Below are 57,103 nucleotides of genomic sequence, written 5' to 3'. Positions count from 1 at the left end.
TGAGCAGGTCCGCACCGCGCAGCTCATCCCGGAGCCGCCCCTCGGCGAGGCGCGCGTCCAAGCGTTCCTTCTCGTTCAGGGCACCGCGAGACGCCACCACACGGCTCAGCACGGGACCCGCGACAGCCAGAGCGAACTGCGTGCGCAGACGCCGCTCGCGCTGACGCACGCGCTGTGTCGCGTGCCAGGCCGAGACCGCCTGCTGGATCTCGGCGAGGCGCTCGGTGTCGCGGACCGCACGGTCCCAGAACATCACGAGCAGTCGGGCGACGACCACCCACATGATCGACCCCACCAGACCGAGGCTCAACGCCACTCCGAGGCCCAGATACGCGGATGCCTCCATCACGAGGACCGCGAGCGTCGCCCAGCCGACCAGGAACCGACGACGGACGATGCACACGACCCCGAGCAGGCCGAGCGCACCGATGTACCAAGTCGCGAAAGGCGCCGTTCGGTCGGCGGGGTCGAGCGAGAACGTCACGAGCGCGGGGATCGCGGCGCTGGCGAGCAGCGCCAGCACAGCCGACCACAGAGGCATCCGTACCGAAGCGGCGCTGCCGAGGATCGCGATGTTGACCACGGCGAGATACAGACCGATCGCGACGACCATCAGCAGCGGTGCGGTGGGCTGCTCGATCCACCAGATTCCGCGCGCGACGAAGTACAGCGCGAACCCGACGGCGAGCGAGGTCGCGACGCTGCGGACGGTGCGGTTCACGAGCGCTCCCATCCGAGGACCACGGTCGTGCCGTGCTCGTCCGACCGGATCTCCGCGGTGCCGGCGACACCGGCCATACGAGCCAGGATCGACGCCCGGATGCCCAGGCGATCCGCGCCGATGCTCTCGACGTCGAACCCCGGTCCGGTGTCGGACACCGTCACGGCGATCCCCTCATCACCGTGGCCCTCGGCGATGATGTGCAGTCCGCGCCCGTTGGCGTGTGCGACGGAATTGCCGATGGCCTGCCGTGCGGCGAGCACGAGGGCCCGGGCAGCGCGACCGGGGATGAGCCCGATCCCGCCGCGCTCCTCGACGATCGCATCGGCGCCCAGTTCGGAGAGCGCTCGACGGAGCTCCACCACGATCTGCGCCGTTCCGATCGGCTCGTCGCTGCCCTCCTGCGCCACCGCAGCCTCGGTGTTGGCGAGGCGGGTCAGCGCTTCCCGCGCCATCGCGACCGCCAGCTCCTTCGCCCGATCGCCCTCCGCGCGCTCGGCGGCGATCAGTGCAGCCAGAACGCTGTCGTGCATGAGTGCGGACATGGCCACCCGCTCCTCCTCCGCGGCGGCGGCAGCAGCAGCGGTCGAGTACGACGCGACGGCCTGCCCTCTGGCCTCATCGACGCCTGCCGCGACCGAGCGGAACATCCAGCCGAGCGAGATCATCACCACGCCGAGGATCAGCGTGAACGACACGTCGAAAGCGGTCGTGACCCAGAACTCCCGCGAGAACCCGCCCTGGACGAGCCGGACGTAGCCGTAGACGAACGGCATCCCGGCCGCCCAGGCGAACTGGAGCCGCAGCGGGAACGCGAGCATGGCCGCGACGACCCCGACGTTGACGAGGAAGAAGATCCACGGCTGATCGCCCGCGCTCTTGTCCGTCGGGTCGACGACGGTCGGCCATGCGGCGAGTGCGAGGACGTAGACCACGGCGAAGATGCCCGAGAAGAGGCGCACACCGCGGCCGATCAGACAGGCCGCGAGCATGGCCGCCAGGGGCACGAACACCACGGTCAGGATCATGACATCTGCCGCGTCGGCCCGGGACGGAGAGCTCAGCGCCGCGATCAGAGCCTGCACGCCGAGCGCGGCCGAACCGATCGCCACGACGATCGCGAGGATCCGCTCCATGCGCTTGCCGGTGAAGCGCTCGAACTCGGTGTCCGCGCTGCCGGGCGAGGGGATCTTGCTCCAGGCATCGCGGATGCTGAGCGGATCAGCGGGCACTCGGCGCCCCGTCGGCCGCGACGATTCCGTCCTCCATCGCCCGACGGAGGAGGTCGACCTTGGTCGGTGCCGGGCGACCGACCTCGACGTACTTCACTCGGACGCGGGTGATGTTCTCCTTGGCCGTCGAGTACGCGACACCGAGGCGTTCGGCGACGGCCTTCAGCGGCAGCCCCGTGGCGTAGAGCCGGAGCACCTCGCGCTCGCGGGTGGAGAGCTGCGCGTCGGCGAAGGCCCGATCCCCGTCGACGGCACTGGCCCATTCCACGTTGTTGAGCGCTTCGCCCTGCGCGACGGTCCGGATCGCGTCCAGGACGTCGTCGAGAGCGGACGACTTGCTGACGACGCCGGCGGCCCCGGCCGCGAGCGCCTCGCGCACCGCTGCGGGACGGTCCGCGACACTGTGGATGACGACGCTCGCCCCGTCGCTGACGAGCGAGGTCACGTTCTCCGTCACGGTCGATCCGTCGCCGAGCGTGAGGTCGAGCACGACCACGTCGGCCGGAGCGGACCCGGAGGCCACTCGCCACTCGAGGTAGGAGACGACCGTGCTGCCGGAGAAGACCACCGTCTGCGAATCACGCGCGCACGCGGCCTCGAGGCCGAGGCGAACGGACTCGTGATCGTCGATGAGTGCGACCCTGCTCATCCACCCAGCCTAGTGAGTACCTGGCCGCAGCCCGGATCGGTCACCTCGTGAGGAGGGCGACGACCTCGAAATGGTGCGAGTGCGGGAAGAGGTCGAAGCCGCGCAGGCGGTCGACCTTCCACCCGAGGGTCCGGAACGTCCCGAGGTCTCGGGCGAGCGCGACCGGATCGCACGCGACGTAGGCGATCGCCTCGGGCGCGAGGGCGTGCACCGCCTCGACGACCTGGCGACCCGCCCCGGCGCGCGGCGGGTCGAGGATGACGGCTCCGGTGCGCCCCGCTCCCTTCTGCGTGGAGAGGAAGCGATCCACGCGCGCGGTCACGGCCTTCACGTCGAGCGGGGCGAGGTTCGCGGCGGCGTGCTGGGTCGCCCGTGCGCTCGACTCGACCGTGACGATGTCGGTGCCGCCGAGGTCGGCGAGGGTCGCCGCGAAGAGTCCGACGCCGCCGTAGAGGTCGTAGTGGGTCTTCTCCTCGTCGACGTGCCCCTCGAGCACGCCGTATACGGCGGCATCGAGCACGGATGCAGCCCGCGGGTGCACCTGCCAGAACCCCGTGGAGTCGACCTGGAAGCGGCGGTCGCCGACGACCTCCTCGATCACTTCCGGAGTCGGACGACGACGGAAACCGCGAGCGACCTTCGCCGGCCGCTCGGTCTCCTCCCGCCGGATGACACGGACCCGGCCGTCTGCCGGCTCGACGAGTTCGATGCGTCCCGGTGCCTCGCCGTGCAGCGCGAGTGCGGCCTCGGCGATGGCGGGGCGCGAGAGCGGGTAGCTGCTGACGGGGATGACGCGGTGGCTGCGCGCGGCGAAGGGACCGACCTCGCCCGACTCGTCCACGTGCAGGGTGACGCGGGTGCGCCAGCCGGTGCCGTCACCGGAATCGACGGCCTCGATCTCCGGAGCGTCGAGCCCCTGACCCGCGAACCGGTCGAGGGCCTCCGTCAGCACCTGGCGCTTGAGCACCCGCTGGTGTCCGAGGTCGATGTGGCCGAGATCGGCTCCGCCCGGACGGTCGGCAGGGTCACGCGAGAGATCGGCTTCGGCCCAGATGTGCGGGCGGCGGTGCTCCGACGCGTCGAGGACCTCGATCGCCTCGGCTCGCCAGAAGCTGCGCGTCGACGCGTCCGCCCCCTCCTGCGGGGCGATCACCCTGGCGCGCACGCGCTCCCCGGGGATCGCATCGGAGACGAAGACCACGCGGCCCTCATGGCGGGCGACGAAGGTGCCCCCGTGTGCGATGCCGGTGATGTCGAGCTCGAGCACGTCGGCTGGGGAGGAAGTCATCCTTCGAGGATACGGTGGTGGACATGCGCGTCTGCCTCGCCTCCACGTCTCCCGCCCGACTGATGCTGCTGCGGCAGGCGGGGATCGAGCCGCTCACCCTCTCTCCGGATGTCGACGAGGACGCCGTCGCCGCAGCCGCCGAGACCGAACGCGGCGCCCCGCTCGCCCCCGCCGAGCTGGTGCTGCTCCTCGCCCGCGCCAAGGCCGCTGCGGTCGCCCGGACCCTTGCCGAGGCGGGTGAGTTCGACGGTCTCGTGATCGGAGGCGATTCGATGTTCGCGCTCGGCGGGCGCGTCTACGGCAAGCCCTACACCGCGGAGGAGGCCACCCGGCGCTGGCAGGAGATGCGCGGCGCGACCGGCATCCTGCACTCCGGGCACTCGGTGTTCCGGATCATCCCCGGCGAGGAGCCCATCGAGGCGACGGCCGTCGCCGAGGCGTCGGTGACCTTCGCGGAAGACGTCAGCGATGACGAGATCGCCGCCTACGTCGCCTCGGGCGAGCCGCTGCACGTGGCCGGAGCGTTCACGGTGGACAGCCTCGGCGGCGCCTTCATCACCCGGGTCGACGGCGATCCCTCGACCGTCGTGGGCATGTCCCTCTCGACCGTGCGGCGCCTGGCGGCGGAGCTCGGCGTCCGGTGGACGGATCTGTGGTCGTAGACTCCCCTCCACGTTTCTCCCACTTTCTTGTGGGGAGTCGTCAAAGGGATCGAGGGCCTTCTCGCTAGGCTGGCAACCATGCCTGCTATCGCCAAGGTGCTCATCGCCAACCGCGGCGAGATCGCCGTACGCATCATCCGCGCCGCCCGAGACTCCGGGATCGCGTCGGTCGCCGTCTACGCCGACCAGGATCGTGATGCCCTGCACTCCCGACTCGCCGACGAGGCTTACGCGCTCGGCGGCTCGACCAGCGCCGAGACCTACCTGCAGATCGAGAAGATCCTCTCGATCGCCCGCCGCGCCGGAGCCGACGCCGTGCACCCCGGCTACGGGTTCCTCGCGGAGAACGCCGAGTTCGCCCGCGCCATCATCGATGCGGGGATGACCTGGATCGGCCCGTCGCCCGAGGCGATCGAAGCCCTCGGCGACAAGGTGACCGCGCGTCACGTCGCCGAGAAGGTGGGCGCTCCCCTCGCCCCCGGAACGCCGGGTCCGGTGTCCGGAGCCGACGAGGTCATCGCGTTCGCGAAGGAGTTCGGCCTCCCGATCGCCATCAAGGCGGCGTACGGCGGCGGCGGACGCGGCCTCAAGGTCGCCCGCGAGCTCGACGAGGTCGCCGAGCTGTTCGAATCGGCCACCCGCGAGGCCGTCGCCGCGTTCGGTCGTGGCGAGTGCTTCGTCGAGAAGTACCTCGACAAGCCGCGCCACGTCGAGACCCAGTGCCTGGCCGACTCCGCGGGCAACGTCGTCGTGATCTCGACGCGCGACTGCTCGCTGCAGCGCCGTCACCAGAAGCTCGTCGAAGAGGCTCCTGCTCCGTTCCTGACCGAAGAGCAGAACGATCTGCTCTACTCGGCGTCGAAGGCCATCCTCAAAGAGGTCGGCTACGTCGGTGCGGGCACCTGCGAGTTCCTGATCGGCGCCGACGGCACCGTCTCGTTCCTCGAGGTGAACACCCGTCTGCAGGTCGAGCACCCGGTATCCGAGGAAGTCACCGGCATCGACCTGGTGCGCGAGCAGTTCCGCATCGCCGCCGGTGGAACCATCGACTACGACGACCCGAAGCCGCAGGGCCACTCGATCGAGTTCCGCATCAACGGCGAGGACCCGGGCCGCGGGTTCCTCCCCCAGCCCGGTCCGATCCACGTCTTCAAGACCTTCGGGGGTCCCGGCATCCGCCTCGACTCCGGGGTCACCGCCGGCGACTCGGTCTCGGGAGCGTTCGACTCGCTGCTCGCGAAGATCATCGTCACCGGCAAGGACCGGGCGGAGGCGCTGGAGCGCTCCCGCCGCGCACTCGACGAGTTCGAGGTCGCCGGCCTCCCGACCGTCATCCCGTTCCACCGGAAGGTCGTCCGCGACCCCGCGTTCACCGCCGAGAACGGCGAGTTCGGCATCTTCACCCGCTGGATCGAGACCGAGTTCGTGAACGACATCCCCGCGTGGGACGGCGAGCTCGAGTCGCCGGCCGCCGGCGAGTCGCGCCACACTGTCGTCGTCGAGGTCGCGGGCAAGCGCCTCGAGGTGAGCCTGCCGGATCGCGTCGCGGTCGCACCGGGCACCGCGGGGCGTCCCGCCGTCGTACCGCCGTCGCGTCGCAGCCACGCCACCACGGCGAACGCCGGCGCATCCGGCGATGCCGTGAAGTCGCCCATGCAGGCCACCGTCGTCAAGGTCGCCGTCGAAGACGGGCAGCAGGTCGTCAAGGGCGACCTCGTCGTCGTGCTCGAGGCCATGAAGATGGAGCAGCCGCTGCAGGCGCACAAGGACGGCGTCATCGGCAACATCAACGCGGATGCCGGCTTGACGGTCTCCGCCGGACACCAGCTGCTCACGATCAGCTGATCCCTCGCCTCCTCGCCTCGGCGAGACCCCCGACTACCGCCGAGACCCCGGGTCGCAGACACATGCGACCCGGGGTCTCGGCGTGAAGTCGGGGTTTCGGCGCAGACCCTCCCGTCAGGAGATGTTCACGAGGTGCATCGCGCGACTCGCATCGGTGATGCTGCTCGAGAGCGACGGGTATGCGGCGAAAACCCGCGAGACCTGGTCGACCGTGAGGCGGCGCTCGACGGCCACGGCGATCGGGTAGATCAGCTCGGAGGCCTTGGGGGCCACGATCACGCCGCCGATGACGGTGCCGGATCCCTTGCGCGCGATGAGCTTGACGAAGCCGTCCTTGATGCCCATCATCTTCGCGCGCGGGTTGGCCGCGAGCGGGAGCTTGTAGACCATGCCGTCCGCGACGCCGTCCTCGACGTCTTTCACCCCGTACCCCACCGTTGCGATCTCCGGAGCGGTGAAGATGTTCGAGGTGATCTTGATGAGTTCCAGCGGGATCACGATGTCGCCGAGCGCGTGGAAGACGGCTGTGCGCCCCTGCATCGAGGCGACCGAGGCGAGCGGGAAGAAGTTCGTGCAGTCCCCCACCGCGTACACGTTGGGCACCGAGGTGCGCGCGACCTTGTTCACCCGCACGTGACCCGAGTCGTCCAGCTCGACGCCGGCCTCCTCCAGGCCGATCCCCGCGGTGTTCGGGATCGAACCCACCGCCATCAGGCAGTGGCTCCCCTCGACCGTGCGACCGTCGGACAGCGTGACGGTCACGCCCTCCTTCGTGGCTTCGACCTTGTCGGCACGGGACTTCGAGAGCACCTGCATCCCACCGCGCTTGAACACCTTCTCCAGGACGCTCGCCGCGTCCTTGTCCTCGCCGGGGAGCACCTGCTCGCGGCTGGAGATGAGCGTGACCTTGGCGCCGAGGTTCATGTAGGCGGAGGCGAACTCCGCACCGGTCACGCCGGAGCCGACCACGATGAGATGCTCCGGCAGCGCCTTCATGTCGTACAGCTGCGTCCAGGTGAGGATGCGCTTGCCGTCGGGCTTGGCCGAATCGAGCTCACGCGGTGAGGCGCCAACGGCCACGACGATCGTGTCGGCCTCGACGCGGTCGAAGTCGGTGCCTTTCTCGCCCGTCGACACCACGATCGCGGTGGGCCCCTCGAGGCGCCCGTGCCCGGAGAGGATCCGGACGCCGGCCTCGAGCAGTGTCGCCCGCATGTCCTCGGACTGCTGCCCCGCGAGCGCGATGAGACGCTTGTTGACAGCGGCGAGGTTGATCGCGATCTCGGGCTTGAGCGGCTTGCCGTTCTCGCCCTTGGCGTAGAAGTTCACGCCGAGGTCGCTCGCCTCGGAGATGGCCACCGCCGCATCGGCCGTGGCGATCAGGCTCTTGGACGGCACGACGTCGGTGAGGACGGCCGATCCGCCGACTCCCACCCGCTCGACCAGGGTGACCTCGGCCCCGAGCTGAGCGGCCGCGAGAGCCGCCTCGTAACCGCCGGGACCGCCGCCGAGGACGGCGACGCGCTGAGTGCGCTCGAAAGTGGTGGAAGACATGCAACCCATTCTTCCGCAATCCTGGCCCCGGAGCCTGCACCTTCCTAGAGTGGATCCATGCCCGAAACGCACAGCAACCCTCTCGACGACCCGACCGCGAACCCGTTCGAGGTCGCCGCACAGGCCGCCGCCGACATCGCGCGTCTGACCGGAGTCGAGAATCACGACATCGCACTCACCCTCGGCAGCGGCTGGGGCAAGGCCGCCGACATCATCGGCGACACCGTCGCCACGATCCCCGCCACCGAGGTGACCGGGTTCTCGAAGCCGGCGCTGGAGGGACACGTCGGCACGCTCCGCAGCATCCGCACGCCCGGGGGCAAGAACGTCCTCGTGATCGGCGCGCGCACCCACTACTACGAGGCCCACGGCGTGCGTCGCGTCGTGCACAGCGTCCGCACCGCCGCCGCCACGGGGGCGAAGATCATGGTGCTCACGAACGGTGCAGGAGGCATCCGCGAGACGTGGACGCCCGGCCAGCCCGTGCTGATCAGCGACCACATCAACCTCACCGCCGACTCCCCTCTCGAGGGCGCGACCTTCGTCGACCTCACCGACCTGTATTCGAAGCGACTGCGTGACATCGCGCGCTCCATCGATCCGATGCTCGACGAGGGCGTGTACACCCAGTTCCGCGGCCCGCATTACGAGACCCCGGCGGAGGTGCAGATGGCCAAGCACATCGGTGGACACATCGTCGGCATGTCGACCGCTCTCGAGGCGATCGCCGCCCGCGAGGCCGGCATGGAGATCCTCGGGTTCTCCCTCATCACCAACCTCGCCGCCGGGATCCAGCAGACCCCGCTCAGCCATGCCGAGGTGATCGAGGCGGGCCGTGAGGCCGAGCCCGTGATCTCCGCGCTCCTGGCCAGGGTGGTCGAGGCCCTGTGAGCGAGGAGCGGCTCGCGCAGGCACGGGCCTGGCTGCGACAGGACCCGGATCACGAGACGCGCGACGAGCTCGCCGCCCTGATCACGCGGGCATCCGGCGGGGACGACGCGGCCCTGGCCGATCTCGACGACCGCTTCCGCGCACGCCTCGAGTTCGGCACCGCCGGCCTCCGCGGCGAGCTCGGCGCGGGAAGCAACCGGATGAATCGGGTGCTCGTGGCACAGGCGGCCGCCGGATTCGCCGCATACCTCCGCGAGAAGGCGGTTCCCGGGCACACCCCGACCGTCGTGATCGGCTACGACGGGCGACGCAACTCGCGTGTGTTCGCCACGGACTCCGCCGAGCTTTTCGTCGGCGCCGGTCTGCGCGCGATCCTGCTCCCCCGCCTGCTGCCCACGCCCGTGCTCGCCTTCGCCGTCCGCCACTTCGGTGCGGATGCCGGAGTGATGGTCACCGCGAGCCACAACCCGCCGAACGACAACGGCTACAAGGTCTACCTCGGCGGGGCAGACCAGGGCTCGCAGATCGTCGCGCCGGCGGATGCCGAGATCGCGGCGCACATCCAGCGCACGGCCGACTCCGGATCCGTGGCGGCGCTGCCGCGCTCCACGGCCTACGAGACCGCCGGCGAGGATGTCGTCGACGCCTATATCGCGGCCACGGCGGCCGTGGCTCCCGCGCCCGCCGGGTCTTCCGGGATGCGGTGGGTCTACACGGCCATGCACGGGGTGGGCTGGGAGACGCTGTCGCGCATCGTGCGAGAAGCCGGATACCCGCAGCCGTTCGTCGTCGACGAACAGCTCACGCCCGACGCGACCTTCCGCACGGTCTCGTTCCCGAACCCCGAGGAGCCGGGGGCGATGGATCTCGCCTTCGCACGGGCCCGCCGCGTGAAGGCGGACTTCATCCTCGCCAACGACCCCGACGCCGACCGCCTGGCGGTCGCTGTTCCCGACGACTCCGCCGCGGACGGCTGGCGTCGCCTGACGGGAAACGAGGTCGGACTCCTGCTCGGCGCGCGGGCCGCTCGCGCCGCCGCCGGGACGCCGGGAGCCTCGCTGGCCTGCTCGCTCGTCTCGTCGCCCGGCCTCGGTGCCGTCGCCGCCCACCACGGACTGGACTTCCACGAGACCCTGACCGGATTCAAGTGGATCTCCCGCGCCCCCGGCATCGTCTTCGGATTCGAGGAGGCACTCGGCTACCTCGTGAACCCCGACACGGTGCGCGACAAGGACGGGGTCTCCGCGGCGATCGCCGTGCTGGGCCTCGCCGCCCAGGCGCGCGACCGCGGAGCCACGCTCATCGACCTCCTCGACGAGCTGGGCGAGACGTACGGGCACTACGCGAGCGGCCAGGTGTCAGTGCGCGTCGAGGACCTCTCCATCATCGGCAACGTCATGCTCGCGCTGCGCTCGCTGCCGCCGACCCACATCGCCGGGCGGACGATCACCTCGGCAGAGGACCTGCTGCAGGCGGCACCGGGACAGCCCTCCGGCGACGTGCTGCGGTATCGCCTCGGCGACGGCTCGCGCGTCATCGTCCGACCGAGCGGTACCGAACCGAAGCTCAAGGTCTACATCGACGCCCGAGCGGACTCCGCCGACGCGGCACGCGGTGCTGTGGCAGAGCTCGAGGCGGGAGTACGCGCCCTGCTCGACGAGCGCTCCTGAGCATGCCCACGCGACGCCTGATCGTCAGCGCGCACAACGGCGCGCACGCCCGACCGGTGGCCGAGCTCGTGCGACTCGCGCAGTCGCACGGCTCCCCGGTGACCCTGCGCACGGCAGACGGCACCACGGTCGACCTGAGCAGCGTGCTGGCGGTCATGGACCTCGGGATCTCGTCCGGTGACGCGGTCGTGCTCGAGACGACGGCATCCGCCACCGCGGACGACGTGCTGGATCAGCTCGCCGAGGTGCTCGCGCCGCGGGAGTGAGACGCGCGGATCAGCCGTCGATCACCGCGACGAGTTCGTCGAGGAAGGCCTCGAACGTGGTGCCCCTGCGGACGATGCGCTGGACGCTCTCGCGCTCGCTGAACACCTCGACCAGCTGCTCGAACACCGTCTGGAACGCCGCCCGATCGCTCTCGCTGAACGCGGCGAGCGCGACGACCTGCACGCGCCCGTCGCCCCACGCGGCCGAGCCGTCCGCCACACCGATCGCGATGGCCGTGCGGGTCGCCGTCATCTGCAGCGCGTGCGGCACCGCGAGCGCATCCGTGAAGGCGGTCGACGACATCCGCTCGCGCACGATGGTGTTCTCGATGTAGTCCTCGCCGATGAGTCCCGCCTGCACGAGCAGCCCGCCGAGCCGCCTGATGATCGCCTCCTCACCCTCGTCCGGGAGCGGGAAGACGTAGGCGTCGGCCAGGAAGTAGCGTGCGAGCTCGCCGCGCAGGCGGGTGAGGCGCCTCCCGCGGCGGACGCGCGCCGCGGCCTGCTGGATGCGGTCGACATCGGCATCCGTCAGGAACGGCTGGATGCGGACGAAGCGGTCGCCCGTGTCCCCCGGCTCGATCGTGCTGAGCACGAGATCGGTGTCGAACGACGCCCAATCGGGGTCCACGTTCGTGACGACGGTCGTGACCTCGATCGCGGAGCCGAGTGAGCGGTCGACGCTGGAGCGCAGCAGCTCGTGCAGCTCCTGGTAGCCCGGGCAGACGATCGTGGCGGTCAGGATCGACTCCGCCTTGCGACTGCGCTCGAGCCGCCCGCCGACGTGCATGGCGATATAGGCGATCTCGTCATCGTGGATGGGGGTGCCGACGCGATCGTGGAGTCCGCTCGCGATGGACACTGCGACCTCGAAGATCATCGGATACGTCGTCTTGAGAGAGCGCGTGAGCGGGTTGCGCGTCAGCGCGCTCTCCTCGGCCCGCCGCAGCAGGTTCTGCACGTGCAGGGCGAGTCGGAGGACGAACGTCTCGTCAACGAGGTCGACCTGGAAGTCGTCGGCGGCTCGGGCGATCTCCGCCCGGACCGCCGCTTCGACGGCCGGGTCCACTCCGCTGCGCGCGACCTCCCGCGTCGCGTCCTCCCCCGGCGCGACGATACGGGTCAGGACCAGAGAGGCGAGGTGACCGCTGTCGCCGTCACCGAGGACCACGTCGAAGTGCTCGGCGGCGAGGCGGGCGATGACGGCCCCCACCCGCGGGATCTCCTCCCGGGCACCCGCCGGCGAGGATTCGAGGGCGTGCCCCGCGGCAACCCGCTCGGCGGCGATCGCGATGTGCAGCAGGACGTCGGCGATCGCGAGCTCGTTCACGTAGTAGCCGAGCTCGCCGAGCTCCCGCACGAGCGATGTCTTGAACGGACCGACCGCACTGGCGGCCACGGCCGACCGCGACAGTGCGCGTCGGAACGTCTCGGGGTGGAAGGAGGCGTCATCCATCTCGTCGTGCGCGAGCCTGCTGAGCAGACGCCGCTGGGCTGCCTCATTCCCGCGCAGTCGCACCGTCTCCCGGTCGCGCTCCAGGGTGAGCTCGGTGCCGTCGAGCAGACTGCGCACCCGGACCAGATCCGCCTCGAGCGTCGCCTCGCTGACGTGCAGCTCGTCCGCAGTGTCGAACACGTCGATCCCGGCGGGTTCATCGAGCAGCCGCCGTACCAGGGTGTGCAGGCGGTCGCGGGGCGCGGACTCTCCGGTCTGCCGCATCCGCAGCGCACCGCGGGCACCGGAGCCCGCGCGATACCCGGCCGGGCCGGACTCGATCACCCCGGCGCCGGGAGTCCGTGCGTTCAGCGCGGCGACGTAGGACCGGATGCTGCGCGGCGTGACCCCGAGCAGATCGGCGAGGCTGGCAGCCGTCGCCCAGCCCTCCTGGCGCAGCAGAGCGGCGAGGAGCTGGTCCTGGCGCTGGCGCGACATGGTCCTCCCCTTCCCGCATGCTGACCGCACTGTCTCGACGTCGTCTCCATGATGTCAGCATGCCGGCATCCGCGGGCGGAAGGAGGTGTTCCGCGGGGGCGGAAAGGAACCTGTTGGTGCGGTGCCCCTCCCGGTTCCCAGACTGTTCTCAGGAAGGTGGGAGTCGATGAGGATCCTCGTGGTGTGCGGCGCCGGGGCGTCGAGCACGTTCGTCGCACTACGGCTCCGCACTGCGGCAGCCTCGGCCGGTCTCGGCTGGGACGCGGTGGCGGGCACCGAGAGCTCCGTCGCCGGCTCCGATCACGACCTCGTCCTCGTCGGTCCGCATCTCGGCGATCGGCTCGAGGCGTTGCGCGGCAGCGTGGAAGCGCCCGTGGCCGTGCTTCCGGATGACGTCTTCTCCGACCGCGACGGCTCCCGCACCCTCGACTTCGCCCGATCGATCCTCGCCGCCACCGGCGACACCCCGAAAGGAACATCATGACCGCCACCCGCACCGTCCGGATCGGCTCCTCCCACGGACTGCACGCCCGCCCGGCGAAGCTCTTCGCGCAGGCGGCGAAGGACTCGGGCATCGCCGTGACGATCGCGAAGGACTCGGGCAAACCGGTCAACGCCGCCAGCATCCTGGGTGTGATCGCGCTCGCGATCGAGTACGGCGACTATGTGACGTTGACGGCCGACGGCGACGGGGCCGAGGGCGTGCTGGACACGCTCACCGAGCTCCTCACCACCGACCATGACCAGGACGCCGCCGGATGAGCGAGCTGCGCGGGGTGGGCATCGGTCTGGGCGTGGCCCAGGGACCGGTCGTCCGCATGGCCGAGGCGATGCCGCCTCCGGAGAACTCGCCGAGCACGGCGGGCACCGAAGCCGAGCGCGTGCGAGTTCGCGAAGCGGTCGCGACCGTCGCCCGCGAACTGAACGAACGCGGTGAGGCGGCAGGCGGCGCAGCCCGAGACGTGCTCGAAGCGCAGGCGATGATCGCCGAGGACCCGACGCTCCAAGACGAGGTCGATACCCGGATCGATGCCGGAGCGACGGCCGAATGGGCGGTGCACGATGCGTTCGCGGGGTTCCGCGCCACGCTGGAGGCCGTCGGTGGTTACCTCGGCGAGCGCGCCGCCGACCTCGATGACATCGCGCAGCGGGTCCTGGCGCACCTGCGCGGCGTCGATGCCCCCGGCGTCCCGAACCCCGGGCACCCGTTCGTCCTGGTCGCGCGCGACCTCGCTCCGGCCGACACCGCACTCCTCGACCTGGATCAGGTGCTCGCGCTGATCACGACGGACGGCGGGCCGACCTCCCACACCGCGATCCTCGCGAGGGAGAAGGGCATCGTCGCGATCGTCGGCGTCGGCGACGCCACGCCGCTGGTCACGGGCGAGACGGTGATCGTCGATGCCGCCAGCGGAGTGGTCACCCGCGAGCCGACGGAGGACGAGAAGGACCGCGCGGCTCAACGCGCCGCCGCTCGCCAGTCGGCCGAGGCCGCTCCCCCCACTCCCGGCGCCCTCGCCGACGGCACGCCGGTCGCGCTGCTCGCGAACCTGGGGAAGCCCGCAGACGCGGCCGATGCGGTCGTTCGGGGGGCCGAGGGCGTCGGGCTGTTCCGCACCGAGTTCCTGTTCCTCTCCTCGGCACAGGCGCCGACCATCGCCCAGCAGCGGGAGTCGTATCGCGAGCTGCTCGCAGCCTTCCCCGGCAAGAAGGTCGTGGTCCGGATGCTCGATGCGGGAGCCGACAAGCCGCTGGCGTTCCTCAACGACGCGCACGAGGAGAACCCGGCACTCGGGCTGCGGGGTCTGCGCGCGCTGCGAGCCAGCGAGGACATCCTGCGCGAGCAGCTGACCGCGCTGGCCGAAGCCGATGCCGAGACCGATGCCGATCTCTGGGTCATGGCCCCGATGGTCGCCACGGTCGAGGAGACGATCTACTTCACGGGGCTCGCGCGCGAATACGGGCTGCAGACCGCCGGCGTGATGGTGGAGATCCCGGCGAGCGCCCTGCTCGCCGACCGGGTGCTCGCGCACGCCGACTTCGCCTCGATCGGCACCAACGACCTCACGCAGTACACCATGGCGGCCGACCGCATGCTCGGTTCGGTCGCCGGCTTCCAGGATCCCTGGCATCCGGCCGTGCTGCGCCTGGTGCGCGAGGTCGGCGACGCCGGCGCGCGCCTGGGCAAACCGGTCGGCATCTGCGGCGAGGCCGCCGCCGATCCGCTCCTCGCCGTCGTGCTGGTCGGCCTCGGCGCCACCAGCCTCTCGATGGCTCCCTCGGCGCTGGCCGACGTGCGACACGCGCTCTCCGAACGCACCCTGTCCGAGGCGCGGAGCCTCGCGGAGGCCGCCCTGGCCGCCGACGATGCTCCCTCCGCCCGAACCGCCGCGGCCACTCTCGCCGCGGAACTCCCCCTCCACAAGAAAGAGACGACATCATGACGACGACGTCACCTGCCGCCACGAAACCCGGCGGTCTCCGCGTGGGCGTGCAGCGCTTCGGCACGTTCCTCTCCGGCATGATCATGCCGAACATCGCAGCCTTCATCGCCTGGGGCTTCATCACGATGCTCTTCATCCCGGCCGGATTCTTCGGCGCCAAGAGCCCCTTCGGCTGGCACTGGGCGGGTGTGGCCGAGATCATCGGCGGCGGCGGCGACTCCGCCGTCATCGGCTGGCAGGGCGCCATGACCGCGGTGGCGGAGGGCGATGGCGGCAACATCCTCGCGTACGTCGGCCTGGTCGGCCCCATGGTGACCTACCTGCTGCCGCTGCTGATCGCCAACACCGCCGGCCGCATGGTCTACGGCGAGCGCGGTGGCGTGGTGGCCACGATCGCCACGGTCGGCGTGATCGTCGGCACCAACATCCCGATGTTCCTCGGTGCCATGATCATGGGCCCGATCGCCGCGTGGATCATGAAGAAGGTCGACAGCATCTGGGACGGGAAGATCCGCCCCGGCTTCGAGATGCTCGTCAACAACTTCTCCGCCGGGATCCTGGGCATGCTCCTCGCGATCGTCGGCTTCTTCGCCTTCGGACCGGTCATGCTCGGCATCAGCGCCGCGCTCGGTGCGGCCGTCGACTGGCTCGTCACGCTGCAGCTGCTCCCGCTCGTGTCGATCATCGTCGAGCCGGCGAAGGTGCTGTTCCTCAACAACGCCATCAACCACGGCGTCTTCACCCCGCTCGGCATCGAGCAGGCGGCGGAGACCGGCAAGTCGATCCTGTTCCTCATCGAGGCCAACCCCGGCCCCGGCCTCGGTCTGCTCCTCGCCTTCAGCTTCTTCGGCGTCGGCGCGGCGAAGGGTTCCGCACCGGGTGCGGCGATCATCCAGTTCTTCGGTGGCATCCACGAGATCTACTTCCCGTATGCGCTGAGCAAGCCCACCACGATCCTCGCCCTCATCGCGGGTGGTGCGGCCGGCGTCACGACGAACATGCTCCTGAACGGCGGTCTGGCTTTCCCGGCGGCGCCCGGCAGCATCATCGCGGTGACCTTCGCCGCCCTCGGCGCGGGTGTCCCGAACCTGCTGGTCGTGTACCTGTCGGTCATCGTCGCCGCCACCGTGACGTTCCTCATCACCGGTGTGATCCTGCGGGCTTCGCGCAAGCGCGACCTCGCCGCCGAGGGGGACGCCTTCGGTGCGGCGATCGCACAGACCGAGGCGAACAAGGGCAAGTCGTCGGCCGCGATGGATGCGCTGCGCACATCGACCGCGACTGCGGCTCCCGAAGCCGCCGCGACCCCGGGCACGACCGCCGTCGCCACGGCACCGATCGAGCGGATCGTGTTCGCGTGCGACGCCGGGATGGGCTCATCGGCGATGGGCGCCAGCGTCCTCCGCAACAAGCTCAAGAAGGCGGGCATCGAGGACGTGAACGTCACCAACCAGGCCATCGCGAACCTCGACGGAACGGCCGACGTGGTGATCACGCAGCAGCAGCTCACCGAGCGCGCCGCGGCGAAGTCGCCGAACTCGGTCCACGTGTCGGTCGACAACTTCATGAACTCGCCCAAGTACGAAGAAGTCGTCGAGATGGTGCGATCCCAGCGAAAGGACACAGAATGAGCGTTCTCACCCCCGAGCAGGTCCGCATCCACCCCGGTGGGGCGACCCGCGACGAGGCGCTCCAGGAGGCGACGGACATCCTCGTCGCCGCCGGAGCCGTCACCCCCGTGTACGTCGATGCCATGCGGCAGCGTGAGGAGACCGTGTCGACCTTCATGGGCAACGGACTCGCGATCCCGCACGGCACCAACGATGCGAAGGACGCCATCCTCGCCTCGGCCCTGTCGGTCGTGCGCTACGACGGCGGCGTCGACTGGTCGGGAGACCCCGCGACCTTCGTGATCGGCATCGCCGGCGTCGGTGACGAGCACCTGGAGATCCTCTCCCGGATCGCGATCCTGTTCTCCGAGGAGGACGACGTGGCACGGCTCTCCGCGGCGCAGACCCCGGAAGAGCTCTACGCCCTGCTGTCGGAGGTGAACGAGGGATGAAGGCGGTCCACTTCGGGGCGGGCAACATCGGGCGCGGGTTCGTCGGTCTGCTGCTGCGCCAGGGCGGGTACGAGGTCGTGTTCTCCGACGTCGCCGATGCCCTGGTCGACGCGATCAATGCGGTCGACTCGTACACCGTGCACGAAGTCGGCCCCGGAGGGATCGATCATGTCGTCACCGGGTTCCGGGCGGTCAACAGCCGCACCGATCCCGCCGCCGTAGCGGAGGAGGTCGCGACGGCCGATGTCGTCACGACCGCGGTCGGGCCGACGGTACTGCGATTCGTGGCACCGTCGATCGTGGCCGGACTCGCCCTCCGCTCCCCCGATGCCGCGCCGCTGCAGGTCATGGCCTGCGAGAACGCGATCGGCGCGACCGACCTGCTGCGGAGCGAGGTGGCAGCGGCGGCGGGGGCGGATGCCGAGACGCTACTCGCGCGCGCGGTCTTCGCGAACACCGCGGTCGACCGCATCGTGCCGGCACAGCCCGCAGACGGCGGCGTCGAGGTCACGGTCGAGCCCTACTTCGAGTGGGCGATCGAGTCGGGGCCGTTCGGCGGCTCCCTTCCGAGCATCCCCGGCGCGCACTTCGTCGACGATCTGGCACCGTACATCGAGCGCAAGCTCTTCACGGTGAACACGGGGCACGCCGCCACCGCGTACTTCGGCGCGCGAGCCGGGATCGAACGGATCTCGGATGCCCTGGCCGACCCCGCCATCGCGGCGAACGTGTCTGCGGCTCTGGAGGAGACGTCGGCCGTGCTGGTCGCCGAGCACGGGCTGGATGCGGCGGACCTCGCGGCGTACCGCGCCACGATCCTCGACCGTTTCCGCAACCCGGCGCTGGTCGACACCGTGCAGCGCGTCGGACGCCAACCGCTGCGCAAGATCTCGCGGCACGAGCGGTTCGTGGGACCGGCCGCCATGGCCGCGGAGCGCGGCCTGCCGACCGAGGCGCTCGTGGCGGCCGTGTCGGCGGCGCTCGAGTTCGACGATCCGGCCGACGAGCAGTCGGTCGAGCTCCAGGAGCTGCTGCGCTCGGAGGAGCCCGCGGCCTTCACCGCCCGCACCACGGGCCTGGATCCGGAGCATCCGCTGTTTCCGGCCATCCGGGACGCCGTCGCGGCGCGCCGCCAGCACCTCGGAGCCGCCTGACCGGTGGAACTCGACGCCCCCGCCCAGCCGTTACGATCGGTGGGCGGGGGCGTTTTTTCGAGCACACTGACGTGCGGGGAGCAGCATGAACAGATACGCCGTGATCGGCGCGGGTCCATCGGGTCTGGCCGCGGCGCGCGCGCTGCAGAAGCGCGGAATCGTGGTGGACGGCTATGAGGCCGCACACGGCGTCGGCGGCCTGTGGGACATCACGAATCCGCGCAGCACGATGTACGAGTCCGCGCACCTGATCTCCTCCCGCACCACCACTGAGTTCACCGAGTTCCCGATGCGGTCGCGGGTGGACTACCCCGGCCACCGCGTGCTGAAGGAGTACTTCGACGACTTCGCCGATCACTTCGGGCTGACGGGCCTGTTCCGGTTCGACACTCGGGTCACGCGCCTCGAACCCCGCGACGACGGTTGGGACCTGACGAGCACCGGGCCCGACGGCGAACACACCCGCTGGTACGCCGGCGTCGTCCTCGCCAACGGAACCCTCGCCGAGCCGAACGTGCCGACCCTCCGCGGGGAGTTCACGGGCGAGCTCCTGCACACCAGCGCGTACAAGTCCCCGGAGCAGCTGCGCGGCAAGCGGGTACTGCTGATCGGCGCCGGGAACTCGGGCTGCGACATCGCCGTGGACGCCGTGCATCACGCCGTGTCCGTCGACATGAGCGTGCGGCGCGGCTACTACTTCGTGCCCCGCTACCTGTTCGGCAAGCCCAGCGACACCCTCAACCAGGGTCGCCCGCTCCCGGCGCGCCTCAAGCAGGCCGTCGACAGCCGCGTCCTCCGCGCGTTCACGGGCGACCCCGTGCGGTTCGGCTTCCCGAAGCCCGACTACCGCATCTACGAGTCGCACCCCATCGTGAACACCCTGATCCTCAACCACCTCGGCCAGGGCGACCTGCGCATCCGCCCGGACGTCGACCGCTTCGACGGGCGGACGGTGCACTTCCGCGACGGCAGCGCGGACGAGTACGACCTGGTCCTGCTCGCCACCGGCTACACGCTGGACTACCCGTTCGTCGACCGAGAGCACCTGCACTGGCAGGGCGCCTCGCCCCGACTCTTCCTGAACGTGTTCCCCGCCTCCTTCAACGGGCTCTACGTGATGGGAATGATCGAGGCGTCCGGCATCGGGTGGCAGGGCCGCTACGAGCAGGCCGAGCTTCTCGCCGCCTACCTCGACGCGGTCGAGACCGACCCCGCACGGGCGACCCGCTTCCGCGACCGGGTCACCGGCACCGCGTGGCCCGATGTCACGGGCGGCTATCACTACCTGGGCCTGGACCGGATGGCGTACTACGTCAACAAAGACGCCTATCGGGGCGCGGTGCGGCGCGAGAAGGACGCACTGGAGGCCTCAACATGAACGTCGACGACGTCGTCCTCTCGTTCACGCCCGGCACGCTCACGATCCTCAACGTGGTGCTCGGACTCATCATGTTCGGCATCGCGCTGGATACCTCGCCGAGCGACTTCCGGGTCGTGGCGAAGCACCCGAAGCCGTTCGTGATCGCGATCCTCGCGCAGCTGCTCCTGCTGCCGATCGCGACGTTCCTGCTGACGCTCGTGCTCCCGGTGCCGCCGTCGATGGCGCTCGGGATGCTGCTCGTGGCCTGCTGCCCACCGGGGAACATCTCGCAGGTGCTCACCCACCGCGCCGGCGGCAACGTCGCCCTCTCGGTCTCGCTGACCGCGGTGGGGAACCTCATCTACATCGTCGCGATGCCCCTGAGCATCACCTTCTGGGCTTCGCTGCACCCGACCGCCCGCACGCTGCTGCGCGACATCACCCTCGACCCGTGGCGGATGCTCCTCGAGATCTTCCTCATCGTCGGCCTCCCCTTCGCCCTCGGCCTGCTCCTGCGCGCCAAGGCACCGGGGTTCAGCGCCCGCGTGCAGCCGTTCGTGAAATGGTTCAGTCTGATCGCCCTGCTCGGCTTCATCATCGCCGCCCTGGTCGGCAACTGGGCGGTGTTCGTGCAGGTGCTCGGCATCATCCTGCTGGTGGTCGCGGTGCACGACGCCGTGGCGCTCGCGCTCGGCTACGGCACGGCCGTGGTCGGGGGTCTCGGCACCCGCGAGCGCAAGGCGATGACCTTCGAGGTCGGCATCCGCAACGCCGGCCTCGGCCTCGGCCTGGTGTTCCTGTTCTTCGACGGACTCGGCGGCATGGCCATCGTGGCCGGCTGGTGGGGCATCTGGGACATCATCGCCGGGCTCGTCCTGGCCGGACTCTGGGCCCGGCACACCCGGAAGCGCACGGGGTCCAGCACCGGCGACGCGAGCGGCCGCACCACCGTCGAGGCGACCTGATGCCCCGGGTGCTGATCACCGGCGGCAGCGGGTTCCTTGGCTCGCACGTCGCGCAGGCACTCGCTGCACGAGACGACGTGGACGTCGTGGTCGCTGCGGACCTTCGTGCGGGCGCACCCCGTGAGGGCGTCATCGACGCGACGCTGGACGTGACGGATGCCGCCGCGATCGCTCCTGTGCTGCGGGAGCATCGCATCGACACGGTGGTGCACCTCGCGGCGATCGTGAATCCGGGCCACGACGTCGACCTGGAGTACCGCGTCGATGTGACCGGATCCGCGAACGTCCTCGCCGCGTGCGTCGAGGCGGGCGTGCAGCGCATCGTGGTCTCCAGCTCGGGGGCGGCGTACGGCTATCACGCCGACAACCCGGAGTGGATCGACGAGAGCCAGCCGCTTCGAGGCAACGACGCGTTCCCGTACGCCCGGCACAAGAGGCTGGTGGAGGAGATGCTGGCCGAGCACCGGACGACCCACCCCGAGCTCCAGCAGGTGATCTTCCGCATCGGCACGATCCTCGGTCCGACCGTGCGGAATCAGATCACCGCACTCTGGGACGGCCGGCGCATCCTCCGCATCGCGGGATCCGAGTCGCCCTTCGTGTTCGTCTGGGTGGACGATGTGGCGGCCGCGATGGTGCGAGCGGCCACCGACGGTCCGGCCGGCATCTTCAACGTCGCAGGCGATGGGCGGATGACCGTGCCCGAGATCGCCGCTCGTCTGGGCAAGCCGCAGCTCGTGCTGCCCGCCTGGGTGCTGTCGGCCGCGCTGCGGCTCGGACGGATGCTGCGCCTCACCCCGCACGGACCGGAGAAGGTGCCGTTCCTGCGGTACCGACCGGTGCTGGCGAACCGCCGACTGAAGGAGGACTTCGGCTATTCCCCGCGTCGCACGACACGCGAGGCCTTCGAGGAGTACCTCCGCACCCATCCCACCGTCGCGCGGACGGGCGCCGACGCGGGGTAGCGTTGATCCGTGCAGAAGAAGCGTGGCCGCCGGGTCCTGAAACGAGTCCTGTGGAGTGTCGCGATCGTGCTGGTGCTGGCAGTGGTCGGCGTCCTGGCGTACACCCAGATCGGCGTCATGGCCGCGGAGCCGGAGCCCCTCGCGACCGTGCGGGAGAACCCCGCGATCACGGTCACCGACGCGGATGAGGGCATCGTGCTCGCCCCCGCCGACGGCGAGTCGGATCTCGGGCTGGTCTTCATCCCCGGCGCCAAGGTCGACCCGTGGGCCTACGCGGCCATCCTCCAGGGGCTCGCCGAGGAAGGAACCACGGTCGTGATCACGCGTCCCTGGCTGAATCTGGCCTTCTTCGATCCGCGCGGACTCGACGCCTTCACCTCCGCCGCACCCGATATCGACGTCTGGGGTGTGGGCGGGCACTCGCTGGGCGGCGTCCGCGCCTGCCAGCTCGCAGCGGATGCCGACGCGCTCGTGCTGTTCGGCTCGTACTGCGCGACCGACGTGTCGGACAGCGGTCTTCCCGTGCTCAGCATCTCCGGCAGCGAAGACGGTCTCTCCACTCCGGAGAAGATCGCCGACGCGCGGGACCTGCTGCCCGCCGACGCCGAGATGGTGGAGATCGACGGGGCGTCGCACGCGTCCTTCGGCGACTACGGCCCGCAGGCCGGCGACGGCACCCCGACGATCTCGACGGAGGAGATGCACGACGAGGTCACCCGGCTCACCGAGGAGTTCCTCGCCCCACTCTCGCCCTGAGCGTCACTCCCCCGCGTCCATGACCGCATCCAACAGCGGATGCAGGTGTCGCGAACGGAGCACGGCCGCGGCTGTCCGGGCGCCCGCCTCGAGTGCCGCACCGACTCCCGCCCCGTCCAGGCGCGCATCGAGCACACCCGCGAGGAAGGCGTCGCCCGCGCCGTTAGTGTCGATGACCTCGACGGGCACGGCAGCCACCCGATGTTCGACCCCCTCGGCATCCACGGCCACCGCCCCCTCGGCCCCGAGCGTGCACACCGCGGTGAGGCACCGGCGGCGATGCGCGCACGCAGGAACGCGACCGGGTCCGAAAGGCGATCCGCGTTGCAGAACACCGCGTCCGCCGCCGCCAGGAACGGGCGGTGGAACTCGGCCTCACCGTCGTAGTCGTGCACGTCGACCCAGATCGGGACTCCGGTCTCCCGCGCCATCGGCAGGAGCCGCAGCGGCTCGGCGGCGAGGTCGAGCACGATCGCACCCGCCTCTCCCATCCGTTCGCGCACCCAGACATCGTCCTCGCCCGCGGTGGCGTCCGGCGACGACAGGTACAGCGAGACCCGTTCGCCGGCGCGGGTCATGAGGTTCAGATGCCGCTCGGTCACCCCTTCGCCCCAGTGCACCCGGACTCCCGCGGCGTGCAGGGCGGCCCGAACCCGTTCGCCCTCCGCATCGCGTCCGGCGAGAGCATGGAGCCGCGTCGCACGCCCCAGCCCCGTGAGGCTCAGGGCCTTGCCGGCACTCGTTCCGCCGACGGTCGCCCAGGTCTCCTCAGCGAACTGCATGTGGGGCACGGGCTCGGGAAGTCGGTCGAGCACGACGATCGTGTTCCACGACGCGGGACCGGCGATGAAGACGGAGTCGGGCATGCGACCATCCTGCCGCCTCGACGACGGTCAGCCGATGCGCGACACCAGGGCGTCCAGTCCCATGCCGTAGTCGATGCGCACGACGGGGAGGGCGAGCTTGTCGGTGCCGATCGTCACGAACCCGGGCTCGATCGTCCGTGCCATCTCGTAGCCGGCCTGCGTGACGCCCTGCTTGGCGGTGTCGTCGTAGTGCCCGAAGGGATAGGCGATGACTTCGCGAACGCCCAGGGTGTCGCCGGAGACGTTCAGGTCGGCGGCGATCTGATCCGCGGTCCAGTTGACCATCAGGCCGTCGCCGTTGTCGCCCGCCTTGTGCATGTCGTGCGTGTGCGAGCGGCGCAGCACGTGGATCGACGGCGGCGGGTCCGACCGGTAGGCGGTCACCATGAAGGAGGTCGCGAGCAGCTTGTGCGCCGCCACCACGGGTGCCCCGAGGTCGAACCAGGTCTGGTCGGCATCGTCGTCGGTGATGATCACGCTCCGCGCGGGCAGCGAGAGCCGGCCGTCGATGAAGGCGCTCAGCTCATCCCAGGTGGGCAGGTAGAAGCCCGTCGTCGCGATGTGGTTCATGTGCGCGTCGAAGTCGCCGATGTAGGCGTAGTTGCCGCGCAGCCAGCCGGACTCCCCCTCGGGATCCGCCGTGAACTGGTGGTACATGAGGATCGGGACCTGCACGCCCTCGGCGGTGTTCTGCTCCGGCGTCTTCCACGCGGCGAAGAGCTCGACCTGCTGCTGGTCGCAGACCACGGGGTCCGCGCCGTTCACCCGGGCGGCGACCGTGTAGGCCGCGGCGTCCGTCGCCGTCGGGTACCAGCCGGCGAACACGCGGCCGGCGAGGGCCGGGATCGGGAGCGCCTGGTACAGGCCGTCCTGCCGCTGCAGCTGCGGGTCTGTCGGAGCCCCCTCGCCGGTGAACGTCACCGCACAGGCCAGCGGATCGGCGGCATCCGCGATGAGCTGCTCCGCGGGAGTCAGCGGCGGCGGCGTCACCACCGGTGCCGGCGTCCGTGACGGCTTCGCTTCGGCCTCGGCCTCGGCCGGCGCATGGTTCAGCCAGACGTACGCCGTGAAACCGCCGCCCACGACGACGATCACCGCAGCGATGATGATTCCTGCGACGCCCCCGCGCCGTCTCCCCCCGGAGGCCACGGTCAGATGTCGAATCCCTCGGCGATCAACTCGACGAGCTCCTCCCGCTCCTCGACGGGGAGGAACGCGGCAGCAGCCGCATTGAACTGGAACGTCTCGAGATCGTCGAGGTCGTACTCGAAGGTCTCGACGAGCAGGGCGAGCTCGCGGGTCAGCGAAGTGGCGCTCATCGTGCGGTTGTCGACGTTCACCGTCACCGAGAACCCGAGCTGATACAGCAGGTCGAACGGGTGGTCGGCCAGAGTGTCGCCCCACGCGGCGATCGCGCCGGTCTGCAGGTTCGACGACGGCGAGAGTTCGAGCGGGATCTCGCGGTCGCGCACCCAGCGGGCCAGGTCGCCGAACTGCACCTGCACCTCGTCGCCCTCCTGCGTGACGACCTGGAGGTCTTCGGCGATGCGTACGCCGTGGCCGAGACGCAGCGCGCGACCGTCGATGAGCGCCGAGCGGATCGACGCGAGTCCTGCGGCCTCGCCCGCGTGCACGGTCACCGGGAAGAAGTTGTCGGCGAGGTAGTCGAAGGCGGCACGGTGGTTCGACGGCGGGAAGCCGTCTTCCGGGCCGGCGATGTCGAAGCCGACGGCACCGCGACCGCGGAAGTCGACCGCGAGCTCCGCGATCTCCCGTGCCCGGTCGGTGTGCCGCATGGCGGTGATGAGCTGGCCGACGCGGATGCTGCGTCCGTCGCGATCCGCCCCATCCTCGCCCTCCTCGATGCCCTGCTGCACGGCTTCGACGGTCTGCTCGAGCGTGAGGCCGCGCGCCTGGTGCTGTTCCGGGGCCCAGCGCACCTCGCCGTAGACCACGCCGTCGGCTGCGAGGTCCTGGACGAACTCGCGCGCGACACGGGTGAGCCCCTCCTGGGTCTGCATGACGGCGGTCGTCAGGTCGAACGTCATGAGGTACTCGACCAGCGAACCGGAATCGCTCTGCTTCGCGAACCACCTGCCGAGGGCGGCGGGGTCGGACTCCGGCACCTCGAGGCCGATGGAGTCCGCGAGCTCGAGGATCGTCGAGGGGCGTAGAGCGCCGTCGAGGTGGTCGTGCAGCGACACCTTCGGGAGGCTCCGCAGGGAAACGCCCTGCAGCGTGACGTCGCCGTTCGCATCGATCGACATGGTGATCCTCTCGGTCGCGGATGTGCTCAGTTCAGGCTAGCGGTCGCGACTCACGCCGTGATGCGCTCGCGCACGATCGGACCGGTGGCCGGAGCCTCGTCGCCGATCTCCCACGAGCCGTCGAGGGCTTCCAGAGCACGACCGAATCGGGCGTCGTCGGCCGCGGACAGCGTGAACAGCGGCTGCCCCGCGACGACGCGGTCACCGGGCTTGGCGTGCAGGTCGATCCCCGCCTCGAAGATCACCGGATCCTCGGCCCTGGCGCGCCCGGCTCCGAGCCGCCAGGCGGCGATGCCGAACGGCAGTGCATCCATGCGCGTGATCACGCCATCCGCCGGAGCCGTCACGACATGCGTCTCCCGCGCAGTCGGCAGCACCGCGTCGGGGTCGCCGTCCTGTGCGCGGATCATCGCCTTCCAGCTGTCCATCGCGCGGCCGTCGTCGAGCGCGGCCTCCACGTCGGCATCCGGCTGTCCGGCGAGGGCGAGCATCTCCCGCGCCAGGGCGAGGGTCAGTTCCCGGACGTCGGAGGGGCCGCCGCCGGCGAGGATCTCGACCGATTCGCGGACCTCGTTGGCATTGCCGATCGCGAGTCCGAGCGGCACGTTCATGTCGGTGAGCAGCGCGGTGGTCGCCACTCCGGAATCGGTGCCGAGCGCGACCATCGTCCGCGCGAGCTCGCGGGCGCGGTCGATGTCCTGCATGAAGGCGCCGGATCCGAACTTCACGTCGAGCACGAGCGCGTCGGTGCCCTCGGCGATCTTCTTCGACATGATGCTCGACGCGATCAGTGGAATCGCCTCGACCGTGCCGGTGACGTCGCGGAGGGCGTACAGCTTCTTGTCGGCAGGAGCGAGGCCCGAACCCGCGGCGCAGATGACCGCGCCGACGTCGCCCTGCATCTGCGCGAACATCTCCTCGTTGCTGAGCGCTGCACGCCAGCCGGGGATCGACTCGAGCTTGTCGAGCGTGCCGCCGGTGTGACCGAGTCCGCGGCCGCTGAGCTGCGGAACGGCGACGCCGAAAGAGGCGACCAGCGGGGCGAGCGGCAGGGTGATCTTGTCGCCGACGCCGCCGGTGGAGTGCTTGTCGACGGTCTTCTTGCCGAGGGAGGCGAAGCTCATCCGCTCCCCCGACGCGATCATCGCATCGGTCAGCACGCGGATCTCATCGCGCTCCATCCCGCGCTGGAAGATCGCCATCGCGAACGAGGCCATCTGCGCGTCGGAGACGTAACCGCGGGTGTACGCGTCGACCATCCAACGCAACGCCGCCTCGGGGACCGCACCGCCGTCGCGCTTGGCGCGGATGACGTCCACCGCGTCGAAGGGCTCAACCGTCATCGTGCTTCTCCTTCTGGTCCCTGAGCCTGTCGAAGGGCGCGCGGCCCGAACGCATCGGGCAGCACCTCGTCGATCGTGCGGATGCCGGAGACCGTCTCCAGGAGCATGCCCGGCATCGCGTGCTCGAACAGCAGCTGCCGGCAGCGACCGCACGGCATGATCGTCTGTCCGTCGTTGTTCACGCACACGAACGCGACGAGCTGGCCGCCGCCGGACATGTGCAGGTCGCCGACGAGGGCGCACTCCGCGCAGAGCGTCACGCCGTAGGAGGCGTTCTCGACGTTGCAGCCGGCGACGATGCGCCCGTCGCCGACGAGAGCGGCCGCCCCCACGCGATAGCGCGAGTACGGCGCATACGCCTTCGTCATGGCATCCGTGGCGACCTGGCGCAGCTCGTCCCAGTCGATGTCCGTCATTGCGATGCTTCCCTCTTCCTGATCGGGCTAGGACTTGATGTAGGGCTTGCCGTCGGCAGCCGGCGCCTTGATCTGCCCGGCGAATCCGGCGACCGCGAGCAGCGTGACCAGGTACGGCAGCATGAGCATGAACTCGCCGGGGATCGGCGTCTTCAGGATCGACAGCAGGTTCTGCAGGTTGGTCGCGAAGCCGAACAGCAGCGCGGCCAGCGTGGCGCGGATCGGGTCCCAGCGGCCGAAGATCACGGCGGCGAGGGCGATGAAGCCGAGCCCAGCCGTCATGTCCTTGCCGAATTGCGGCACCGAGACGAGCGTGAAGTACGCACCACCCATACCGGCGATCGCACCCGCGAGCAGCACGTTCCAGAACCGGGTCGGGTTCACCTTGATGCCGACGGTGTCGGCGGCCTGCGGGTGCTCGCCGACGGCACGAAGCCGCAGACCCCAGCGGGTGCGGTACAGCCCCCACGCCACCACGGCGACGGTGATGAACATCAGGTACCCGATGAACGTCTGGTTGAACAGCACCGGTCCGATGATCGGGATGTCGCTGAGCACCGGGATCTCGACGCGCGGGAACCGGACCGGAGTGTTCAGGGTCGTCTCGTTCGGTGCGAGCAGCGCCCCGTAGAGGAAGCCGGTGAGGCCCGTGACCAGCACGTTGAGCACGACACCGACGATCACCTGCTCGACGAGGTACTTGATCGCGAACGCGGCCAGCACGCTGGCCACCAACACGCCGCCCACCATCGCGCCGATCAGACCCACGAACGGGTTACCGGTGATGCTCGAGAGCAGCGCGGCGGAGAAGGCGCCGAGCAGGAGCTGACCCTCGATCGCGACGTTCACGACACCGGCACGCTCGCCGATGACGCCGCCCAGAGCACCGAACACGAGCGGCACCGACAGCGACACCGCTCCGAACAGCAGGCTCGTGACGGGCACGAGTCCCCCGGCGGACGCCCAGACGAGGAAGGCGAAGACGGCGAGCACGCCGTAGGCGACCACGAGCCACAGCGAGGGCTTGCGGTAGGTCCATGCCCGGAGGAAGGCTCCGACCGTGAGGACCACCAGGATGCCGAACACCACCCAGAAGGTCGAGGCGGTCGGCAGGGCCACGTCGGGCAGCGAGAGCGCCGAGGACTGGTCGGAGAGTCGGAAGGTGCTGGTGCCCGTCCGCGGCACCGCGAGGAACAGCAGCGCCAGCAGCGCGGTCGCCGCGGCGAGGACGATCGGCGCCTTGAGGTGCCGCTCCTTGACCGTCGCGAGCTGCACCGTGCCGTCGGCGGCCTGGGTCTGAACGAGGGACATCATGCCATCACCGCCTTCTTCGCGGCCTTGGCTCTGGCCTTGGCCGCCTTCTCCGCATCGGTCTTCGGAAGGAAGAACACCGTGCGCAGCAGCGGCGGCGCCGCGATGAACAGCACCACGAGGGACTGCACCACGAGCACGATGTCGACCGGGATGTCCTGCGCCTGCATCGAGAACGAGCCCGCCTTGAGCGCCCCGAACAGGATGCCGGCCGCGAACGTACCCCAGGCACGGCTGCGTCCGAGGAGCGCGACCGTGATCGCGTCGAAGCCGATGCCGGCGTCGATCGTCTCGGTGACGCCGGTGGTGACGGCGCCCTGGATCTGGTTCATGCCGGCGAGACCCGCCAGTCCCCCGGCGAAGAGCATGGCGTAGACGTAGATGCGCTGCACGCTGATACCGGCGGCGCGCGCGGCATGCGGGTTCTCACCCACGGCGCGCATCCGCATGCCGAGCGACGACCGCTCGATGAGCCACCAGACGAACAGGGTCGCCACGATCACGATCACGAAGCCGAGATCGAGGAGGGGGAACTGCGGGCCGAGCAGGGTCGGGAACTGCGCGCTCTGCGGCGTCGCCGAGCCGAGGGCCTGGTTGGTGCCCGGCTTCTGCAGCAGGCCCGGCGTGCGGATCATCCACAGCAGCAGGTAGTACGCGATGTAGTTGAGCATGATCGTGAGGATCACCTCGTGCGCACCGGTGCGCGCCTTGATGAGTCCCGCGATGGCGCCCCAGAGCGCACCGCCGGCGATGCCGGCGATCAGCGTGACGGGGATGTGCAGCCAGATCGGCAGATCGAGGGAGAACGTCAGCAGCGCCGCGACCGCGACACCGATGAGCATCTGACCACGGGCACCGATGTTGAACAGGCCGACGCGGAATGCGAGCGCGACACCGAGGCCGGCCGCGATCAGCGGTGCCGCGAAGCCGAGGGTGTTCGTCAGCGGGCGGATCTGAGCCGCGAAGTCCGCGCCGCGGGCGTTGAAGATCGCCCCGCGGAAGAGCGCCTCGTAGCCGTTGTACACCGCGTTCCAGGCGGCGACGAAGGTGTCGCCCGGCTGCGCGAAGAAGTACACGGAAGCCGTCTGCACGTCTTCGTTCGTGAAGGCGATGAGGATGCCGCCCACGATGAGAGCCAGGACGATCGCGAGGATCGTGGTGACGGCGTTGCCGCGGAGGATCTCCTTGAGGATGACGTTCCCGCGCGGAGGCGGTGGCACGTCGGAGGGGTCGCGCGGGACGGTGCCGGTGCTCGTCGCGAGCTCCTGCGGCGGGATCCCCTTGGTCACATCTCCTGCGCCGGGCGTCGCTCCGCTCACGCGGCCACCTCCCCTTCGGCCGCTCCGGCCATCATGAGTCCGAGTGTCTCCCGAGGCGTGTCGCCGGGGACGATGCCGACGATGGTGCCGCGGTACATGACGGCGATCCGGTCGGCGAGAGCTGCGACCTCGTCGAGCTCCGTGGAGACGACGATCACGGGGATTCCCGCATCGCGCGTCTCGATGATGCGCTTGTGGATGAACTCGATCGAGCCGACGTCCACGCCGCGGGTCGGCTGCGCGGCGACGAGGAGCCGCAGGTCACGGCTCATCTCCCGGGCGATGACGACCTTCTGCTGGTTGCCGCCCGACAGCGTGCCCGCCGGAGTCTCCGGCCCCTGGGTGCGGATGTCGTACTCGGTGATGCGGGCGCGGGCGAACTCGTCGAGTGCCGAACGGCGAAGCGTACCGGCACGGCTGAAAGCCGGATCGTCCGAGCGGTCGAGGATGAGGTTCTCCGCGACCGAGAAGCCGGCGACCAGGCCGTCCTCCGTCCGGTCTTCCGGGACGAAGCCGACACCGGCGTCGAGGATGGCGCGCACGCTCTTGCCCACGAGCTCCTTGCCGTCGAGCACGATGCTGCCCTCGACGCGCGCGGCGAGGCCGACGATGGCCTCCACCAGCTCGGTCTGGCCGTTGCCCTGCACACCGGCGATCGCGAGGACCTCGCCCGGTCGGACGGCGAGGTCGACACCATCGACGACGATCGCGCCCGTGGGCGTGAGGACGCGCAGCCCCTTGACCTCGAAGCCGCCCTCGCCGAGACGCGGCGGGTCCTTGTGCACGGTCAGCTCGACCGCTCGGCCGACCATGAGGGAGGCGAGCTCGGCGTTGGTCGCGGCGGGAGATGCCTCGCCGACGACCTTGCCGAGGCGGACGATGGTGATCTTGTCGGCCACCTCGCGCACCTCGCGCAGCTTGTGCGTGATGAACACGATCGCCGTGCCCTCGTCGCGCAGCTGACGCATGATGTTCATCAGCTCGTCGGTCTCCTGCGGGGTGAGCACCGCCGTGGGCTCGTCGAACACGAGCACCTTCGCGTCGCGCGACAGAGCCTTGATGATCTCGACCCGCTGCTGCACGCCGACGGGCAGGTCGCCCACGAGCGCATCCGGGTCGATGTCGAAGCCGAACCGTGCCGCCACGGACCGCACGTGCTCTCGCGCCTTCGCGATGTCGAGCGTGCCGAGCGCCTTGGTCTGCTCGTGACCGAGCATCACGTTCTCGGCCACGGTGAAGACCGGGACCAGCATGAAGTGCTGGTGGACCATGCCGATCCCCGCAGCCATCGCGTCACCGGGACCGCGGAAGCGCTGCACCTCGTCATCGAGGAGGATCTCTCCCTCATCGGCCTGGTACAGGCCGTAGAGGACGTTCATGAGCGTGGACTTGCCCGCGCCGTTCTCACCGAGGAGCGCGTGGATCTCCCCCGGCTCGACCACCAGATCGATGTGGTCGTTGGCCACGAGGCTACCGAATCGCTTGGTGATGCCGCGAAGTTCGAGCTTCATATCTGCACCTTATCCAGAAGAGTTATCCAGAAGAGTCATCCAGGAGAATCATCGTCCGTCCACGGCACGGGGCGAGTGGCCGCCTGCTCACCACTCGCCCCGTGCTGGACCGGTTACGACTTACGGGGAGTTCTCGGACTCCACCGTGATGTCACCGGCGATGATCTGCTTCTGCAGTTCGGCCAGCTCGTCGACCAGGCCCTCGGGCAGGTCGCCCTCGAAGTCGCCGAAGCCGGAGAGCTTGACGCCCTCGTTCTCGAGCGTGCCGACGTACGGCGCTGCGTCGAACTCGCCGCCGGCGGCCGCGACGGTGGCGTCGTGCACGGCGACGTCGATCGCCTTCATGATCGAGACCAGCGTCATGCCGGCCACGTTCGGGTCAGCCACAGCGAGGTCGCTGTCGACGCCGAGCATCAGCGTGTCCTTGCCGCTGTCGGTGATCGCGGCAGCCGCGCTCTGGTAGACGGGGCCGCCGACCGGGAGGATGACGTCGACGCCCTGGTCGAGCACGCCCTGCGCGGTCTGCTTGGCGGTGTCGTTCGCGTCGAAGCCGCCCGTGAACGAGCCCTTCTGCGTCGCGGCATCCCAGCCGAAGACCTCGACCGCGGCCGACTTGTCCTCGTTGTACTTGTCGACGCCGAGCTGGTAGCCGTCCATGAACACGGCGACCGACGGGATCTGCATTCCGCCGAAGGTGCCGACCTTGTTCACGCCGCTCTGCGCGGACCAGGCTGCTGCGGCGTAGCCGCCGAGGTAGGCCGCCTGCGCGGTGTCGAAGACGAGGGGCTTGATGTTCGGAGCATCCGTGGTGCCGTCGAAGTCATTGTCGGCGTAGTCGTCGATGATCGCGTAGTCGATCTCGGGGTTCGCGAGCGCGGATTCGACCGTGGCGGCGGAGAGCTTGAAGCCCACCGCGACGATGAGCGAGCAGCCCTCGGAGACCGCGGTCTCGAGGTTCGGGGCGTAGTCGTTGTCGTTCGCCGACTCGAACTCGAGGGGCTTGATGCCGAGCTCGTCAGCCGCGCTGTCCATGCCCTCCTTGGCCGACTGGTTGAACGACTTGTCGTTCCAGCCGCCCGCGTCGGAGATGAGGCAGGGAAGGAAGTCGGAGTCGACCGGCTTCTCGGAGCCCTCGGGCTTGTCGGTCGGCGCCTGGCCGCAACCGGCGAGCGCGAAGATGACGCCCGCGGCGACGGTCGCGCCGAGCAGCTTCTTGGTGGTGGAGATGGTCAACTGATGCCTCCCTCAACGAAACCGCGGCCATCGCGGATCGATCAAAGTTACCTACTGTTTCGTCTTTTGCGCACGTGCGCAGTGGATGCGCTGGCCAAAGGTTACAAAGCTGAAATCAAGCCACCCGATGAGCGTGACGCCCTGCTCATCGGCGCACGCCTCAGAGCACGTCCCCGCGACCGGTGAGCTTCAGGGACTCGACCACACCCTTCACGCGCTGCGCGTGCTCCACGGTGGTGACCAGGAGCGCGTCGGGGGTGTCGACCACGACGATGTCCTGGACGCCCACCAGACTGATCACTCGCGACGTCTGGCTGACGAGGATCCCGCTCGCGCCGTCAGTGAGCACGCGCGCGTTCGGCCCGAGCACCGCGAGGTCGTTCTTGCGTCCGTTGTTGATGAGCTTGGTCAGCGAGGCGAAGTCCCCCACATCGTCCCAATCGAAATGACCGGGGACGACGGCGAGCCGTCCGCGGCGGGCGGCGGGCTCCGCCACGGCGTAGTCGATGGCGATCTTCTTCAGGCGCGGCCAGATGCGGTCGACCGCAGGACCGCGCAGCTCGCGGTCGTCCCAGGCCTCCGCGAGTTCGAGCAGCCCGGCGTGCAGCTCGGGCTCGTTCGCGGCGAGTTCGTCCAGCAGGACGCTCGCCTTCGCGATGAACATGCCCGCGTTCCACAGATAGTCGCGATCGGCGAGGTACTCCTTCGCCGTCTCCAGGTCGGGCTTCTCGACGAAGCTCTCGACGAGCGCGGCCTCGCGCGCGCCGTCGACGACCAGCTCCGGACCCTTCTTGATGTAACCGAAGCCGATCGCGGGCTCGGTGGGCGAGATGCCGATGGTGCAGATGTACCCCTCGCGGGCGACCTCGACGGCGTCGCGCACCGCGAACTCGAACACTCGGGTGCTGCGGATCACGTGGTCGGCACTGAACGACCCGATGATCACATCGGGCTCGCGCCGGTGCAGGATCGCGGCGGCGAGGCCGATCGCGGCGGCGGACTCCCGCGGCTCCGACTCCAGGAAGACGTTGAGGTCGGCGATGCCGGGCAGCTCGGCCTCGACCGCGGCGCGGTGCGCACGGCCGGTGACCACGGCGATCCGGTCGGATCCGCTGAGCGGCTCGAGCCGATCCCAGGTGTCGCGGAGCAGAGAATGGCCCGACCCCGTGAGGTCATGCAGGAACTTGGGCGCGTCCGCACGGGAGAGCGGCCAGAGCCGACTGCCGATGCCGCCGGCGGGAATCACTGCGTAGAAATCCTTGATGGGTGCGCTCACCCTGCCAGGGTAGCCGTCCGCTCCGTGGCGACCACGGGTGCCACTATGGTCGGTGCCATGCGCCACTCCCCCCTCGGACGCCCCAGCACGCGTGCCACCGCCGCAGCGCTCGCGCTTGCTCTGACCATGATGCTCGCACTTCTGGTTCCCAGCGCCGCTTCGGCAGCCGGCGGGCCCGCCGGCGAGGTCTTCGCGCAGACGAATGCGCAGCGCCTGAAGGCCGGCCTGCCCGCCCTCGTGTCAGATCCCGCGCTCGACGCCGCCGCCGCGGAGTGGGCCCGGCATCTGGCTTCGTCCTGCACCTTCGCGCACAGCTCGTCCACGTGGCGGAACACACGAGTCGCCGCTTCCGGATGGGTGGCGACCGGCGAGAACATCGCCGCGGGTCAGCCTGACGCGACAGCCGTCATGTCGAGCTGGATGAATTCCCCCGGCCACAAGGCGAACATCCTCGATCGGCGGTACACAGGGCTCGGCGTCGGCTATGCGACCGGTTCCTGCTATCGCACGTACTGGGTGCAGATCTTCGGCATCGGCACGCCACGGAAAGCGTTCAACGCAGGCGCCGGCGACCTCACCGGCGACCGTGCAGCCGATCTTCTCGCACGCTCGTCGTCGGGGGATCTCCTCATCTATGCGGGGACGGGCACCGGCAGTTTCCGACCCGCGGGCACCGCGGTGTCGAGCTGGGGTGACCGCCCGTTCGTCACCCTCGGCGACTTCTCCGGCGACGGCACCCCCGACATCGCTCGTGTCGAAGCCGACGGCAGACTGATGATGCTCTCCGGTGACGGCCGCTGGGGATTCCGAGCGCCGGTGCGGATCGGCACCGGGTGGTCGACGTTCACGCAGCTCATCGGAGGCATCGACTTCAACGGCGATAGCCGCGCCGACGTGGTCGCGCGAACGCCCGCAGGGGAGCTTCGTCTCTATCCCGGCAACGGGCGCTCCGGTTGGCTCGCCGGCGCCGGCTCCAGGATCGGCACGGGTTGGCAGGCAATGAAAGACATCACATATGCCGGCGACTTCAACGGCGACGCCCACGGAGACCTGATCGCCCGCCGTACCGACGGTACGCTCTGGCTCTATCCCACCACCGGCAGAGGCGGATGGGGCAAGGCGATGCAGATCGGGCGCGGCTGGAGTTCGCTCACGATCGTCATCGGAGCAGGCGACGTGGACGGCAACGGCACGCAGGACGTGCTGGCCCGTGACGCGAAGGGCAATCTCGTCTTGTACGGCGGCACCGGTCGCGGCGGATTCCTCGCGAGCCGGGTGATCGGCGGCGGGTGGAACACGATGCGACAGATCGGCTGAGCAGCACGGCTCGACTTAGGCTCCCCTTCGTCGCTCCCCGTCTTCGGACAGGAATAGGATGGACACCGATCGGGCGTGCCTGACTTCGACAGGCTCACACTTGCACGAGCAGCGCACGCGACCGACGCACATCGATCAGGGAGGACGACCGTGTCCACGAGCGCTCGCTTGACACCGTCGATTTCGGAAACCACTTCCAAGACCCCCCGCGGCACCCTTTATCGGGGCCGCGAAGGCATGTGGTCGTGGGTGCTTCACCGCATCACCGGAGTCGCCATCTTCTTCTTCCTGTTGGTGCACGTGCTCGACACGGCACTCATCAGGGTCTCGCCGGAGGCGTACAACGCCGTGATCGGCACGTACAAGAACCCCGTCATGGCGCTCGGCGAGGTCGTGCTCGTGGCCGGCATCGTGTTCCACGCGATGAACGGCCTGCGCATCATCGCCGTCGACTTCTGGTCGAAGGGCGCCAAGTATCAGCGGCAGCTCTTCTGGGGCGTGCTGCTGGTGTGGGGCATCATCATGGCCGGCTTCGTGCCCCGCCACCTGATGCTCGCGTTCGCCGGGTTCGGAGGGGGACACTGATGACCGCGCAGACCATCGCAGCTCCGGCTCGCCGCCGACGCGGAGTCAACCTCGAGAAGTGGGGCTGGGTCTTCATGCGCGCGTCGGGCGTCGTGCTCGTCGTGCTGATCTTCGGCCACCTCTTCGTCAACCTCATGGTCGGCGAGGGCATCCACGCCCTCGACTTCGCATTCATCGCCGGCAAGTTCGCCACGCCGTTCTGGCAGTGGTGGGACGTGCTGATGCTGTGGCTCGCCCTGATCCACGGCGCCAACGGCATGCGCACGATCGTGAACGACTACGTCACGAACACCACCGCCCGGAAGGCCCTCACCTGGGCCCTGGGGCTCGCCGCCGGCCTGCTCATCATCCTCGGCACGCTCGTCGTCTTCACGTTCGACCCGTGCCTGGGTGTGACCGAGGACAGCGTCCTGTGGACCGAATGCGCCGCCCTGGTCGGGAACTGAGAAGAAGGCTAAGAAGAAGTGACTACCGAGACGCAGGATTCCGTCGTCCGTGACGGCGTGCACTACCACCAGTTCGACATCGTGATCGTCGGTGCCGGTGGCGCCGGCATGCGGGCGGCCATCGAGGCCGGCCCCGGGGCGAAGACCGCCGTGATCTCCAAGCTGTACCCCACGCGCTCGCACACCGGTGCGGCGCAGGGCGGCATGGCGGCAGCCCTCGCGAACGTCGAAGAGGACTCCTGGGAGTGGCACACCTTCGACACCGTCAAGGGCGGCGACTACCTCGTCGACCAGGACGCGGCGGAGATCCTCGCGAAGGAGGCCATCGAGGCGGTCATCGACCTCGAGAACATGGGTCTGCCCTTCAACCGCACGCCCGAGGGCAAGATCGACCAGCGCCGCTTCGGCGGGCACACCGCGGAGCACGGCAAGACCCCGGTCCGCCGCGCCTGCTACGCCGCCGACCGCACCGGCCACATGATCCTGCAGACGCTGTTCCAGAACTGCGTCAAGCTCGGCATCAACTTCTTCAACGAGTTCTACGTGCTCGACCTGCTGACGGTGAAGGACGCCGACGGCAAGACCCAGATCGCGGGCGTCGTCGCGTACGACCTCTCCACCGGCGAGCTGCACGTGTTCCAGGCCAAGGCCGTGATCTTCGCGACCGGCGGCTTCGGAAAGATCTTCAAGACGACCTCCAACGCGCACACCCTCACGGGCGACGGCGTCGGCATCGTCTGGCGCAAGGGCCTCCCCCTCGAGGACCTGGAGTTCTTCCAGTTCCATCCGACCGGACTCGCCGGTCTTGGCATCCTCCTCACCGAGGGTGCGCGAGGCGAGGGCGCGATCCTGCGCAACGCCTCCGGCGAGCGTTTCATGGAGCGCTACGCCCCGACCATCAAGGACCTCGCCCCGCGTGACATCGTCGCCCGTTGCATGGTGCAGGAGGTCGCGGAAGGCCGCGGCGCCGGTCCACACAAGGACTACGTGCTGCTGGACTGCACGCACCTGGGCGCCGAGGTCCTCGAGACCAAGCTCCCCGACATCACGGAATTCGCCCGCACGTACCTCGGTGTCGACCCGGTCGTCGAGCCGGTCCCGGTGATGCCGACCGCGCACTACGCCATGGGCGGCATCCCGACGAACAACAACGGCGAGGTCCTGGCCGACAACGACACGGTCGTCCCCGGACTGTACGCCGCCGGCGAGTGCGCCTGCGTCTCGGTGCACGGCGCGAACCGTCTCGGCACCAACTCGCTGCTCGACATCAATGTCTTCGGAAAGCGCAGTGGCCGCAACGCCGTCGAGTACGTCAAGACGGCCGAGTTCGTCCCGCTGCCCGAGAACCCCGCCGGTTTCGTCTCCGGGATGCTCGAGGACCTGCGCAACAACCAGGGCACCGAGCGCATCGCCGTGCTGCGCAAGACGCTGCAGGACGAGATGGACAAGGGCGCTCAGGTGTTCCGCACCCACGACTCGCTGCAGCACGTGCTGGGCGTGATCGCCGAGCTGCGTGAGCGCTACAAGAACGTGCACGTCGACGACAAGGGCAAGCGGTTCAACACCGACCTGCTCGAGGCCGTCGAGCTGGGCTTCCTGCTCGACATCGCCGAGGTCGTCGTCTACGCCGCGCAGAACCGCGAGGAGAGCCGCGGCGGCCACATGCGCGACGACTTCCCGACGCGCGACGACGAGAAGTACATGAAGCACACCATGGCCTACCTCACGGGCGACCCGCACTCGTCGACCCCGAGCGACCACATCAAGCTCGACTGGAAGCCCGTCGTCTTCACGAAGAACGATCAGGGCGAGTTGAACTACCCGCCGATGGAGAGGAAGTACTGAGCATGTCGAACGCCATCGCCGAAGCACCCGCGGACACGACCGCAGAGACCGGCATCCAGTCCTTCATCGTCACGTTCAACATCCGCCGGTTCGACCCGGAGGTCGACGCGGAGCCGCACTGGGTCGACTACGACGTGGAGCTCTACTCCACCGACCGCGTCCTCGACGCGCTGCACAAGATCAAGTGGGAAGTCGACGGCTCGCTGACCTTCCGCCGCTCGTGCGCGCACGGCATCTGCGGCTCCGACGCCATGCGCATCAACGGCCGGAACCGCCTGGCCTGCAAGACGCTGATCAAGGACCTCGACATCTCGAAGCCGATCTACGTCGAGGCCATCAAGGGCCTGCCGCTCGAGAAGGACCTCGTCGTCGACATGGAGCCGTTCTTCGCCTCGTACCGCGAGGTGCAGCCGTTCCTCGTGGCCAGCTCCGTCCCGGAGAAGGGCAAGGAGCGCGTCCAGACGATCGCCGACCGCGAGATCTTCGACGACACCACCAAGTGCATCCTGTGCGCCGCGTGCACCTCGTCGTGCCCCGTGTTCTGGACCGACGGCCAGTACTTCGGCCCGGCCGCGATCGTCAACGCGCACCGCTTCATCTTCGACTCGCGTGACGACAACGCGGCCGTGCGTCTGGACATCCTCAACGACAAGGAAGGCGTGTGGCGCTGCCGCACGACCTTCAACTGCTCCGAGGCCTGCCCGCGTGGCATCGAGGTCACCAAGGCCATCGCCGAGGTCAAGCAGGCGGTTCTCCGCGGCCGTCCCTGACGCCCCGCATCAGGCCATCATCCGAGAACAGGCGGTTCCCTTCGGGGCCGCCTGTTCTCGCGTCTCCCCCTGTTCTCTCGCGCCCGGCTGCTCCCGCGAACCCGACTGCTCTCGCATCGCCCGGCGCTTGGATAGGGTGGGGACGTGTCTGAACCCGATGGCTCCGCGGCCGAGCCCGGTCGCCTCGATGCGGCCGTCGAGCGTGCGACCGCGCTGACGCAGCGCACCCTCGGCCTGTTCCCCGTGCGTGTCTGGCGACACTTCCTGCAGCACAACGGATTCCTGCTCGCTGCCGGCGTGAGCTATCAGGCGCTCTTCGCGATCTTCGCGGCGATCTACCTCGCGTTCGCCATCGCGGGCCTCTGGCTCGGCGGCAGCGAGGAGGCCGTCAACGGCCTGATCGACATGATCAACCGGTACATCCCCAATCTGATCCTCCCCGAGGGCGGCGTCTTCACGCCGGAGCAGGTGCAGGACGTCGCGGCGAGCACGGCCAACGTCCTCGGCGTCACCGGCCTGATCGCCCTCGGAACCGTCATCTGGACAGCCATCGGCTGGGTGACGTTCTCCCGGCGCGCGACCAGGGACATCTTCGGTCTTCCGCCGGACCGGCGCAGCTACGTGATCCTGAAGGCCCGTGACCTACTCGCGGCGCTGATCTTCGGCGTCTCGCTGGTGGTCGGTTCTCTCCTCAGCTCCGCCAGCGCCGCCGTGCTGAGTTGGCTGCTCAGTCTGCTCGGGTGGGATTCCGGCTCGGACGGGCTGAACCTCGGCATCCGCATCGCGACCGTCATCGTCTCTTTCGTCCTGATGTCGACCGCGCTGGCGGCGATGGTCCGCTTTCTCACGGGAACGTCGCTGGAGTGGCGGACCATCTGGCCCGGCGCCCTTCTCGGCGGGGGCGCGATGACCGTGCTCCAGTACGGAGCCGGCTTCCTCCTCAGCTACACCCCGTCGAATCCGCTGCTCGCGACGTTCGCCATCTTCATCGGCCTCCTGCTCTGGTTCCGCGTGAACGGGGTCGTGATGCTGGTGGCCTCCTCCTGGATCGCGGTCGCCGCGCAGGACCGGGACCAGCCGCTGCTCGAGCAGACCGAGGCGGAGCGCCGATTGATCGAGTACGAGACCCTGCTCACCGCGGCCCGGATCCGCGTGCGAGAGGCTCGTGAGGCCCGCGACGCCGCACCCTGGTTCGGCGCGTGGACTGCCGGACGAGCCCTGCGCGCTGCGGAGAACGAGCTCGCGGCTCTCGAGGCCTCTCCCCCGCCCCCTGTGGAATCGCCCACCCCCTTCGCGCAGCGCCTCATCGCCGACCTGCACCGACCGTCCCGGGATGTCGGCGACGCTCGTTAGGCTTGTTTCCATGCCCCATCTGCGTATCGCCACGGTCAATGTCAACGGGATCCGAGCGGCGGCTCGCAACGGGATGAGCACCTGGCTCGACGAGGCCGGGGTCGACATCCTCACGCTGCAGGAAGTTCGCGGACAGGACGAGCACCTGGAAGCCGCGCTGCCCGGCTGGTCGTTCGTCCATGACGAGGCCACCGCCAAGGGGCGAGCCGGAGTCGCCATCGCGAGCCGCACGCCGGCACTCGCCTCGCGCACCGCGTTCGGGCCGGAGGACTTCGACTCCAAGGGCCGCTGGATCGAGGCCGACTTCGTGATCGGTGATCGTCCGCTGACCGTCGTGAGCGCATATGTGCACTCCGGCGAGGCCGACACCCCGAAGCAGGACGAGAAGTGGAAGTTCCTCGACGCGTTCGGCACGCGGCTCGGCGAGCTCGGTGCCGACGGCGCACTCGCACTCGTGACCGGCGACCTCAACGTCGGGCACCGCGAGCTCGACATCAAGAACTGGCGCGGCAACCGCAAGAAGGCCGGGTTCCTGCCCCGCGAACGCGCCTACTTCGACCGCTTCCTCGGCGAGTCGGGGGCGGAGGTCACCGCCGTCGACGGCACGATCGGCACCGGCCTCGGCTGGGTCGACGTGGGCCGCCGGTTCCACGGCGAGATCGACGGCCCGTACACGTGGTGGTCGATGCGCGGTCAGGCCTTCGACAACGATTCGGGGTGGCGCATCGACTATCACCTCGCGACTCCGGCACTCGCCGAGCGCGTCACGACCTATCACGTGGCCCGCGCGGCGGCCTACGATCAGCGATGGAGCGACCACGCCCCGGTCGTCGTCGACTACTCGTACTGACGGGGCCCGGCGGCGTCTTCGGGAACCGCGGGGGAAGCCGCGTAGCGGTACCAGCCGCGGTACTCGAGGACCGTTCCGAGCACAGGACTCGTGGCCCGCATCGCTATGGTGCGACGCTTCTCGGCCTCGTCCCAGCCGTCGACGAGGTCGACATCGAGGCGCAGGATGCCGCGGAGCGTGATCCGGCGCCCGCCGATCCGCAGGGCGACCGCGCGGGAGCGCATCCGCAGCGCACCCTCCGCCGTGACGGAACACTCTTCGAGCATCTCCACCCGCCCGCAGGCCCCCAGGACGTTCTGCACGATCCCGGGGCGAGCGGTCGCCGTGAGCCGATCCGTGATGCGCTGAGTCGTGCCCGGGAACCGGAACTCCCGCGTGGTGGCCAGGGTCGCCCGCCCGGATCTCGACCGGCCGGTGACGGTGTCGATCCGGAACGGGACATCGCGGGCGAACCGCGTGACCAGCAGACCGGGGCCGACCACGGGCGACGCGAGCCCGGTGAGACGCCCGAACCGGCTGCCGGCCACGGCGAACACGCCCTCGGCACTGTCGCTCTCGGCCTCGACCCGCATCTGCGCGAGGATCTCCGGGTGCAACCGCTCCGCGTCGTCGCCGAGCGCGGCGAGGAAGACGGCACCCCTGGATTCCCGCGTCATGCGCCCATCGTAGGGGCCGCGCACGCACCCCATAGGATTGAGGGTGTGACGAAACCTCGCCTTTACTCCGGAATGCAGCCCTCCGCCGACTCCCTCCAGATCGGCAACTACATCGGCGCGCTGCTCCAGTGGCGAGACCTGCAGAGCTCCTACGATGCGTACTTCTCGGTCGTCGACCTGCACGCGCTCACGGTCGCTCAGGACCCGGCCGAGCTCCGAGAGAAGACGCGGCGCACCGCAGCGCAGTACATCGCCGCAGGTATCGAGCCGTCGCTGTCGACCCTGTACGTGCAGTCCCACGTGCGCGCGCACGCCGAGCTCGCCTGGATCCTCAGCACGATCACCGGTTTCGGCGAGGCCGGCCGGATGACCCAGTTCAAGGACAAGTCGACGCGATACGGAGCCGATGCCACCAGCGTCGGCCTGTTCACGTATCCGGTCCTCATGGCCGCCGACATCCTGCTCTACCAGACCGATGTGGTGCCGGTGGGCGACGACCAGAAGCAGCACGTCGAACTCACCCGTGATCTCGCCGAGCGCTTCAACTCCCGCTTCGGCGAGACCTTCACGGTGCCGATGCCGGTCATCCAGAAGGAGACCGCGCGCATCTACGATCTGCAGAACCCGACCGCCAAGATGTCGAAGTCGGCGGAGAGCGACGCGGGGGTCCTGTGGATGCTCGACGACCCCGCGAAGTCGGCGAAGAAGATCATGCGGGCGGTGACCGACAACGAGGGCTCCGTGCGCTTCGACCGGGAGAACAAGCCCGGCGTCTCGAACCTGCTCACGATCTACGCGGCGCTCAGCGGTCGCCAGGTCGCAGCGATCGAGGACGAGTACGCGGGTCGCGGCTACGGCGACTTCAAGAAGGGCCTCGCCGAGGTCGTCGTCAACGAGTTCGAGCCGGTGCGAGCGCGTGCGCTCGAACTGCTCGACGATCCCGCCGAACTCGACCGCATCCTGGCGGAGAACGCCGGACGCGCGGACGCCGTCGCCGACGCCACCCTGTCGAACGTGTACGACCGCGTGGGGCTCCTCCGGCGCGTCTGAGCCGCGCCCTAGGATGGGGGACGTGACTGATCCGCAGCTGCCTCCCCCTTCCGGTGCCGCGCCCTCCGCGCCGCCGGCACCGCCCGCGACGACGGTTCCGCCGGTGCCGGAAGCTCCGTTCGGCGCAGTGCCGCTTCCGGCAGCCCCCGGCTATCCCGCCGCAGCGTCGACCTATCCTGTCGCACCGCCCTACGCGACAGCGCCGAACGCGCCGGCTGCCGCGTATCCGGCAGCCCCTCCGGGCGCCTACCAGGTCCCCGTCGGCGGCTATGCCGCCCCGGCGGGCGCTTACACGGCCCCCGACACCACGGTCCGCCCCTCGGGGCTGCTCGGCACGATCTCGCTGGTCCTCGCGCTCCTCGCCGCGGTCGTCGCCCCCATCGTCGTCGGCATCGCCGCCTTCGAGATCGGACGCGTCCTCCCGCAGGGTGTCACGACGACCACGACCGAAGATCTCAGCGTGCTCTCCCCCGCGCGCGATCAGGTTCTCTGGGCCGAGCTGTCCTTCTGGATCGGCACCATCCTCGGGATCGCCGCGATCGTGCTCGGCATCGTCGCCATCGCCAAGCGCCGGGGCCGCGGCACCGGTATCGCGGCAATCGTCGTCGCCGTGCTCGGCGCGGTCATCTTCTTCACCGTGCTGGTCGCCGCTCTTGCGGCAGGCGGCGCCGCCGGCTTCGCGACCTACTCGTCCTGACGGCGCTCGCGGGGCCTCAGAAGCGGGTCAGCGCTGCGTCAGCGCGGTGCGTGGTGCTTCTGCTGCGCCGCGAGGAGTCCTTCTCCGACGAGGAGTTCGACCGCGTCGGCCGCATCGTCGATGAGGATCGGCAGGTTCGGCCGCTCCTCCTTGCCGAAGGGTGACAGCACCCAGTCGGCGGGGTCCTGGCGGCCCACCGGACGCCCGATCCCCACACGCACCCGCGGGAAGTCGGCCGATCCGAGAGCCCGGGCGATATCACGCACGCCGTTGTGGCCCCCGTGCCCTCCACCGATCTTGAGCTTGACCGTGTCGAAGGGGATGTCGAGTTCGTCGTGCACGACCACGACCTGCTCGGCGGGCACCGAGTAGAAGCGCGCCAATGCCGCCACCGGGGTGCCCGAGACGTTCATGAAGGTGTTCGGCTTGGCCAGCACGAGCTTGTCCGCGCCAGGACGCAGCCATGTCTCGACGACGCGCGCTCCGCCCTTGTGCTCGCGGAACGCTTCGCTGCGGCGCGAGGCCAGCTCGTCGACCACCATCTGCCCGATGTTGTGCCGGGTGGCCTCATATCGCGGGCCGGGGTTGCCGAGCCCCACCACGAGCCAGGTGGATGCCATGTCGTCGTCCTCTCACTCCTCGGGCCGCGAAGCCTCGGTCAGGATACGACAGAGGGGACGCGATCGGATCGCGTCCCCTCTGTGATGAATCAGCCGGAGATCACTCCGCGGCGGCCTCTTCGGCTGCCTCGGTGGCCTCGCCCTCGGCCTCGGCCTCGTCGTCCTCGGTCGGTGCGGCCGGGACGGAGATCGCGACGACGAGAACCTCGGGGTCGGAGAGCAGCGTGGAGCCCTTGGGAAGCTTCACGTCGGCACCGGTGATGTGCGCGCCCTCTTCCAGGCCCTCGACCGAGACCTCGATGTTCTGCGGGATGTGCGTGGCCTCGGCCTCGATCGACAGCGTGGTCGCGTCGAGGTTCACGATGGTGCCGGCAGCCGACTCGCCCGTGACGACGATCGGCACGTCGATGGCGACCTTCTCGCCCTTCTTCACGACGAGCAGGTCGATGTGCTCGATGATCTGGTGCACCGGGTCGCGCTGGACGTCCTTGACGAGGGCGAGCTGGCCCTTGCCCTCGATGTCGAGCTCGAGCAGCGCGTTGGCGCGACGGATGATGAGCGAGACCTGGTGGCCCGGCAGCGCGACGTGCACCGGCTCGGTGCCGTGGCCGTAGATGACGGCGGGGATCTTGCCGGCGGCGCGGAGGCGGCGGGCGAAGCCCTTGCCGAAGCTCTCGCGGAGCTCGGCCTGGACCTTGGTGTCTTCAGACATGGGGTTCTCCTTCGGGGCACGCAGCGAAGGCGCCGCGCGGTGGTCTTGGAATTGTCGAACTCGCTGACGCAGGAGGAAAGCCACCGGGCTTGCTTCGCCGCGTCGATAACGGATGAACGCGCACGCGCAGAAGCATCCCTCGCCGAGGTACAGCCTCAATGGTACCGGATGACCCGATAGGCTGAGGACACCGGTCCTTTTCTGCAGAACACGGAGAACCCCCATGCTCGACGGCGCCTTCCTCTCGCACGCAATCCTCTGGCTGATCGGCGCCATGACCGTGTGCGCCGCCGTCACGTCGTTCTTCGCGCTGTTCGCGATGGGGCGCTCGGGCTACCGCAAGGACTGACGGCGTTTCAGAAGGACTGACGGCGTTTCAGAAGGACTGACGGCGTTTCAGACCCCTGCGGTTTCAGACCGCCGTCGCCTGCACCGCATCACGGATGAGGCGCAGCTCCTCGTCCAGAGCCAGTGACGCCGAGACACGGATCCCGTTCTCATCGTCCTGCAGCGGCTCCAGGGTCTCCAGCTGCGAATCCAGCAGCGATGCAGGCATGAAGTGCTCCGCGCGCTGCGTGAGGCGCGCCTCCAGTGTGGCGCGCTCGACCACCAGCTCCACGAAGAACGCGTCTGGCGCCTCCTCGCGGATCGCGTCGCGGTACTGACGGCGCAACGCGGAGCAGGCGATGACGATCCGGTCCGCGCCGTGGAGCGCCGCTCCGACGGTGCGAAGCCACGGCATCCGGTCCCCATCGTCGAGCGGGATGCCGGCGGCCATCTTCTCGACGTTCGTCAGCGGATGCAGGTCGTCGCCGTCGATGAAGCGCGCCCCGATGCTCTCGGCGAGCGCTGCGCCCACCGTGGACTTGCCGCAGCCGCTGGGACCCATCACGACGATGCGCACGCTCATATCTCCAGGCCGAAGTCGATGAGCACCTTGCAGGAGCTCGCGGGATCGGCTGCCAGCGCGAAGGCATCGTGAGAACGCTCGACGGGCAGCACCTCGCTGATGATACCGCGGACGTCCAGGCTGCCGTCGGCGAGCGCGGCGATGACGTCGTCGAGCTCGTCGCCGAAACGGAACGAGCCGCGAAGCGTCAATTCGCGGGTGATGGCCGTGGCCAGAGGGGCCGGCACCTCTCCCCCGCGTTGCAGGCCGAGCAGCACGACGGTTCCGCCGCGGATCGCCGCCGAGACCGCGGCCGCGAGTCCGGGGACGGTGCCGCTGGATTCGAGCACGATGTCTGCGTGGAGCTCGGCGATCTCCGCCTCGGCCCTGGCATCGATCGCCCGGATGCCACGCGCCTCGGCGATCTCGCGCGGACGCTGCTGCAGGTCGGTGACGGTCACGGACGCCGCCCCGCCGCGCTGGGCGACCGAGGCGACCAGCTGACCGATCGGCCCTGCGCCGATGACGACGACTCGGCGCCCGTACACCTCGCCGGCTCGCTGCAGGGCATGCCAGGCGACGGCCGCGGGCTCGGCCAGCGCTGCGGTTCTGAGATCGAGACCCGCGGGCAGGGGATGCAGCATGCGCGTGGGCAGCGAGACCCGTCGTGCGAATGCACCCTGCGTGTGCGGCATGTGCATCGCCGAGCCGAGGTACGTCGAGGCCGGCGCGAGATTCGGCTGATCGGACGGCCAGGGCGTGCGCCCGTCGCCGTGCGCGGTCAGGGGGTGCACGGCCACCGAGGTTCCGACGGCGGGACCCGAGCCGTCCGCCGCGGCGACGGCCACGACACCCGAGACCTCATGCCCCAGGACCATCGGCTCGCGCAGCACCGAGGCCCCGGCCGCGCCGTGCCGGAAGTAGTGCAGGTCGGAGCCGCAGATTCCCCCGTAGGCGATGTCGATGACCGCCTCGTCGGTGTGGGGCGCGGGAGCGCCGATGTCTTCGATGCGCAGGTCTTCGGCGGCGTGGGCCACCACGGCGAGATTGTCCACCAGGTCTCCTCCTCAGTCAGACGAACGCCGTGACGAGTTCGACTCCGCCCACCCGGATCGTCACGCGCTGGCCGGGTCGCACCGACGCCTGCGAATGCGGAGCACCGGTCATCACCACGTCGCCGGGCCCCAGAACGGACCACGCGGCGACGTAGGCGAGGCATTCGCGGATCGCCATCGGCAGCTCCCTGCTCCCGGTCCGGGCGACGAGGAGCCCGTCGACCTCGACATCGAGGTCGACATCGTCGATCCCCGCCTCGGTGTCGATCCACGGACCGAGGGGCGTGTACCGCTCCCCCGACTTGGACTCGAAGTTGCGCGGATCGACGCTCGCGCGGTCGGGGCTGGAGAGATCGTTCACGGCCGTGACGCCGAGCACGTACTCGTGCGCGTTCCGGGCCGTCAATCCGTGCGTCGCCCGGCCGATCACGACGGCGATCTCGCCCTCGGCCACCGGGGCGCCCGCATCGCGCCGCAGCACGACCTCCGCACCGCTTCCGACCACGGTGCGCGGACTCTTGAGCCATGCCTGCACCGGCGAGACGTGGCCCGGACCGTTCTGGGCGATGCCGACGATGACGAGCGGATCGACGGGAGCGACGACGGTTCCGGCAATGGCGTCACCCTCATCATCCGGGGCGCGGCCCTCCGCGAACGCGAGGAACGGGTCGGAGACCGGGATGAGCCCATCGGGCGTCTCGCGCACCCAGCGGGGGCCTGCTGCGGACGCGACTCGACCGAGACGCATCAGACGACCGCCGTCATTCCGCCGTCGACGAAGAGCGTCTGGCCGTTGACGAAGTCGCTCGCACCGCCGGCGAGGAAGAGCAGGGCACCGACGAGGTCGCGGGTGTCTCCCCAACGTCCGGCCGGCGTGCGTCCGCGGACCCACGCCGAGAACTCCTCGTCCTCGACGAGCGGCTGCGTGAGGGCGGTCGCGAAGTAGCCGGGAGCGATGGCGTTGGCCTGGATGCCGTGCGGGGCGAGGTCGGCACAGAGCCCCTTCGTGAACATCACGATCGCGCCCTTGGTCGCCGCGTACGCGGCGATCGACGGACGGGCGAGCTGCGACTGCACGCTGCCGATCTGGATGATCTTCCCCGAACCGCGGGCGATCATGCCGGCCGCGACGCGGCGAGACAGGTGGAACACGCTGGAGAGGTTGGTCTGCACGAGCGCATCCCAGTCCTCGTCCGCGAACTCCGCGATCGGCGCCCGCCGCTGGACTCCGGCATTGTTCACGAGGATGTCGGGCGTGCCGATGAGCTGCTCGACCTCGCGCATCCCCGCATCCACCGCCGCGGCGTCGGTGACGTCGAAGACGAGGCTGTGGACCACGGCTCCCGTGGCCTGCGCGATCTCGTGCGCAGCCGCCGCCGCTTTCCCGGCGTCACGTCCGTGCACCACGACGGTCGCACCCGCTCCGGCGAGTCCTTCCGCGAGCGTCCGGCCGATGCCCTGGCTCGAGCCGGTGACGAGCGCCGCGCGGCCGCCGAGGTCGAAGAGGGCGAGGCCCGCGGGCAGCGCACTCACCGTCCGACGGCCTTGATCGACACCGTCGTGGCGAAGACGTCGTCGCCGCCCTCTTCCCGGGAGACCTTGATCGCGTCGTCGACGCGGGTGAGGTCGCGACGCAGCGTCTCGGGAGCGAGGAACGTCGATGCGGTCGTGATCAGGGCGAGCACGGCCATGTAGATCGCGAGGAGCACCCAGTTCCCGTCGCTCACCGCGATGAGGTATGCACCGAGCACACCGGCGAGACCGCCGGCGAGCACGGCCGAGATCTCGCGGGCCATCGCCACACCCAGGTAGCGGTGACGGTTGCCGAAGAGCTCCGGGAGCATGGCGCACTGCGGTCCGAGCATGCTGTTCACGGCCACGCCGATGCCGATCGCGATCACGCCGATGGCGACGGCGTAGTTGCCGAGCGACAGGAGCCACCACGCGGGGAACGTGTAGACGAGCATGAAGACCGCTCCGAACCGGTAGACCGTGCGGCGCCCGAAACGGTCGGAGAGGTGTCCGGTGAACGGCACGGAGAAGACGCCGATCAGCGATCCGAGGGTGACACCCCAGGTGAGCAGGCTCTTGTCGGCACTGTCGCCGACCACCGTGACGAAGAACGCGAGACCGAGGGTCTGGAACATGTACGAGCCGCCGTTCTCGGCCATCCGCAGACCGATGCCGACGATGACGCCGGGGAGCCCGTGCGTGAAGATCTCCTTGATGGGGCGGTCAGCGATCTGCTCGTGCTTCTCGAGCTCGATGAACGTCGGCGTCTCGCGCAACCGCATCCGGATGAACAGGGCGAGGAGGATCAGCGCGAACGAGGCGAGGAACGGCACGCGCCATCCCCAGCTCAGCAGCTGGTCCTCGGGGAGCAGCGTGATCAGCCCGAAGACGACCGCGGCGAGCAGGGTGCCGGCCTGGATGCCGACGAACGGCAGGGCCGAGAAGAACCCCCGGCGCTTGACCGGCGCGTACTCGGCCATCAGCACTGTCGCGCCCGCCTGCTCGGCCCCCGCGCCGAAGCCCTGCAGGAGGCGCATCAGCACCAGCAGGATGGGGGCCCAGAGCCCGATCGCCTCGTAGGTGGGCAGCAGACCGATCGCGGTCGACGCCCCGCCCATCAGGACGATCGTGGCGACCAGGACCCACTTGCGCCCGAGCTTGTCGCCCAGGACACCGAAGAACAATCCGCCGAACGGCCGTGCGAGGAAGCCGACGCCGAACGTCGCGAACGCGGCGACCGTGGCCATGGCTGGGTCGTCCTGCGGGAAGAACAGGACGTTGAAGATCAACGCCGTCGAGAGCCCGTAGAGCGCGAAGTCGAAGTATTCGAGCGCGCTGCCGATGCTGGACGCGAGCGTCGCGCGGCGCAGATTCGCCGCGTACTCCGGGTCATCGGACACTGCTCGTGCTGAGGTGCGGGGGTCGGTCACTGCCATCTCCTTCGATCGGCTTCGCCTGCGGCGTGAGCACGACTGTACCAGCCCGTTGGATTGCGTTCAACCCTTTGGACCCGGTTCGGATGCACGGAAAGACACCAGCCGCGGAGGCGCGGCAGTGCGAGAGCGGTCAGCGGCGTACGGCGGTACTGAAGGGGTTCGTCAACGCCGCGGCGGCCGCACGCAGGGCCTCGCCCACGCGCTCGATGCGTTCGTAGTCCGCCTCGGCGGCACGGATGGCGACGCCGAGCGCCAGCGGCGGATCGGTGGGCGCCCAGCCCTCGAGCGGGACGGCGACGCCCACGATGCCGCGGAACGACTCCTCCGCATCCAGCGCCCAGCCGCGCCGACGGGCGGTGGCCAGCACATCGAGCAGACCGGTCATGGTGGTCGCGCTCCGGTCCGTGAGCGCGGGGAAGACCGCGTCCTCCCCCAGGAGCTCGACCACTTCGGCATCGCTCATCGCCGCGAGCAGCGCGCGACCCGTGGCCGAGAGCGGAGCGGGGAGTCGCGAGCCCAGCGGGGTCCCCAGCCGCAGCGACCGAGACCCTTCGTGCCGGGCGAGATACAGCGCATCCGTGCCGTCGAGCATGGCGACCTGCACGAGCTCGGACGCCAGCTGCGGCGAGGCCTCGCACACGCTGTAGAACTCGCGCACCTGGTTGAACTGCGCGGCGAACGCACCCCCGAGCTCGGCGGTGCGCACTCCCAGGCGGTAGCCCTGCGGCGTGCGGTCGACCATGCCCCCGGCCTCGAGCGCGAGACACAGATTCGCGGTCGACGACTTGGCCAGCCCGAGTTCGCCGGCGAGTTCGGTCAGGGTTCGGGGACCACCCGCGTCGGCGAGGAGGCCGAGCAGGCGGATGCTGCGGGTGACGGCAGGCGCGGGATCGCGTCCCTCACGGGTGTCGTCATCCATGGCTGCGCCTTCCGCCGTCAGTGGGGCCGCAGGTGCGCGAACACCCGCGTGCCGATCAGTAGAACTCGACCGTATCGACCACGGCGGTCAGCGGCTCGCCATCGAGCAGGCGCGCCGCATTCTCGGCGAAGCGACGCGCGATCCGCTCCTCCTCTTTCGAGCTGAGCGCGGCCGTGTGCGGGCTCACGAGCACGTTCGGATGCGTCCACAGGGGCGACGCGTCATCGAGCGGCTCACGCTCGAAGACATCGAGGGCGGCGAACGCGACACGTCCGTCGTCGAGGGACGCGAGCAGGGCGGCTTCGTCGATCACCGTGCCGCGGCCGACGTTGGCGACGATCGCGCCCGGCTTCACCGCGTCGAGGATGTCGGCATCGATCAGATGGTGGGTCTGCGCCGTCCCCGGCAGCGTCACGACGATCGCATCGACGTGGGACACCGCGTCGCGCAGCTCGTCGAGACGTACCAGGCGATCGACGCCGGCGACCGGCTCCCCCGACCGGGTCGTGCCCCAGACTCGGGCACCGAGTGCGTGGAAGCGCCGCGCGCACTCCGAACCGATGCCGCCGAGACCGACGATCAGCACGGTCATCTCGTCGAGCTGACGCATCTCCCAGCGGTCGGGCCACGTGCGGCTGCTCTGATCGGCGAGGAGCCGAGGGAGGTTCTTCGCGCCCGCCATCACCCCGAAGACCGCGAATTCGGCCAGAGGACCCCCGTGCACGCCGGCACTGGTGGTGAACACGATCCGGTCGAGGTCCGCACGCTCCAGCTCTGCGGCCTTGATCGCGGCCCCGCCGCCGGCTGCCGTCGTCATGACCCAGCGCAGGCGGGGATTCGCCGCCACCGTGCGGGCCAGCGCCGCGGCATCCACATCGGGAATGCCGAAGAGCACGTCGGCGGAGTCGACCAGTTCGTCGAAGGCCTGCTGCTCGCTCGCGGTGCGCGTGAAGTCCGGGTCGCCGGACCAGTCGGCAGGTCCACGCATCGGCGGGAGGAGCGAGTGATCGCGGACCACCTCGACGCGAGGCTCGAGCTCTTCGATGAGCCGGCACAGGTCTTCCCGCAGCGGCACCGTCACGACGGCGCGCAGCTTCTTCTCGGTCCCCGTCATGCTGATCCCTTCCTCGGGAAGTCGTGGATCCCTCACTTTAGCTCAGATCCATCCTGTTGGACACTGTTCTATCCATTGGATTGTTGCTACCGTGTGCGCATGGACATCTCATCCGTCACCGTCGGGGCCGTCGGTCTCGGCGCCATGGGCCGCCCGATGGCCGACCACCTGCTCGCCGCCCATGGTCGACTCGTCATCCATGCCCGTCGCCCGCAGCCGGAGTTGCTGGCGGCCGGAGCCTCCTGGGCGGAGACGCCACGCGAACTCGCCTCCAGAGTAGACGTGCTCCTGATGATGCTCCCCGATCTGCCCCCGTTCGAGGCGATGCTCGACGGCCCGGACGGACTTCTCGCGGATGCCGGCGAACTGCTCATCATGATCGGCTCCACCTCGTCGGCACCGGCGGTCCGCGCGCTCGCGGAGCGCATCGGCGCCCAGACCGACGGACGGGTGCGGGTCGTCGACTGCCCCGTCTCGGGCGGCGAAGACGGCGCGATCGCCGGGACCCTCTCGATCATGCTCGGCGGCGCCCCGGAGGATGCCGCCCTCGCCGCCGAGGTGCTCGCCCCGTGCGGCACCCCCGTCCTGCTCGGGCCGCTCGGCGCCGGCGAGGTCGCCAAGGCGTGCAACCAGCTCGTCGTCTCGGCCACGATCCTCGCGCTCGGAGAGGCGACGGTGCTCGCCGACCGCTCCGGACTCGACCTCGACGCCCTCTGGTCGCTGCTCTCCGGCGGATACGCCGGCTCCCGCCTGCTCGACAGCCGTCGCGAGAAGCTCGTCACCGGCGACGACTCCCCCAGCGGCGTCGCGCAGTACATGGTGAAGGATCTCGGCTTCGCCGCCGACATCGCCGAGGCCACCGGTACCGCACCGGTGCTGCTGCCCACCCTGCGGGCCGCCTTCGACGAGCTGGTGGCCGCGGGGCTCGGAGACCGCGACATCGCCGTGTCCCGGCGCTTCATCGCGTCGCGTGACACAGGCGAGCACTGACCTCCCGGACAGCGATACGCTGAAACCACCCCTTCTTCACCCTCGAGGAGCCTTCTGTGCCCGAAGCATCAGCGAATATCGGAGTCGTCGGACTCGCCGTCATGGGATCGAACCTCGCCCGCAACCTCGCCAGTCGCGAGGGGAACACCGTGGCGATCTTCAACCGCAGCTACGAGAAGACCCAGACGCTCCTCGACGAGCACCCCGAGGCCGGGTTCGTCCCCGCCCGCACCTACCAGGAGTTCGCCGACTCGCTGCAGAAGCCGCGCACCGCGATCATCATGGTCAAGGCCGGTGGCCCGACCGACGCCGTGATCGACTCGCTGGTCGAGGTCTTCGAGCCGGGCGACATCATCGTCGACGGCGGCAACGCCTACTTCCCCGACACGATCCGCCGCGAGAAGGCCGTCCGCGAGACCGGCATCAACTTCGTCGGCGCCGGCATCTCGGGCGGCGAAGAGGGCGCCCTGCTCGGCCCGTCGATCATGCCCGGCGGCTCGGACGAGTCCTGGGTCACGCTCGGACCGATCCTCAAGTCGATCGCCGCGGTCGCCGAGGGTGAGCCGTGCGTCACGCACGTCGGCCACGACGGTGCCGGACACTTCGTGAAGATGGTGCACAACGGCATCGAGTACGCCGACATGCAGCTGATCGCCGAAGCGTACGACCTGATCCGCCGCGGCACGGGCAAGACCCCCGCGGAGATCGCCGAGATCTTCGCCGAGTGGAACCGGGGCGAGCTGGAGTCGTACCTGATCGAGATCACCGCCGAGGTGCTCCGCCAGGTGGATGCCGAGACCGGCAAGCCGCTCGTCGACGTGATCCTCGACCAGGCCGGCGCCAAGGGCACCGGCGCGTGGACCGTGCAGACCGCGCTGTCGCTCGGCGTCCCCGTCTCGGGCATCGCCGAAGCGACCTTCGCCCGCTCCCTCTCCTCGCATCCCGAGCAGCGCGCGGTCTCCCGCGACCTGCCGGGACCGGAGGAGGAGTTCTCGGTCGAAGACACCGAGGCGTTCATCGAAGATGTGCGTCTGGCGCTCTACGCCTCCAAGATCGTCGCGTACTCGCAGGGCTTCGACGAGATCCGCGCGGGCGCCGCCGAGTACGGCTGGAACATCGACCTCGGCGCGATCAGCAAGATCTGGCGCGGCGGGTGCATCATCCGCGCCCAGTTCCTCAACCGGATCGCCGACGCCTACGCCGAGACGCCCGACCTGCCGGTCCTGCTCACCGCCCCGTACTTCACCGAGGCGATCACCCGTGCTCAGGCTGCCTGGCGCCGAGTGGTCATCGCGGCAGCCGAAGCCGGCATCCCCGCCCCGGCGTTCTCGTCGTCGCTGTCGTACTACGACGGCATCCGCGCCGACCGCCTCCCCGCCGCGCTCGTGCAGGGACAGCGCGACTTCTTCGGCGCACACACCTACAAGCGCATCGACAAGGAAGGCACCTTCCACACGCTGTGGTCGGGAGACCGCACCGAGATCGAGGCGGAAGACACGCACTGACCTCTCGTCATCGAAAGCCCGGGAACCTCGTGGTTCCCGGGCTTTTGTGCATCACACGAGGATGTTGTGGTTGCGTCGGAACACGTTCTGCGGGTCCCAGTCCGCCTTGGCCGCCCGCAGCCGGGTGAGCGCCTCCGCCGAGAACATCCCCGGCACGGCTTCGGGCCGCTCGGTGTCGGCGAAGTTGCCGTACTCGGCCAGCCGTCCGGCCCGGATGTTCTCCCCGTCGGCCTCGATCGCCGCACGGGTCTGCTCATCGAGCATCCCCGGGATGTCGAACGCCCCGGCCATCACGAACCAGTTCGCCGTGCGGGCAGGGAAGGCCGTCTCCTCCTGGGCGACGTCGTGGAACGCACCGCCCAGCGAGCGCAGGAACACCACGGACGCCGGATACGCGCGCCGGAAGGCGACGAGCCGCTCGATCAGCGCATCATCGAGGTCGGCGTAGAGCCCGTTGCCGCCGATGAAGCCGGGAGGGGCGGGAGCCTCGTCCCCTTCGGGCTGGGGCATCTCCATCAGTACCTCGCGATACGGCGGTGTCGTCACTTCCGTCTGCACGCCGGGGAGCGCGGAGATCGGCTCCAGCACGGCGCGCAGCCGATCGGGCTCCGGTGCCGCCCACACCGCGCTCAGCCGCGCTCCCGCCGGGGCGCTCGGGTCCATCGCCGGCACGTCCATATACGTGACGGTGAGCTCGCGGGGAGCGTCTCGGAGCAGATCACGCGCGGCACGGAGCACGGCGGCCGCATCGCCATCGATCACGCTCTCGGCGAAGGCGATACCGGGCAGCGGGTGCGCCTCGAAGTCGAAGCGCGTGACCACGCCGAAGTTGCCACCGCCGCCGCGCAGCGCCCAGAAGAGTTCGGGGTTCGTCTCGGATGACGCTTCGACCACATCACCGGAGGCGGTGACGACCTGTGCGCCGATCAGCTGATCGACGGCGAGACCCCAGGCCCGCACCATCCAGCCGATTCCGCCGCCGAGCGTGAGCCCGCCGACACCGACCGAGGCGGTGTCGCCCGAGCTGAGCGCGAGACCGTGCGCGGCGAGCGCCGAAGCGACATCACCCCAGACGGCGCCTCCGCCGACGCGGACGGTGGTGCCATCCACCTCGATGCCGGACAGACCGCCGAGCTCGAGCCGGATCCCCTCGGCAGGGGCATGCGACCACGGCCCGTGCCCGCCGGCGACCACGGTCAAGGGGACGGCCTCGCGGGAGGCGAGTCTGACGACGTCGGCGACCTCATCGACGGTGGAGGGGCGGTGGACGGAGGGAACGGAAGCAGCAGCGCTATCAGCCATGGCGACATGGTAGCCACGGCCGCCGACATCGCGCACCGGGTTCTCTGCGACGCCGGGGCGGACCTCGATCAGGCGGGGCTGGCGGCCCGCACGAACGACCGTGCGCGAACCGCGAGCGCCGCGAGATCTCCCCCGGGGGTCGCCGCATCGCCGACGAGCGGTCCCCCGACCCCGATCCCGAACGCCCCTGCCGCGAGGTACTCGCCCACGGTGTCGACGCTCACTCCGCCCACGGGGATGATCCGCGCGCCGGGGAACGGGTCGCGCACCGCACGGATGAAGCCGGGCCCGAGCGCCGAGGCGGGGAAGAGCTTGACCGCGGCGCTGCCGAGATCGTGACCTCGCTGAATCTCGGTCGGCGTGTACACACCCGGGAGCACACCGATGCCCTGCGCGACCGCGTATCCCACCGAGGCGCTGAGGGTCGGCGTGACCATGAACTGCGCCCCGGCGGATGCTGCCCGCTCGACGTCGGCCTCGCTGAGTACGGTCCCGGCGCCGATCAGTGCCGATGCGGGAGCATCCTGCACGACCTGGGCGATCGCCTCTTCGGCATCCGGGAGGGTGAGGGCGATCTCCAGTGTCAGCACGCCGGCGTCGATCAGCGTGCGCGCCGCGGCCACCGTCGCATCGACATCCGTGCCGCGGAGGATCGCGACGAGCCGGGTGGCGCGAAGCCGCTCTTCGAGCTGCGCGTTGTCCACGGTGCTCACCGGGCTACCTCCGCGGCCGATACGGCCCCGCGCACGACGGGGGCCTCGCCTGCCCAGGGCCACGCGGGAGTCCCGCCGACGTCGACCTGCACGCCGAGCAGCGCGCCGTCTGCTTCTCCCGGTTCTGCGATTCCGATGCTCGCCGTCGTGATCACGAGCAGCGTGCCGACGAGAGCGACCGCGGTCGGGCGCTTCGCGGGGAGCGAGATCGTCTCCAGGAGTTCACCCTCGGGCGAGTAGCGGCGCACCTCGGCGGCGTCCCAGACCGCAACCCACAGCATGCCGTCGAGGTCGATCGTCATGCCGTCGGGGTTGCCGCCGTCGACCCGGCACACCGTGCGGCGGTTCGAGAGCGCGCCGTCGGCGGCCACGTCGAAGGCTTCGATGCTGCGGTGCGGAAGGGTGTCGATGTAGTACAGCGTGGAGCCCGTGCGATCGAAGGCGAGACCGTTCGACACGGTGACCCCGCCGAGCCGTGCGACCGGGATGCCGTCGGCGCCGATGCTCCACAACGTGCAGTGCGGATCGCGCGGCATCGACTGGCTGCCCACCCAGAAGCGCCCCGCGGGGTCGCCGCCGCCGTCGTTCATGTAGTCACCGGGTGCGGCGACGTCGTCGGTGAGCGGGGTCACGGCCGCGTCATCGCCGACGTGCACGACGCGGCGATCGACGCCGACCAGCCACCCGGCTCCCGGCTGCGCGAGCGGGATGGGCGCCCCGATCTGCGCTCCCACGACGACCGCGGTCTCGGGGATCACCCTCCCCTGCTCGATCCGACCGCGGTGCAGTGACCCGGTGGCCATGTCGA

The 57,103-nt window shown here is 69.7% G+C and carries 56 protein-coding genes (2 of these 56 only partly in view); 27 read left to right on the top strand and 29 right to left on the bottom strand.

Annotation, left to right across the window (positions count from 1 at the left end):
* The 4 genes in view from DW298_RS06020 to DW298_RS06005 are tightly spaced (at most 40 nt apart) and all read right to left on the bottom strand, a layout consistent with a single transcriptional unit that may run on beyond the window.
* A protein-coding gene (locus tag DW298_RS06020; RefSeq protein WP_240745029.1) for a hypothetical protein crosses the window boundary here: on the bottom strand, positions 1-721 show its 5' portion. It extends 287 nt beyond the left edge of the window; only the first 721 of its 1,008 coding nucleotides appear in the window; its start codon is at positions 719-721; its stop codon lies beyond the left edge, outside the window.
* Entirely contained in the window at positions 718-1,953 is a 1,236-nt protein-coding gene (locus DW298_RS06015) for an ATP-binding protein (protein ID WP_136041550.1), read from the bottom strand. The genes DW298_RS06020 and DW298_RS06015 overlap by 4 nt, the downstream gene beginning before the upstream one ends.
* A complete protein-coding gene (locus DW298_RS06010) occupies positions 1,943-2,602 on the bottom strand; it encodes a response regulator transcription factor (RefSeq protein WP_136041549.1) in 660 nt (219 codons plus the stop codon). Before DW298_RS06010 ends, DW298_RS06015 begins: the two co-directional genes overlap by 11 nt.
* Before the next feature lie 40 nt (positions 2,603-2,642).
* On the bottom strand, positions 2,643-3,890 hold the full coding sequence (locus DW298_RS06005) for a TRAM domain-containing protein (protein WP_136041548.1): 1,248 nt from the start codon (positions 3,888-3,890) through the stop codon (positions 2,643-2,645).
* Positions 3,891-3,913: 23 nt separating this feature from the next.
* Here DW298_RS06005 and DW298_RS06000 point away from each other — a divergent pair, with 23 nt between their 5' ends.
* The gene (locus DW298_RS06000; RefSeq protein WP_136041566.1) at positions 3,914-4,552 is read left to right on the top strand and encodes a Maf family nucleotide pyrophosphatase; all 639 of its coding nucleotides are present in this window, start codon (positions 3,914-3,916) and stop codon (positions 4,550-4,552) included.
* 78 nt (positions 4,553-4,630) lie between these two features.
* Entirely contained in the window at positions 4,631-6,397 is a 1,767-nt protein-coding gene (locus DW298_RS05995) for a biotin carboxylase N-terminal domain-containing protein (RefSeq protein WP_136041547.1), read from the top strand.
* 114 nt (positions 6,398-6,511) lie between these two features.
* On the opposite strand, the gene DW298_RS05990 is transcribed toward DW298_RS05995, so the two are convergent.
* Entirely contained in the window at positions 6,512-7,960 is a 1,449-nt protein-coding gene (locus DW298_RS05990; RefSeq protein WP_029262532.1) for an NAD(P)H-quinone dehydrogenase, read from the bottom strand.
* Between the two features lie 48 nt (positions 7,961-8,008).
* Here DW298_RS05990 and DW298_RS05985 point away from each other — a divergent pair, with 48 nt between their 5' ends.
* The 3 genes from DW298_RS05985 to DW298_RS05975 are packed head-to-tail and all read left to right on the top strand — an operon-like array spanning position 8,009 to position 10,778.
* Positions 8,009-8,842, top strand: a complete 834-nt coding sequence (locus DW298_RS05985; RefSeq protein WP_136041546.1) for a purine-nucleoside phosphorylase — start codon at positions 8,009-8,011, stop codon at positions 8,840-8,842.
* Entirely contained in the window at positions 8,839-10,512 is a 1,674-nt protein-coding gene (locus DW298_RS05980) for a phospho-sugar mutase (RefSeq protein WP_136041545.1), read from the top strand. The genes DW298_RS05985 and DW298_RS05980 overlap by 4 nt, the downstream gene beginning before the upstream one ends.
* 2 nt (positions 10,513-10,514) lie before the next feature.
* The gene (locus tag DW298_RS05975; protein ID WP_136041544.1) at positions 10,515-10,778 is read left to right on the top strand and encodes an HPr family phosphocarrier protein; all 264 of its coding nucleotides are present in this window, start codon (positions 10,515-10,517) and stop codon (positions 10,776-10,778) included.
* 10 nt (positions 10,779-10,788) lie between these two features.
* Here DW298_RS05975 and DW298_RS05970 read toward each other — a convergent pair whose 3' ends face one another.
* Positions 10,789-12,711 (bottom strand): PRD domain-containing protein, encoded by a 1,923-nt coding sequence (locus DW298_RS05970; RefSeq protein WP_136041543.1) that lies wholly within the window; start codon positions 12,709-12,711, stop codon positions 10,789-10,791.
* 166 nt (positions 12,712-12,877) lie between these two features.
* On the opposite strand from DW298_RS05970, the gene DW298_RS05965 reads away from it, so the two are divergent.
* From DW298_RS05965 to DW298_RS05920, 10 genes are all read left to right on the top strand, one after another.
* The gene (locus DW298_RS05965; protein ID WP_136041542.1) at positions 12,878-13,195 is read left to right on the top strand and encodes a hypothetical protein; all 318 of its coding nucleotides are present in this window, start codon (positions 12,878-12,880) and stop codon (positions 13,193-13,195) included.
* Complete coding sequence (locus DW298_RS05960) at positions 13,192-13,473, top strand: HPr family phosphocarrier protein (RefSeq protein WP_136041541.1); 282 nt, start codon at positions 13,192-13,194, stop codon at positions 13,471-13,473. The genes DW298_RS05965 and DW298_RS05960 overlap by 4 nt, the downstream gene beginning before the upstream one ends.
* The gene (gene ptsP / locus DW298_RS05955) at positions 13,470-15,155 is read left to right on the top strand and encodes a phosphoenolpyruvate--protein phosphotransferase (protein ID WP_136041540.1); all 1,686 of its coding nucleotides are present in this window, start codon (positions 13,470-13,472) and stop codon (positions 15,153-15,155) included. The genes DW298_RS05960 and ptsP overlap by 4 nt, the downstream gene beginning before the upstream one ends.
* Positions 15,152-16,786 carry a PTS mannitol transporter subunit IICB gene (locus DW298_RS05950; RefSeq protein WP_136041539.1) on the top strand — a complete coding sequence of 545 codons (1,635 nt, stop codon included), beginning with the start codon at positions 15,152-15,154 and terminating at the stop codon, positions 16,784-16,786. The genes ptsP and DW298_RS05950 overlap by 4 nt, the downstream gene beginning before the upstream one ends.
* Entirely contained in the window at positions 16,783-17,217 is a 435-nt protein-coding gene (locus DW298_RS05945; RefSeq protein WP_136041538.1) for a PTS sugar transporter subunit IIA, read from the top strand. Before DW298_RS05950 ends, DW298_RS05945 begins: the two co-directional genes overlap by 4 nt.
* Positions 17,214-18,371 carry a mannitol-1-phosphate 5-dehydrogenase gene (locus tag DW298_RS05940; protein ID WP_136041537.1) on the top strand — a complete coding sequence of 386 codons (1,158 nt, stop codon included), beginning with the start codon at positions 17,214-17,216 and terminating at the stop codon, positions 18,369-18,371. The genes DW298_RS05945 and DW298_RS05940 overlap by 4 nt, the downstream gene beginning before the upstream one ends.
* A gap of 85 nt (positions 18,372-18,456) precedes the next feature.
* On the top strand, positions 18,457-19,749 hold the full coding sequence (locus DW298_RS05935; RefSeq protein ID WP_136041536.1) for an NAD(P)/FAD-dependent oxidoreductase: 1,293 nt from the start codon (positions 18,457-18,459) through the stop codon (positions 19,747-19,749).
* On the top strand, positions 19,746-20,696 hold the full coding sequence (locus tag DW298_RS05930) for a bile acid:sodium symporter family protein (RefSeq protein WP_136041535.1): 951 nt from the start codon (positions 19,746-19,748) through the stop codon (positions 20,694-20,696). The genes DW298_RS05935 and DW298_RS05930 overlap by 4 nt, the downstream gene beginning before the upstream one ends.
* Positions 20,696-21,661, top strand: a complete 966-nt coding sequence (locus DW298_RS05925; protein WP_136041534.1) for an SDR family oxidoreductase — start codon at positions 20,696-20,698, stop codon at positions 21,659-21,661. Before DW298_RS05930 ends, DW298_RS05925 begins: the two co-directional genes overlap by 1 nt.
* Positions 21,662-21,670: 9 nt before the next feature.
* Positions 21,671-22,417: an alpha/beta hydrolase gene (locus DW298_RS05920; RefSeq protein ID WP_168429504.1), complete on the top strand. Its 747-nt coding sequence runs from the start codon at positions 21,671-21,673 to the stop codon at positions 22,415-22,417.
* A gap of 3 nt (positions 22,418-22,420) precedes the next feature.
* Here DW298_RS05920 and DW298_RS19610 read toward each other — a convergent pair whose 3' ends face one another.
* The 10 genes from DW298_RS19610 to DW298_RS05870 form a co-directional block, all read right to left on the bottom strand.
* A complete protein-coding gene (locus DW298_RS19610; RefSeq protein WP_240745033.1) occupies positions 22,421-22,642 on the bottom strand; it encodes a PfkB family carbohydrate kinase in 222 nt (73 codons plus the stop codon).
* Between the two features lie 668 nt (positions 22,643-23,310).
* A complete protein-coding gene (locus tag DW298_RS05910) occupies positions 23,311-24,378 on the bottom strand; it encodes a polysaccharide deacetylase family protein (RefSeq protein ID WP_240745028.1) in 1,068 nt (355 codons plus the stop codon).
* 56 nt (positions 24,379-24,434) lie between these two features.
* Entirely contained in the window at positions 24,435-25,550 is a 1,116-nt protein-coding gene (locus DW298_RS05905) for an adenosine deaminase (RefSeq protein WP_136041532.1), read from the bottom strand.
* Positions 25,551-25,600: 50 nt separating this feature from the next.
* The gene (locus tag DW298_RS05900) at positions 25,601-26,893 is read right to left on the bottom strand and encodes a thymidine phosphorylase (RefSeq protein WP_136041531.1); all 1,293 of its coding nucleotides are present in this window, start codon (positions 26,891-26,893) and stop codon (positions 25,601-25,603) included.
* Positions 26,890-27,309 (bottom strand): cytidine deaminase, encoded by a 420-nt coding sequence (locus DW298_RS05895; protein ID WP_136041530.1) that lies wholly within the window; start codon positions 27,307-27,309, stop codon positions 26,890-26,892. The genes DW298_RS05900 and DW298_RS05895 overlap by 4 nt, the downstream gene beginning before the upstream one ends.
* Before the next feature lie 27 nt (positions 27,310-27,336).
* Entirely contained in the window at positions 27,337-28,623 is a 1,287-nt protein-coding gene (locus tag DW298_RS05890; protein ID WP_136041529.1) for an ABC transporter permease, read from the bottom strand.
* Positions 28,620-29,939: an ABC transporter permease gene (locus tag DW298_RS05885; protein ID WP_136041528.1), complete on the bottom strand. Its 1,320-nt coding sequence runs from the start codon at positions 29,937-29,939 to the stop codon at positions 28,620-28,622. The genes DW298_RS05890 and DW298_RS05885 overlap by 4 nt, the downstream gene beginning before the upstream one ends.
* Positions 29,936-31,450, bottom strand: a complete 1,515-nt coding sequence (locus DW298_RS05880; RefSeq protein ID WP_136041527.1) for an ABC transporter ATP-binding protein — start codon at positions 31,448-31,450, stop codon at positions 29,936-29,938. The genes DW298_RS05885 and DW298_RS05880 overlap by 4 nt, the downstream gene beginning before the upstream one ends.
* Positions 31,451-31,570: 120 nt before the next feature.
* Positions 31,571-32,683, bottom strand: coding sequence for a BMP family ABC transporter substrate-binding protein (locus DW298_RS05875; RefSeq protein ID WP_136041526.1), 1,113 nt, complete (start codon positions 32,681-32,683; stop codon positions 31,571-31,573).
* 160 nt (positions 32,684-32,843) lie between these two features.
* Positions 32,844-33,959: a mannose-1-phosphate guanylyltransferase gene (locus DW298_RS05870; RefSeq protein WP_029262556.1), complete on the bottom strand. Its 1,116-nt coding sequence runs from the start codon at positions 33,957-33,959 to the stop codon at positions 32,844-32,846.
* Between the two features lie 57 nt (positions 33,960-34,016).
* Between DW298_RS05870 and DW298_RS05865 the strand changes: the two genes are divergently transcribed.
* From DW298_RS05865 to DW298_RS05835, 7 genes are all read left to right on the top strand, one after another.
* Positions 34,017-35,276, top strand: a complete 1,260-nt coding sequence (locus DW298_RS05865; RefSeq protein ID WP_168429503.1) for an FG-GAP-like repeat-containing protein — start codon at positions 34,017-34,019, stop codon at positions 35,274-35,276.
* A gap of 150 nt (positions 35,277-35,426) precedes the next feature.
* Complete coding sequence (sdhC, locus tag DW298_RS05860) at positions 35,427-35,861, top strand: succinate dehydrogenase, cytochrome b556 subunit (protein WP_074731658.1); 435 nt, start codon at positions 35,427-35,429, stop codon at positions 35,859-35,861.
* Positions 35,861-36,307, top strand: coding sequence for a succinate dehydrogenase hydrophobic membrane anchor subunit (locus DW298_RS05855; protein WP_136041524.1), 447 nt, complete (start codon positions 35,861-35,863; stop codon positions 36,305-36,307). The genes sdhC and DW298_RS05855 overlap by 1 nt, the downstream gene beginning before the upstream one ends.
* Before the next feature lie 18 nt (positions 36,308-36,325).
* The gene (gene sdhA / locus DW298_RS05850) at positions 36,326-38,152 is read left to right on the top strand and encodes a succinate dehydrogenase flavoprotein subunit (RefSeq protein WP_136041523.1); all 1,827 of its coding nucleotides are present in this window, start codon (positions 36,326-36,328) and stop codon (positions 38,150-38,152) included.
* 2 nt (positions 38,153-38,154) lie between these two features.
* Positions 38,155-38,922: a succinate dehydrogenase iron-sulfur subunit gene (locus tag DW298_RS05845; RefSeq protein WP_105710885.1), complete on the top strand. Its 768-nt coding sequence runs from the start codon at positions 38,155-38,157 to the stop codon at positions 38,920-38,922.
* A gap of 144 nt (positions 38,923-39,066) precedes the next feature.
* On the top strand, positions 39,067-40,275 hold the full coding sequence (locus DW298_RS05840) for a YihY/virulence factor BrkB family protein (protein ID WP_136041522.1): 1,209 nt from the start codon (positions 39,067-39,069) through the stop codon (positions 40,273-40,275).
* 10 nt (positions 40,276-40,285) lie between these two features.
* The gene (locus DW298_RS05835; protein ID WP_205820272.1) at positions 40,286-41,125 is read left to right on the top strand and encodes an exodeoxyribonuclease III; all 840 of its coding nucleotides are present in this window, start codon (positions 40,286-40,288) and stop codon (positions 41,123-41,125) included.
* Here the strand turns inward: DW298_RS05835 and DW298_RS05830 are convergent.
* Positions 41,113-41,781 (bottom strand): DUF4166 domain-containing protein, encoded by a 669-nt coding sequence (locus DW298_RS05830; RefSeq protein ID WP_136041520.1) that lies wholly within the window; start codon positions 41,779-41,781, stop codon positions 41,113-41,115. The genes DW298_RS05835 and DW298_RS05830 overlap by 13 nt on opposite strands.
* A 45-nt stretch (positions 41,782-41,826) precedes the next feature.
* Here DW298_RS05830 and trpS point away from each other — a divergent pair, with 45 nt between their 5' ends.
* On the top strand, positions 41,827-42,831 hold the full coding sequence (trpS, locus tag DW298_RS05825; RefSeq protein ID WP_081859884.1) for a tryptophan--tRNA ligase: 1,005 nt from the start codon (positions 41,827-41,829) through the stop codon (positions 42,829-42,831).
* 22 nt (positions 42,832-42,853) lie between these two features.
* Positions 42,854-43,528, top strand: a complete 675-nt coding sequence (locus DW298_RS05820; RefSeq protein ID WP_205820270.1) for a hypothetical protein — start codon at positions 42,854-42,856, stop codon at positions 43,526-43,528.
* A 38-nt stretch (positions 43,529-43,566) separates the two neighbouring features.
* Here the strand turns inward: DW298_RS05820 and pth are convergent, their stop codons facing one another.
* Together pth and DW298_RS05810 are read right to left on the bottom strand one after the other, a co-directional pair.
* Positions 43,567-44,148, bottom strand: a complete 582-nt coding sequence (gene pth, locus DW298_RS05815; protein WP_136041519.1) for an aminoacyl-tRNA hydrolase — start codon at positions 44,146-44,148, stop codon at positions 43,567-43,569.
* 100 nt (positions 44,149-44,248) lie between these two features.
* Positions 44,249-44,860, bottom strand: a complete 612-nt coding sequence (locus DW298_RS05810; protein WP_136041518.1) for a 50S ribosomal protein L25/general stress protein Ctc — start codon at positions 44,858-44,860, stop codon at positions 44,249-44,251.
* A 223-nt stretch (positions 44,861-45,083) separates the two neighbouring features.
* Between DW298_RS05810 and DW298_RS19725 the strand changes: the two genes are divergently transcribed.
* Positions 45,084-45,209, top strand: coding sequence for a hypothetical protein (locus DW298_RS19725; RefSeq protein WP_275087537.1), 126 nt, complete (start codon positions 45,084-45,086; stop codon positions 45,207-45,209).
* 63 nt (positions 45,210-45,272) lie between these two features.
* Here the strand turns inward: DW298_RS19725 and DW298_RS05805 are convergent, their stop codons facing one another.
* The 7 genes from DW298_RS05805 to DW298_RS05775 form a co-directional block, all read right to left on the bottom strand.
* A complete protein-coding gene (locus DW298_RS05805) occupies positions 45,273-45,770 on the bottom strand; it encodes a gluconokinase (protein WP_136041517.1) in 498 nt (165 codons plus the stop codon).
* Entirely contained in the window at positions 45,767-46,804 is a 1,038-nt protein-coding gene (locus DW298_RS05800) for an alcohol dehydrogenase catalytic domain-containing protein (protein ID WP_136041516.1), read from the bottom strand. Before DW298_RS05800 ends, DW298_RS05805 begins: the two co-directional genes overlap by 4 nt.
* A gap of 16 nt (positions 46,805-46,820) precedes the next feature.
* Complete coding sequence (locus tag DW298_RS05795; RefSeq protein WP_136041515.1) at positions 46,821-47,552, bottom strand: fumarylacetoacetate hydrolase family protein; 732 nt, start codon at positions 47,550-47,552, stop codon at positions 46,821-46,823.
* The gene (locus DW298_RS05790; RefSeq protein ID WP_136041514.1) at positions 47,552-48,337 is read right to left on the bottom strand and encodes an SDR family NAD(P)-dependent oxidoreductase; all 786 of its coding nucleotides are present in this window, start codon (positions 48,335-48,337) and stop codon (positions 47,552-47,554) included. Before DW298_RS05790 ends, DW298_RS05795 begins: the two co-directional genes overlap by 1 nt.
* The gene (locus DW298_RS05785; RefSeq protein ID WP_136041513.1) at positions 48,334-49,752 is read right to left on the bottom strand and encodes an MFS transporter; all 1,419 of its coding nucleotides are present in this window, start codon (positions 49,750-49,752) and stop codon (positions 48,334-48,336) included. Before DW298_RS05785 ends, DW298_RS05790 begins: the two co-directional genes overlap by 4 nt.
* Before the next feature lie 130 nt (positions 49,753-49,882).
* Positions 49,883-50,671, bottom strand: coding sequence for an IclR family transcriptional regulator (locus DW298_RS05780; RefSeq protein ID WP_136041512.1), 789 nt, complete (start codon positions 50,669-50,671; stop codon positions 49,883-49,885).
* 55 nt (positions 50,672-50,726) lie between these two features.
* Entirely contained in the window at positions 50,727-51,785 is a 1,059-nt protein-coding gene (locus tag DW298_RS05775; RefSeq protein ID WP_136041511.1) for a D-2-hydroxyacid dehydrogenase, read from the bottom strand.
* Between the two features lie 99 nt (positions 51,786-51,884).
* On the opposite strand from DW298_RS05775, the gene DW298_RS05770 reads away from it, so the two are divergent.
* Positions 51,885-52,775, top strand: a complete 891-nt coding sequence (locus DW298_RS05770) for an NAD(P)-dependent oxidoreductase (protein WP_136041510.1) — start codon at positions 51,885-51,887, stop codon at positions 52,773-52,775.
* Positions 52,776-52,831: 56 nt separating this feature from the next.
* Positions 52,832-54,280 (top strand): NADP-dependent phosphogluconate dehydrogenase, encoded by a 1,449-nt coding sequence (gene gndA / locus DW298_RS05765; protein ID WP_136041509.1) that lies wholly within the window; start codon positions 52,832-52,834, stop codon positions 54,278-54,280.
* A 51-nt stretch (positions 54,281-54,331) separates the two neighbouring features.
* Here gndA and DW298_RS05760 read toward each other — a convergent pair whose 3' ends face one another.
* From DW298_RS05760 to DW298_RS05750, 3 genes are all read right to left on the bottom strand, one after another.
* Positions 54,332-55,582: an FAD-binding oxidoreductase gene (locus DW298_RS05760; protein WP_136041508.1), complete on the bottom strand. Its 1,251-nt coding sequence runs from the start codon at positions 55,580-55,582 to the stop codon at positions 54,332-54,334.
* A gap of 68 nt (positions 55,583-55,650) precedes the next feature.
* Positions 55,651-56,295 carry a bifunctional 4-hydroxy-2-oxoglutarate aldolase/2-dehydro-3-deoxy-phosphogluconate aldolase gene (locus DW298_RS05755; protein WP_205820268.1) on the bottom strand — a complete coding sequence of 215 codons (645 nt, stop codon included), beginning with the start codon at positions 56,293-56,295 and terminating at the stop codon, positions 55,651-55,653.
* On the bottom strand, positions 56,292-57,103 hold the 3' portion of the coding sequence (locus DW298_RS05750) for an SMP-30/gluconolactonase/LRE family protein (RefSeq protein WP_168429502.1). It continues 106 nt past the right edge of the window; 812 of the gene's 918 nt are visible here — the last part of the coding sequence; the start codon falls outside the window, past its right edge; the stop codon is at positions 56,292-56,294. The genes DW298_RS05755 and DW298_RS05750 overlap by 4 nt, the downstream gene beginning before the upstream one ends.

Origin of the sequence: Microbacterium sp. A20, assembly GCF_004794515.1 — a bacterium.
In the GTDB taxonomy this organism is placed as follows: domain Bacteria; phylum Actinomycetota; class Actinomycetes; order Actinomycetales; family Microbacteriaceae; genus Microbacterium.
The sequence above is the reverse complement of the archived record's forward strand: the minus strand, read 5'-3'. Positions and strand labels throughout refer to the sequence as shown.

Bases quoted from the DNA above. Each gene is read 5' to 3' on its own strand.
- DW298_RS05925 (WP_136041534.1), top strand. From the start codon at position 20,696: ATGCCCCGGGTGCTGATCACCGGCGGCAGCGGGTTCCTTGGCTCGCAC.
- DW298_RS05960 (WP_136041541.1), top strand. From the start codon at position 13,192: ATGACCGCCACCCGCACCGTCCGGATCGGCTCCTCCCACGGACTGCAC.
- DW298_RS05940 (WP_136041537.1), top strand. From the start codon at position 17,214: ATGAAGGCGGTCCACTTCGGGGCGGGCAACATCGGGCGCGGGTTCGTC.
- DW298_RS05930 (WP_136041535.1), top strand. From the start codon at position 19,746: ATGAACGTCGACGACGTCGTCCTCTCGTTCACGCCCGGCACGCTCACG.
- DW298_RS05845 (WP_105710885.1), top strand. From the start codon at position 38,155: ATGTCGAACGCCATCGCCGAAGCACCCGCGGACACGACCGCAGAGACC.
- DW298_RS05880 (WP_136041527.1), bottom strand. From the start codon at position 31,450: ATGAAGCTCGAACTTCGCGGCATCACCAAGCGATTCGGTAGCCTCGTG.
- DW298_RS05975 (WP_136041544.1), top strand. From the start codon at position 10,515: ATGCCCACGCGACGCCTGATCGTCAGCGCGCACAACGGCGCGCACGCC.
- DW298_RS05900 (WP_136041531.1), bottom strand. From the start codon at position 26,893: ATGACGGTTGAGCCCTTCGACGCGGTGGACGTCATCCGCGCCAAGCGC.
- DW298_RS05785 (WP_136041513.1), bottom strand. From the start codon at position 49,752: ATGGCAGTGACCGACCCCCGCACCTCAGCACGAGCAGTGTCCGATGAC.
- DW298_RS05985 (WP_136041546.1), top strand. From the start codon at position 8,009: ATGCCCGAAACGCACAGCAACCCTCTCGACGACCCGACCGCGAACCCG.
- DW298_RS05855 (WP_136041524.1), top strand. From the start codon at position 35,861: ATGACCGCGCAGACCATCGCAGCTCCGGCTCGCCGCCGACGCGGAGTC.
- DW298_RS05905 (WP_136041532.1), bottom strand. From the start codon at position 25,550: ATGTCGATCGATGCGAACGGCGACGTCACGCTGCAGGGCGTTTCCCTG.
- DW298_RS05935 (WP_136041536.1), top strand. From the start codon at position 18,457: ATGAACAGATACGCCGTGATCGGCGCGGGTCCATCGGGTCTGGCCGCG.
- DW298_RS05835 (WP_205820272.1), top strand. From the start codon at position 40,286: ATGCCCCATCTGCGTATCGCCACGGTCAATGTCAACGGGATCCGAGCG.
- DW298_RS05965 (WP_136041542.1), top strand. From the start codon at position 12,878: ATGAGGATCCTCGTGGTGTGCGGCGCCGGGGCGTCGAGCACGTTCGTC.
- DW298_RS05805 (WP_136041517.1), bottom strand. From the start codon at position 45,770: ATGAGCGTGCGCATCGTCGTGATGGGTCCCAGCGGCTGCGGCAAGTCC.
- DW298_RS05945 (WP_136041538.1), top strand. From the start codon at position 16,783: ATGAGCGTTCTCACCCCCGAGCAGGTCCGCATCCACCCCGGTGGGGCG.
- DW298_RS06010 (WP_136041549.1), bottom strand. From the start codon at position 2,602: ATGAGCAGGGTCGCACTCATCGACGATCACGAGTCCGTTCGCCTCGGC.
- DW298_RS05950 (WP_136041539.1), top strand. From the start codon at position 15,152: ATGACGACGACGTCACCTGCCGCCACGAAACCCGGCGGTCTCCGCGTG.
- DW298_RS05865 (WP_168429503.1), top strand. From the start codon at position 34,017: ATGCGCCACTCCCCCCTCGGACGCCCCAGCACGCGTGCCACCGCCGCA.
- DW298_RS05770 (WP_136041510.1), top strand. From the start codon at position 51,885: ATGGACATCTCATCCGTCACCGTCGGGGCCGTCGGTCTCGGCGCCATG.
- DW298_RS05795 (WP_136041515.1), bottom strand. From the start codon at position 47,552: ATGCGTCTCGGTCGAGTCGCGTCCGCAGCAGGCCCCCGCTGGGTGCGC.
- ptsP (WP_136041540.1), top strand. From the start codon at position 13,470: ATGAGCGAGCTGCGCGGGGTGGGCATCGGTCTGGGCGTGGCCCAGGGA.
- DW298_RS06005 (WP_136041548.1), bottom strand. From the start codon at position 3,890: ATGACTTCCTCCCCAGCCGACGTGCTCGAGCTCGACATCACCGGCATC.
- DW298_RS05775 (WP_136041511.1), bottom strand. From the start codon at position 51,785: ATGACGGGGACCGAGAAGAAGCTGCGCGCCGTCGTGACGGTGCCGCTG.
- DW298_RS05890 (WP_136041529.1), bottom strand. From the start codon at position 28,623: ATGATGTCCCTCGTTCAGACCCAGGCCGCCGACGGCACGGTGCAGCTC.
- DW298_RS19725 (WP_275087537.1), top strand. From the start codon at position 45,084: ATGCTCGACGGCGCCTTCCTCTCGCACGCAATCCTCTGGCTGATCGGC.
- DW298_RS05780 (WP_136041512.1), bottom strand. From the start codon at position 50,671: ATGGATGACGACACCCGTGAGGGACGCGATCCCGCGCCTGCCGTCACC.
- DW298_RS05830 (WP_136041520.1), bottom strand. From the start codon at position 41,781: ATGACGCGGGAATCCAGGGGTGCCGTCTTCCTCGCCGCGCTCGGCGAC.
- DW298_RS05970 (WP_136041543.1), bottom strand. From the start codon at position 12,711: ATGTCGCGCCAGCGCCAGGACCAGCTCCTCGCCGCTCTGCTGCGCCAG.
- DW298_RS05760 (WP_136041508.1), bottom strand. From the start codon at position 55,582: ATGGCTGATAGCGCTGCTGCTTCCGTTCCCTCCGTCCACCGCCCCTCC.
- DW298_RS05995 (WP_136041547.1), top strand. From the start codon at position 4,631: ATGCCTGCTATCGCCAAGGTGCTCATCGCCAACCGCGGCGAGATCGCC.
- pth (WP_136041519.1), bottom strand. From the start codon at position 44,148: ATGGCATCCACCTGGCTCGTGGTGGGGCTCGGCAACCCCGGCCCGCGA.
- DW298_RS05990 (WP_029262532.1), bottom strand. From the start codon at position 7,960: ATGGGTTGCATGTCTTCCACCACTTTCGAGCGCACTCAGCGCGTCGCC.
- DW298_RS06000 (WP_136041566.1), top strand. From the start codon at position 3,914: ATGCGCGTCTGCCTCGCCTCCACGTCTCCCGCCCGACTGATGCTGCTG.
- DW298_RS05895 (WP_136041530.1), bottom strand. From the start codon at position 27,309: ATGACGGACATCGACTGGGACGAGCTGCGCCAGGTCGCCACGGATGCC.
- DW298_RS05810 (WP_136041518.1), bottom strand. From the start codon at position 44,860: ATGTCTGAAGACACCAAGGTCCAGGCCGAGCTCCGCGAGAGCTTCGGC.